At 63.3% G+C, this 55124-nt stretch carries 54 protein-coding genes, 4 tRNA genes and 1 other RNA gene (2 of these 59 cut by a window edge); 27 read left to right on the top strand and 32 right to left on the bottom strand.

Annotated elements, in window-relative coordinates:
• Together chrA and V6B15_RS07955 are read left to right on the top strand one after the other, a co-directional pair.
• Window positions 1-1151, top strand: partial view of a chromate efflux transporter gene (gene chrA / locus V6B15_RS07950; protein ID WP_119512568.1) — the 3' portion only. It extends 244 nt beyond the left edge of the window; 1151 of the gene's 1395 nt are visible here — the last part of the coding sequence; its start codon lies off the left edge, out of view; the stop codon is at window positions 1149-1151.
• Between the two features lie 23 nt (window positions 1152-1174).
• Window positions 1175-2092 carry a DUF1259 domain-containing protein gene (locus V6B15_RS07955; protein ID WP_225081837.1) on the top strand — a complete coding sequence of 306 codons (918 nt, stop codon included), beginning with the start codon at window positions 1175-1177 and terminating at the stop codon, window positions 2090-2092.
• Window positions 2093-2411: 319 nt separating this feature from the next.
• Here the strand turns inward: V6B15_RS07955 and V6B15_RS07960 are convergent, their stop codons facing one another.
• From V6B15_RS07960 to V6B15_RS07975, 4 genes are all read right to left on the bottom strand, one after another.
• Entirely contained in the window at window positions 2412-2681 is a 270-nt protein-coding gene (locus V6B15_RS07960; RefSeq protein WP_119512645.1) for a hypothetical protein, read from the bottom strand.
• A 203-nt stretch (window positions 2682-2884) separates the two neighbouring features.
• Window positions 2885-3769, bottom strand: a complete 885-nt coding sequence (locus V6B15_RS07965) for an ImmA/IrrE family metallo-endopeptidase (RefSeq protein WP_334200717.1) — start codon at window positions 3767-3769, stop codon at window positions 2885-2887.
• On the bottom strand, window positions 3766-4092 hold the full coding sequence (locus V6B15_RS07970; RefSeq protein WP_253517021.1) for a helix-turn-helix domain-containing protein: 327 nt from the start codon (window positions 4090-4092) through the stop codon (window positions 3766-3768). The genes V6B15_RS07965 and V6B15_RS07970 overlap by 4 nt, the downstream gene beginning before the upstream one ends.
• 13 nt (window positions 4093-4105) lie before the next feature.
• Window positions 4106-4375, bottom strand: a complete 270-nt coding sequence (locus V6B15_RS07975; protein WP_253517023.1) for a hypothetical protein — start codon at window positions 4373-4375, stop codon at window positions 4106-4108.
• Window positions 4376-4461: 86 nt separating this feature from the next.
• Here V6B15_RS07975 and V6B15_RS07980 point away from each other — a divergent pair, with 86 nt between their 5' ends.
• Together V6B15_RS07980 and V6B15_RS07985 are read left to right on the top strand one after the other, a co-directional pair.
• Window positions 4462-4725, top strand: coding sequence for a DUF3892 domain-containing protein (locus tag V6B15_RS07980; RefSeq protein ID WP_334200718.1), 264 nt, complete (start codon window positions 4462-4464; stop codon window positions 4723-4725).
• A gap of 381 nt (window positions 4726-5106) precedes the next feature.
• Entirely contained in the window at window positions 5107-9306 is a 4200-nt protein-coding gene (locus tag V6B15_RS07985) for an Eco57I restriction-modification methylase domain-containing protein (protein ID WP_334200719.1), read from the top strand.
• A 776-nt stretch (window positions 9307-10082) separates the two neighbouring features.
• Here the strand turns inward: V6B15_RS07985 and V6B15_RS07990 are convergent.
• The 3 genes from V6B15_RS07990 to V6B15_RS08000 all read right to left on the bottom strand — a co-directional run bounded on the left by V6B15_RS07990 (window position 10083) and on the right by V6B15_RS08000 (window position 12493).
• Entirely contained in the window at window positions 10083-10886 is an 804-nt protein-coding gene (locus V6B15_RS07990; RefSeq protein ID WP_334200720.1) for a restriction endonuclease, read from the bottom strand.
• A 127-nt stretch (window positions 10887-11013) separates the two neighbouring features.
• The gene (locus V6B15_RS07995) at window positions 11014-12201 is read right to left on the bottom strand and encodes a tyrosine-type recombinase/integrase (protein ID WP_119511570.1); all 1188 of its coding nucleotides are present in this window, start codon (window positions 12199-12201) and stop codon (window positions 11014-11016) included.
• Between the two features lie 206 nt (window positions 12202-12407).
• Window positions 12408-12493 (bottom strand) — tRNA-Tyr (locus V6B15_RS08000).
• Window positions 12494-12635: 142 nt separating this feature from the next.
• Between V6B15_RS08000 and rlmB the strand changes: the two genes are divergently transcribed.
• Window positions 12636-13424, top strand: a complete 789-nt coding sequence (gene rlmB, locus V6B15_RS08005) for a 23S rRNA (guanosine(2251)-2'-O)-methyltransferase RlmB (RefSeq protein WP_334200721.1) — start codon at window positions 12636-12638, stop codon at window positions 13422-13424.
• 40 nt (window positions 13425-13464) lie between these two features.
• The gene (locus V6B15_RS08010) at window positions 13465-14283 is read left to right on the top strand and encodes a hypothetical protein (protein ID WP_334200722.1); all 819 of its coding nucleotides are present in this window, start codon (window positions 13465-13467) and stop codon (window positions 14281-14283) included.
• A 102-nt stretch (window positions 14284-14385) separates the two neighbouring features.
• Here the strand turns inward: V6B15_RS08010 and V6B15_RS08015 are convergent, their stop codons facing one another.
• The 8 genes from V6B15_RS08015 to V6B15_RS08050 form a co-directional block, all read right to left on the bottom strand.
• Window positions 14386-14658, bottom strand: a complete 273-nt coding sequence (locus V6B15_RS08015; protein ID WP_253517060.1) for an HU family DNA-binding protein — start codon at window positions 14656-14658, stop codon at window positions 14386-14388.
• A 253-nt stretch (window positions 14659-14911) separates the two neighbouring features.
• Complete coding sequence (lon, locus tag V6B15_RS08020) at window positions 14912-17299, bottom strand: endopeptidase La (protein WP_334201341.1); 2388 nt, start codon at window positions 17297-17299, stop codon at window positions 14912-14914.
• A gap of 497 nt (window positions 17300-17796) precedes the next feature.
• The gene (locus V6B15_RS08025; protein WP_442969010.1) at window positions 17797-18132 is read right to left on the bottom strand and encodes a YbaB/EbfC family nucleoid-associated protein; all 336 of its coding nucleotides are present in this window, start codon (window positions 18130-18132) and stop codon (window positions 17797-17799) included.
• Window positions 18129-19952 (bottom strand): DNA polymerase III subunit gamma/tau, encoded by a 1824-nt coding sequence (locus tag V6B15_RS08030; protein WP_334200723.1) that lies wholly within the window; start codon window positions 19950-19952, stop codon window positions 18129-18131. The genes V6B15_RS08025 and V6B15_RS08030 overlap by 4 nt, the downstream gene beginning before the upstream one ends.
• 61 nt (window positions 19953-20013) lie before the next feature.
• An RNA gene (gene ffs / locus V6B15_RS08035) (signal recognition particle sRNA small type) lies at window positions 20014-20108 on the bottom strand.
• Between the two features lie 34 nt (window positions 20109-20142).
• Entirely contained in the window at window positions 20143-20421 is a 279-nt protein-coding gene (locus V6B15_RS08040) for an ETC complex I subunit (RefSeq protein ID WP_253517078.1), read from the bottom strand.
• Window positions 20422-20527: 106 nt separating this feature from the next.
• Window positions 20528-22951, bottom strand: a complete 2424-nt coding sequence (gene hrpB / locus V6B15_RS08045) for an ATP-dependent helicase HrpB (protein WP_334200724.1) — start codon at window positions 22949-22951, stop codon at window positions 20528-20530.
• A gap of 20 nt (window positions 22952-22971) precedes the next feature.
• Entirely contained in the window at window positions 22972-23988 is a 1017-nt protein-coding gene (locus tag V6B15_RS08050) for a polyprenyl synthetase family protein (RefSeq protein ID WP_334200725.1), read from the bottom strand.
• Window positions 23989-24053: 65 nt separating this feature from the next.
• Between V6B15_RS08050 and V6B15_RS08055 the strand changes: the two genes are divergently transcribed.
• Window positions 24054-24350 (top strand): chorismate mutase, encoded by a 297-nt coding sequence (locus V6B15_RS08055; RefSeq protein WP_253517085.1) that lies wholly within the window; start codon window positions 24054-24056, stop codon window positions 24348-24350.
• Window positions 24351-24357: 7 nt separating this feature from the next.
• Here the strand turns inward: V6B15_RS08055 and V6B15_RS08060 are convergent, their stop codons facing one another.
• From V6B15_RS08060 to V6B15_RS08075, 4 genes are all read right to left on the bottom strand, one after another.
• Window positions 24358-25674: a sensor histidine kinase gene (locus tag V6B15_RS08060; protein WP_334201343.1), complete on the bottom strand. Its 1317-nt coding sequence runs from the start codon at window positions 25672-25674 to the stop codon at window positions 24358-24360.
• A 112-nt stretch (window positions 25675-25786) separates the two neighbouring features.
• On the bottom strand, window positions 25787-26464 hold the full coding sequence (locus tag V6B15_RS08065) for a response regulator transcription factor (protein ID WP_253517088.1): 678 nt from the start codon (window positions 26462-26464) through the stop codon (window positions 25787-25789).
• An 84-nt stretch (window positions 26465-26548) separates the two neighbouring features.
• Window positions 26549-26854, bottom strand: coding sequence for a PepSY domain-containing protein (locus tag V6B15_RS08070; protein WP_334200726.1), 306 nt, complete (start codon window positions 26852-26854; stop codon window positions 26549-26551).
• Between the two features lie 67 nt (window positions 26855-26921).
• Window positions 26922-27641, bottom strand: a complete 720-nt coding sequence (locus V6B15_RS08075; protein WP_334200727.1) for an SIMPL domain-containing protein — start codon at window positions 27639-27641, stop codon at window positions 26922-26924.
• 126 nt (window positions 27642-27767) lie between these two features.
• Between V6B15_RS08075 and V6B15_RS08080 the strand changes: the two genes are divergently transcribed.
• Genes V6B15_RS08080 through V6B15_RS08090 form a run of 3 tightly spaced genes read left to right on the top strand, consistent with a single transcriptional unit; the run spans window position 27768 to window position 31741 of the window.
• Window positions 27768-29330, top strand: a complete 1563-nt coding sequence (locus tag V6B15_RS08080) for an amidohydrolase family protein (RefSeq protein WP_334200728.1) — start codon at window positions 27768-27770, stop codon at window positions 29328-29330.
• Between the two features lie 42 nt (window positions 29331-29372).
• Entirely contained in the window at window positions 29373-31178 is a 1806-nt protein-coding gene (locus V6B15_RS08085) for an ABC-F family ATP-binding cassette domain-containing protein (RefSeq protein WP_334200729.1), read from the top strand.
• The gene (locus V6B15_RS08090) at window positions 31175-31741 is read left to right on the top strand and encodes a uracil-DNA glycosylase family protein (protein WP_334200730.1); all 567 of its coding nucleotides are present in this window, start codon (window positions 31175-31177) and stop codon (window positions 31739-31741) included. The genes V6B15_RS08085 and V6B15_RS08090 overlap by 4 nt, the downstream gene beginning before the upstream one ends.
• Before the next feature lie 66 nt (window positions 31742-31807).
• Here the strand turns inward: V6B15_RS08090 and V6B15_RS08095 are convergent, their stop codons facing one another.
• Window positions 31808-32284, bottom strand: coding sequence for a DUF6456 domain-containing protein (locus V6B15_RS08095; protein ID WP_334200731.1), 477 nt, complete (start codon window positions 32282-32284; stop codon window positions 31808-31810).
• Between the two features lie 94 nt (window positions 32285-32378).
• On the opposite strand from V6B15_RS08095, the gene V6B15_RS08100 reads away from it, so the two are divergent.
• On the top strand, window positions 32379-32951 hold the full coding sequence (locus V6B15_RS08100) for a helix-turn-helix transcriptional regulator (RefSeq protein ID WP_334200732.1): 573 nt from the start codon (window positions 32379-32381) through the stop codon (window positions 32949-32951).
• Window positions 32948-34138 carry a glycosyltransferase gene (locus tag V6B15_RS08105; protein ID WP_334200733.1) on the top strand — a complete coding sequence of 397 codons (1191 nt, stop codon included), beginning with the start codon at window positions 32948-32950 and terminating at the stop codon, window positions 34136-34138. Before V6B15_RS08100 ends, V6B15_RS08105 begins: the two co-directional genes overlap by 4 nt.
• Here the strand turns inward: V6B15_RS08105 and secF are convergent.
• Genes secF through yajC form a run of 3 tightly spaced genes read right to left on the bottom strand, consistent with a single transcriptional unit; the run spans window position 34135 to window position 37066 of the window.
• Complete coding sequence (gene secF / locus V6B15_RS08110) at window positions 34135-35112, bottom strand: protein translocase subunit SecF (protein ID WP_334200734.1); 978 nt, start codon at window positions 35110-35112, stop codon at window positions 34135-34137. The genes V6B15_RS08105 and secF overlap by 4 nt on opposite strands.
• A 13-nt stretch (window positions 35113-35125) precedes the next feature.
• Entirely contained in the window at window positions 35126-36724 is a 1599-nt protein-coding gene (secD, locus tag V6B15_RS08115; protein WP_334200735.1) for a protein translocase subunit SecD, read from the bottom strand.
• 15 nt (window positions 36725-36739) lie between these two features.
• The gene (gene yajC, locus V6B15_RS08120; protein WP_253517118.1) at window positions 36740-37066 is read right to left on the bottom strand and encodes a preprotein translocase subunit YajC; all 327 of its coding nucleotides are present in this window, start codon (window positions 37064-37066) and stop codon (window positions 36740-36742) included.
• A 202-nt stretch (window positions 37067-37268) separates the two neighbouring features.
• Between yajC and V6B15_RS08125 the strand changes: the two genes are divergently transcribed.
• Together V6B15_RS08125 and V6B15_RS08130 are read left to right on the top strand one after the other, a co-directional pair.
• A tRNA-Pro gene (locus V6B15_RS08125) sits at window positions 37269-37345 on the top strand.
• A gap of 161 nt (window positions 37346-37506) precedes the next feature.
• Window positions 37507-37851 (top strand): hypothetical protein, encoded by a 345-nt coding sequence (locus V6B15_RS08130; RefSeq protein WP_334200736.1) that lies wholly within the window; start codon window positions 37507-37509, stop codon window positions 37849-37851.
• Between the two features lie 134 nt (window positions 37852-37985).
• Here the strand turns inward: V6B15_RS08130 and V6B15_RS08135 are convergent, their stop codons facing one another.
• Complete coding sequence (locus V6B15_RS08135; RefSeq protein ID WP_334200737.1) at window positions 37986-38678, bottom strand: anti-sigma factor family protein; 693 nt, start codon at window positions 38676-38678, stop codon at window positions 37986-37988.
• Complete coding sequence (locus V6B15_RS08140; protein WP_334200738.1) at window positions 38675-39169, bottom strand: RNA polymerase sigma factor; 495 nt, start codon at window positions 39167-39169, stop codon at window positions 38675-38677. The genes V6B15_RS08135 and V6B15_RS08140 overlap by 4 nt, the downstream gene beginning before the upstream one ends.
• A 78-nt stretch (window positions 39170-39247) precedes the next feature.
• Between V6B15_RS08140 and V6B15_RS08145 the strand changes: the two genes are divergently transcribed.
• The 3 genes from V6B15_RS08145 to V6B15_RS08155 all read left to right on the top strand — a co-directional run bounded on the left by V6B15_RS08145 (window position 39248) and on the right by V6B15_RS08155 (window position 42006).
• On the top strand, window positions 39248-40468 hold the full coding sequence (locus V6B15_RS08145) for a S8 family serine peptidase (protein ID WP_334200739.1): 1221 nt from the start codon (window positions 39248-39250) through the stop codon (window positions 40466-40468).
• A gap of 98 nt (window positions 40469-40566) precedes the next feature.
• Window positions 40567-41454, top strand: coding sequence for a hypothetical protein (locus tag V6B15_RS08150; protein ID WP_334200740.1), 888 nt, complete (start codon window positions 40567-40569; stop codon window positions 41452-41454).
• 138 nt (window positions 41455-41592) lie between these two features.
• Window positions 41593-42006 carry a holin family protein gene (locus V6B15_RS08155; RefSeq protein WP_334200741.1) on the top strand — a complete coding sequence of 138 codons (414 nt, stop codon included), beginning with the start codon at window positions 41593-41595 and terminating at the stop codon, window positions 42004-42006.
• Between the two features lie 45 nt (window positions 42007-42051).
• Here V6B15_RS08155 and V6B15_RS08160 read toward each other — a convergent pair whose 3' ends face one another.
• On the bottom strand, window positions 42052-42513 hold the full coding sequence (locus V6B15_RS08160; RefSeq protein ID WP_334200742.1) for a hypothetical protein: 462 nt from the start codon (window positions 42511-42513) through the stop codon (window positions 42052-42054).
• A gap of 131 nt (window positions 42514-42644) precedes the next feature.
• Between V6B15_RS08160 and V6B15_RS08165 the strand changes: the two genes are divergently transcribed.
• The 3 genes from V6B15_RS08165 to accC all read left to right on the top strand — a co-directional run bounded on the left by V6B15_RS08165 (window position 42645) and on the right by accC (window position 44999).
• Window positions 42645-43079 (top strand): type II 3-dehydroquinate dehydratase, encoded by a 435-nt coding sequence (locus V6B15_RS08165; protein ID WP_334200743.1) that lies wholly within the window; start codon window positions 42645-42647, stop codon window positions 43077-43079.
• A gap of 72 nt (window positions 43080-43151) precedes the next feature.
• A complete protein-coding gene (gene accB, locus V6B15_RS08170; RefSeq protein ID WP_334200744.1) occupies window positions 43152-43646 on the top strand; it encodes an acetyl-CoA carboxylase biotin carboxyl carrier protein in 495 nt (164 codons plus the stop codon).
• A 3-nt stretch (window positions 43647-43649) separates the two neighbouring features.
• Complete coding sequence (gene accC, locus V6B15_RS08175) at window positions 43650-44999, top strand: acetyl-CoA carboxylase biotin carboxylase subunit (RefSeq protein WP_334200745.1); 1350 nt, start codon at window positions 43650-43652, stop codon at window positions 44997-44999.
• A gap of 24 nt (window positions 45000-45023) precedes the next feature.
• On the opposite strand, the gene V6B15_RS08180 is transcribed toward accC, so the two are convergent.
• Window positions 45024-45926 (bottom strand): LysR family transcriptional regulator, encoded by a 903-nt coding sequence (locus V6B15_RS08180; RefSeq protein WP_334200746.1) that lies wholly within the window; start codon window positions 45924-45926, stop codon window positions 45024-45026.
• 93 nt (window positions 45927-46019) lie between these two features.
• Here V6B15_RS08180 and V6B15_RS08185 point away from each other — a divergent pair, with 93 nt between their 5' ends.
• Window positions 46020-46517, top strand: coding sequence for a lactoylglutathione lyase family protein (locus V6B15_RS08185; protein ID WP_334200747.1), 498 nt, complete (start codon window positions 46020-46022; stop codon window positions 46515-46517).
• 94 nt (window positions 46518-46611) lie between these two features.
• Here the strand turns inward: V6B15_RS08185 and V6B15_RS08190 are convergent, their stop codons facing one another.
• Window positions 46612-47046, bottom strand: a complete 435-nt coding sequence (locus V6B15_RS08190) for a GFA family protein (protein WP_334200748.1) — start codon at window positions 47044-47046, stop codon at window positions 46612-46614.
• Entirely contained in the window at window positions 47043-47504 is a 462-nt protein-coding gene (locus V6B15_RS08195; protein ID WP_253517135.1) for an Lrp/AsnC family transcriptional regulator, read from the bottom strand. Before V6B15_RS08195 ends, V6B15_RS08190 begins: the two co-directional genes overlap by 4 nt.
• Window positions 47505-47731: 227 nt before the next feature.
• On the opposite strand from V6B15_RS08195, the gene V6B15_RS08200 reads away from it, so the two are divergent.
• Window positions 47732-49537 carry a sensor histidine kinase gene (locus tag V6B15_RS08200; RefSeq protein ID WP_334200749.1) on the top strand — a complete coding sequence of 602 codons (1806 nt, stop codon included), beginning with the start codon at window positions 47732-47734 and terminating at the stop codon, window positions 49535-49537.
• Here V6B15_RS08200 and V6B15_RS08205 read toward each other — a convergent pair.
• Window positions 49534-49701 (bottom strand): hypothetical protein, encoded by a 168-nt coding sequence (locus V6B15_RS08205; RefSeq protein WP_334200750.1) that lies wholly within the window; start codon window positions 49699-49701, stop codon window positions 49534-49536. The genes V6B15_RS08200 and V6B15_RS08205 overlap by 4 nt on opposite strands.
• Window positions 49702-49761: 60 nt before the next feature.
• On the opposite strand from V6B15_RS08205, the gene V6B15_RS08210 reads away from it, so the two are divergent.
• The 4 genes from V6B15_RS08210 (at window position 49762) to V6B15_RS08225 (ending at window position 52190) form a co-directional block, all read left to right on the top strand.
• Window positions 49762-50550 carry a polysaccharide deacetylase family protein gene (locus V6B15_RS08210; RefSeq protein WP_334200751.1) on the top strand — a complete coding sequence of 263 codons (789 nt, stop codon included), beginning with the start codon at window positions 49762-49764 and terminating at the stop codon, window positions 50548-50550.
• 56 nt (window positions 50551-50606) lie between these two features.
• A tRNA-Ile gene (locus tag V6B15_RS08215) sits at window positions 50607-50683 on the top strand.
• Window positions 50684-50709: 26 nt separating this feature from the next.
• Window positions 50710-50786, top strand: a tRNA-Pro gene (locus tag V6B15_RS08220).
• Window positions 50787-50864: 78 nt separating this feature from the next.
• The gene (locus V6B15_RS08225) at window positions 50865-52190 is read left to right on the top strand and encodes an MATE family efflux transporter (RefSeq protein WP_334200752.1); all 1326 of its coding nucleotides are present in this window, start codon (window positions 50865-50867) and stop codon (window positions 52188-52190) included.
• On the opposite strand, the gene V6B15_RS08230 is transcribed toward V6B15_RS08225, so the two are convergent.
• Both V6B15_RS08230 and V6B15_RS08235 read right to left on the bottom strand, forming a co-directional pair.
• The gene (locus tag V6B15_RS08230) at window positions 52187-53362 is read right to left on the bottom strand and encodes a GGDEF domain-containing protein (RefSeq protein WP_334200753.1); all 1176 of its coding nucleotides are present in this window, start codon (window positions 53360-53362) and stop codon (window positions 52187-52189) included. The two genes, V6B15_RS08225 and V6B15_RS08230, sit on opposite strands and share 4 nt — an antisense overlap.
• 163 nt (window positions 53363-53525) lie before the next feature.
• The gene (locus V6B15_RS08235; protein WP_334200754.1) at window positions 53526-54737 is read right to left on the bottom strand and encodes a GGDEF domain-containing protein; all 1212 of its coding nucleotides are present in this window, start codon (window positions 54735-54737) and stop codon (window positions 53526-53528) included.
• A 276-nt stretch (window positions 54738-55013) separates the two neighbouring features.
• Here V6B15_RS08235 and ettA point away from each other — a divergent pair, with 276 nt between their 5' ends.
• Window positions 55014-55124 carry the 5' end (the start) of an energy-dependent translational throttle protein EttA gene (gene ettA, locus V6B15_RS08240; protein ID WP_253517153.1) on the top strand. It continues 1569 nt past the right edge of the window, so only the first 111 of its 1680 coding nucleotides appear in the window; the start codon lies at window positions 55014-55016; its stop codon lies beyond the right edge, outside the window.

Here is a 55124-nt window from a genome sequence, read left to right on the forward strand (position 1 = left end):
GGTTGCTCCACGGCGTTCGCGGTGGCCTCGTCGCAGGATGCCTGTTCGTCCTTCCCGGCTTCCTCAGCATTATGGCGCTTAGCGTGCTCTATGCCAGTTTTCAGGAGGCCAGCTTCGTCCAGGCGATTTTCTTCGGCATTAAGGCGGCGGTGCTCGCCATAGTCATCGAGGCCCTGCTGCGCATCGGGAAAAGGGCATTGAAAACTTGGCCCATGTATCTGATTGCCGCCGCAGCCTTCGTGGCGATATTCGCATTCGATGCACCTTTCCCGCTGATTATCGCGGCCGCCGCGCTGGTCGGTTTTCTTGGAGGGCATTTCGATCCTGCACGGTTTCTGGTCATTCGCGCCCGTGAAACGACCGAGGACGGGGAGAGCGAGCCGGAAGCCGTGCTTCATACAGGCGGTATGGCGAAAGCGCAGCCTACATGGCGCGGAGCAGTCCGCACGGCCTTGATCTGGGGCAGCATCTGGGCAGCTCCCATAATTGCGCTGATCCTTCTTGTTGGCCCAAATCACGTGTTCACGGAACTGGCGGTTTTCTTCTCCAAGCTCGCGGTCGTGACATTCGGGGGCGCGTATGCCGTGCTGGCCTATATGGCGCAGGAAGCCGTGCAGACGCATGGCTGGCTTGCCCCCGGTGAAATGCTCGATGGGTTGGGCATGGCGGAGACCACGCCGGGTCCACTGATCCAGGTCGTCCAATTCGTGGGGTTCATGGGGGGATATCGCGAAGCAGACATGTTAGGCCCGGTGGCTTCGGGCATCGCGGCTTCGGTCATCGTCACGTGGGTCACGTTCGTGCCGTGCTTCCTATGGATTTTCCTTGGTGCGCCATTTATCGAAAAACTGCGCGGCGTGAAGCTTCTGACAGCGGCGCTTTCGGCGGTGACGGCAGCAGTCGTCGGTGTGATCCTAAACCTTGCCATCTGGTTTGCGCTGCACGTTGCCTTCGCACGGCTTGACGAGGTTCGAGGTTACGGCGCACGCCTGCTCGTGCCGGACTTCGCCACGATCGACGTCGCCTCCGTCGTCATTGCCGCTGCGGCCCTGATCGCCATGCTGCGCTTCAAGATCGGGATGTTGCTCGTTCTCTTCGTGAGCGCACTCATTGGGTCGCTGTATTACCTCGCAATGATGGCTGGCACCTGAAATCACATCCAAGGAGAACTAAGATGAAGCAATTACGCAGAACATTGTTCGTCGGCGGCTTGGCTCTATCGCTATCAGCGATGTCGGCGGCTCTTCACGCGCAGGATAATCTCGGCAATCTCGAGGCACTGATTTTCGAGGCATCGCACTCGGAGGTCACCATGACCGACGATGGGGTCGCACGCATCGGTTGGACGCGCGCCGACGTGCCGGTGATGGTCGACGGCATGCGCCTCGATCCCCCGGCAGGTCTCGGCTCATGGGCTGCCTTCAAACCCGTCGATGGCGGAGTGATGGTCATGGGCGACACGGTCGTATTCGAGGATGAGATAACAGCCGCGATGGACGCTGCCCTCGCCAACGGGTTGACCGTCACCGCGCTGCACAATCATTTCATATTCGACGATCCGCCGGTCTATTTTATGCATATCGGCGGGCATGGGGAAACCGCCAAGATGGCAGCGGGTGTAAAAGCCGTCTGGGATGCCATCAAGGAAGTGCGCGCCGCCTCGCCGACGCCGCAGCGCAGTTTCGGTGGCATGACGCCGGATGCAAACGGCACGATCGAAGCCCTGGCGCTGAGCGAAATCTTGGGCACCGAGCCAAGCATCGCCGATGGTGTCGTGAAATACACCTTCGCTCGCCAAGGCCGCATGCACGGCGTTGAGATCGGTGGTTCGATGGGGCTTACGACCTGGGCGGCGTTCTCGGGCACCAACGACCTTGCCGCCGTGGATGGTGACTTCATCATGACCGAGGACGAAGTCCAGCCCGTGCTCCGCGCACTGCGCGAGCGGGATATCCATATCGTAGCATTGCATAACCACATGATCGGCGGTGAACCGATGTTTTACTTCCTCCACTACTGGGGAGTGGGTCCAGCAAAAGAGCTTGCAGCGGCGATTGCTGCTGCCCGTAACGCACAGGCCGAAACCGGATAGGCGCAACCATTCCGATAAAAATCAGTAAGGCAGCGATCGCTTGCACCTCATTGCGACAGGCATTGTCTTCGAAATGGCAGGGAACGTGAGTTATGTCGCTAGCTGGTGGGCTTGTCTTTGAATGCGATGTGGATGGGACACGGCGCCGCGATTTGAATCGCGACCGGATTGTCCGTTTTCTTAGGAAAGCTCCCGAAACCAGACTGTCTCGAAGCGGCCCAGAACTCGCCACGATATGGCAGCTAAACTACCGGCGCCCGAAACCAAGCCGGTCAGACGATTCATACGTCGGATTGGTTCACGGGAATTCTGGTCACTTTCACTGGCCGGGAAATGGGATGACATTGGCGCTATCAAGAAAGGTCGCCATACCTTCATCAGCGACTACCTGCTCGAACGCCCTGAATGCCGCGTCATCATCTGCGAACTGGTCATCCCAAACGATCGAGGTACCCTTCTCATTGACGACTTCGAGGGTCCATTGACCTTCGTCCTCCAGACGAAAAATGTTCACCTCGACAGAAACCCCATCTTTCGATTGGCTACCCGATAGGCCGGAAGTGACAAGGTTAGGGTCGCGTTTGCTCATATACTGCTGGATATTGCAGAAGGGCATCCGTGTAAATCGCATCGACGCCGCACAAATGACCGGCGAATTTTGCCGGCAATGTGGCGGGGCATGTCTGGTGTAAAATAAGAGAGGCTACTGGCCGAGGCAGAAACCCAACGGACCGTCAGCTTTGCCCTGTCCGGAGCTTCACAGCCGACATTCCGGAAACGGCCCAAATTCAGTCACCGCCCACGGGCAAATTTAGGCTGGTAGCTTTCGATTAAATCGGTCTCTTCGTCCTCGATTTCGTACGGGTCTTCAGGAAGCTCTTCGCTTGAAAACACGGTCAAAGTGAAGCCGTACGAACCTAGACCGATCACCTCTTCATCAAGAACGGTGTTTGACGAACCGTCGAACCAGTCCGAGACCGTAGTCTCGCCGCTAGCTCTGGCGCCAGAGATCACATTTGCAGGTGCGGCATTGAACTGTCTGGTCGCCGAAGCAGGCAGGAGATCGCCTTTCCGAGGGTATGCCCGGGGTCCTAGTTGCTTGAAGCCCTCGGACAGGAATCCGTAGCATATCCTGTCAGCTTGGCTGACCACGACGGCCATTGGATAAGGGCTGCATTCGGCAGACCTGATGGCAGAAGCGGTAAGCGAGCATTCCGAGAGTTCGGCAAGCATTTCTATCCCAGAAAGGCCTATCGGCGCATCGTCGAGGGTGCTGCGAACAAGCTTGCCCGGGAGAAGCAGACCAGACGAAAAGTGATCTGCTTCAATTTCGATAGGCCGATCGCCTGCGGAGAACCCAGCCTTCGATGCATGCAGTGGACCGACCTTCTGCAATTCCTCGGGGTGGCCTGGAAGGAAATAATGCCCCAGCTCGTGACCGATGGTGAAGCGATGAAATCCAGGACTCTTGATCGCGGTAGAGTAAAAGATGCCGACATTCGGGCCGTCGAAAATGATGCCGCCACTAACCCCGGGCTGAGCGGCTTTGTGCTCTTCGACAAAAATATCCTCGTCAGCAGCGATCGCGAAGGGATCGATCGGGAAGGAATCGAAGCCGAACTCTCGGGCCTTTCGCTCGCCAAGCTTGCGCGCCCATTCCGGCCGAAACCCCCTCACTGATCCGACTGCTCGCGTCTCTCGCGCATGAGATTTATCATGAGCTGGATATGCTCGCGGTCTGCGTCAGTAAGGTCCTCTTCGCCGCGGAATGCAGTCGTGGCGCCAGCCATGTTTTCGGTCCGCCCGAGCAGGTAGTCCGAGCTCACATTGAGTGCCTTTGCGAGCGCCCGCACATTTGCAAACGAAGGTTTGCGGCGACCACGTTCAAAGTGTCCAATAGCGGCAACTTGCAGACTGGCCTTCTTGGCAAGATCCGCTTGAGTAAGCTCGCGCTTTTCGCGGGCCTTCGTCAACCGCTCTCCGAATTGATCCTCGTTCATCACGCTCCTTGACCTACGGGACAAAACTAGTTAAGCCTACGCAATGGTAGATAGAAGCGCGCCCACTCCGGGGCGCTTGTTTTTTGCCATATTGCCCTACGGTTTCGTAGATGTTTTTACGACGAATCAGCAGAATGTCAATCGAAAGGAGGTGATTTGGAATGGCGGGAAGGAAGAGCAATTCGGAAGTGACGAGCAAGAAGGCGGCTTCTGCGGCGTCCAAGGTTTTGCGCGACCCTAAGTCAAGCAAGGCCGCGAAGTCGGCAGCAGCGTCGGCGCTCACGCAGCGTCCCAACCGGAAGTAATCGCTGAAGCGGAGCGATGCCTCGCTCCGCTTCAACAACCAGCAAATGTTAAGGAAGAACTATTATGGCAAAGCGTTATGTGCGCCAGACTGGCAAAGACAAGGATGGCGACATCACTCGCCTTTGCAATTCCGGTCAACCGTGGTCTCCGCGAGCGAAGGTCGATGCGATCCGTGATATTGAGAACGGTACTCACGAGTACTGGGTCAATTGGACGCGCTATCCGGAAACTCGGATCCGCGTCGTTCAAGGTCCCAACGGCAAATATCTGCGGACGGACCGGGACGAGACCAACAAAAACAATCTGGATGACCTGCCGGACTGCTGACTGGGGTGCGTCAGTGTTTGCAAAGGAGGCGATTACCGGATGAAGCAATCTACGCTGCTTCAGCCGGTTTTTCGTGCCGCAGCTTAACGCGGTTCAATGTCTCTTGGGTTGAGGACTTCGCCCAATGGCAGACAGTCCGTAATTGGCCCCAATCCGAAATCTCGCATAGTATCCCAGAGTGCTTGAGGCGGTGCTCCAATGTCGTCGAATGCCCTACCCTCTCCAATGCGATCGAAGTCCATAGCAATCTGTGGACTGGTAGCCCTTCGAGCATGCAATGGGGCTTGGCGAAGCGGTCTGCCCCGCAGTTCGCTGTGCACGAGCGTCACAGGTCGGGTGTAATTGAACGGTAGATCCGCTACTTCGCTGGCAGCAGGGAGGGTGGCTGTGTTTCAGGGCGCATTATTTACACGTGATTGGCTGAAGGAAGGGATTGCCGAAACCCCTGAATGGCAGAACCTCGCAAGTGATGCAGTGGAACTGCTATGGAACGAGGCGCGGACCCTTCTGCTGGATCACGCGGGACGGAAAAAGCCTACCGAGGCCGAAACCGAAGACCAACTCATCTATCCCTTGCTCGAAATGCTGGGTTGGCAACACAAATCTGTCCAGCAGAACATGACGACCAAGGGACGCAAGGATGTCCCCGATGCCCTGCTATTCGCGGATGAAGAAGCCGCAGAACGGGCAAAGACACTCGAGCCGTGGCAACGCTTCCGCCACGGCGCGGCCCTTGTGGAAGCGAAGCGCTGGGATCGACCGCTCGATCGCGAGGGACAGGGGGACCAGGGCGTCCCATCCACCCAGATAATGCATTACCTGCGCCGTGCTGCCGTCGTTGCCGATGGAAAGATGCCGTGGGGCATTCTGACCAATGGGCGGCAATGGCGGCTTTATTATCAGAATGCACTTTCAGTCGCCGAAGACTTCTTCGAGATAGACCTTGGCAAGGTATTCGGGTTGCCCGGATGCGATCCCGATCTTCTCGATGAGCAAATCGATCCCGATCAGGCATTCCGGCTCTTCTTGCTGATCTTCGGGCGGGATGCCTTTCGTCCAAGCGAGCAAGGTCGCAGCTTCCACCTGATCGCGATTGAAGATGCGCGGCGGTGGGAAGAAAAGGTTCGCAAGGATCTGGCGGATACCGTGTTCGACAGTGTATTCCCCGAACTAATAATGGCGATCCCGTTAGCAGACCCGTTTCGCCCTGAAGTGGTGGATGATGAGTACGCAGAGGATGTCCGCCAAGCGGCCATGTACCTGCTTTATCGCCTGTTGTTTGTCCTTTTCGCAGAAGACCGGAACCTGTTGCCTGACGAGCGCGGCCCTTATGCCGATTATTGCCTCACCCGGTTGCGGGAGGAGATCAAGGAGCGGCATGTCCAAGGACAGGCGCAACTTGCTCGCAGCACTGCATACTGGTCTCGCCTCGAAACGATATTCGGGGCCATTTCCGAAGGCGATGATGATCTGGGCATCCCTCCTTACAACGGGGGCTTGTTCGCGACGGAAGGTGACTCGTTGCTCAGCCGCATCAAGCTTTCAGACGATACGCTCGCCAAGGTGATCTTGCCGCTTTCACACAGAGAGGAGGATGGACGTCTCCGCTACATCAACTACCGCGATCTTTCGGTTCAGCAGCTCGGGTCGATCTATGAATCGATTCTCGAATACGGTGTCGAAACCGAAGAAGGCGGAACGGTGCGGCCGCGCTCGGACAATGAGGCGCGGCACCGGTCGGGCTCTTATTACACCCCTGAGCCGCTTGTCTCGCTGATCATCGAAAAGACCGTTGGGCCACTCGTCGACGAGAAGCGCGAAGCGTTCGCAGCCGCTCTCGAAAGCGGCGCGACGGGGGACACGCTTCGCGGCCACGATCCCGCGATGTCTCTGCTTTCGCTCCGCATCGTCGACCCGGCCATGGGGAGCGGGCATTTCCTTGTCAGTCTGGTAGACTGGTTTTCAGACAAGGTTCTCACTGCGGTTGGCGACGCTGAAAGCATGGCCGGGGGCGACTATACGTCTCCGCTGGTCAAGCATATCGCCGATCTGCGAGAGGGGATCATTGCCAACGCGCGCGCGCATAACTGGCCTATCGTCGAAGAACAGCTGGACGACCGCCACATCGTGCGCCGCATGGTACTCAAGCGCTGCGTGCACGGGGTCGACCTCAACCCGATGGCAGTTGAACTCGCCAAGGTCGCGCTCTGGCTGCACAGCTTCACGGTCGGGGCGCCGTTGTCCTTTCTCGACCACCATTTGCGCTGCGGCAACAGTGTGCTCGGCGCATGGGTGCAACCTACCTTTGACTGGATGCGGGAACGCGGTGCCCTGATCTCCAATCAGCACCTTTTATCCCTAGCAGCTGTCGTACGGGACATGGGAGAGATCGAAGGGCTGACCGACACCGACATTACGCAGGTTGACCAGTCAAAAACGCTTTTTGCAAAGATATCCGAAACCAGCGCACCGCTTGAAGCAATTTTGAGTCTCGCCAAGGCAGACGACCTCATGGGTGTGCTGGAAACAACCGTGCGACGTCCTCGCGAAACGGCGAATGCCATACAGGCAGACGGCGAGAAGCGGCTGGCGCAAATGGAGGAAGGGCCGAGCAAGGAGAAGGAGACGGCAAAGATTCAGCGTGCAGTTGCCAGAGCGATCGATGCCGAGCGCAAGTTCGACCGGGCCGAAGCAATGAAGCTGGTACACGAAGGATCTTTCGGTGACCCCAGCCGGATCGCGAGCGGAGAGATCGAGGTGCTTGCGGCCGATACGCGCACCGAACTTGGTCTCGGCGGACCAGAGCCGGTCCAGGGCAGCCTTATGCCGAGCCACCGGCCGGATGACCGCAGGCGCGCGCTGGCGGACAGTCTCGTGCGCGAAGCACGCGCAATCGCAGCAGAACAAAGGTTTTTCCATTGGGAGGTCGCCTTCCCTGGCGTGTGGAGCGACTTTTCCTCGCCGGAGCGATCGGGTGGATTCGACGCGGTTATCGGCAATCCGCCTTATGTCCGTCAGGAGGAGATCAGCGCGATAAAGCCTGCCCTGTCAAAAGCCTTCGATACTTATGCGGGGAGTGCCGATCTTTACGTCTACTTCTACGAACAGGGGATCAATCTGCTCAAGCCCGGCGGGCGTATGGGCTATGTCGTAACCAACAAGTGGCTGAGGGCCGGCTATGCCGAAAAACTCCGCAGGATGTTTGCGGAAGAGGTCTGGATCGAGTTTCTCGCCGATTTCGGCCACGCGCGACATCTGTTCCCGGACGCCGACGTGTTTCCATGCGTTATCTCGGTCCGGAAGCCCGATACTGACGCAGCGCCCGAGCAGTACGATCTTGCAGTCATCCCGCGTGATGATGTTCCCCGGGAAGGTTTGTCAGCTGCTGTGCAGGCGGCAACTTATCGCGCAAAACGCTCCGATCTGTCTGAAGAAGCGTGGGTGCTGGAGCCACCAGAAGTCGCCGCACTTCTTCGAAAGATTCGGGAACGCGGCGAACCGATGGAGAAATATGCCGGGGTCAGTCCGCTCTACGGCGTCAAGACTGGGTTCAACGAAGCGTTTCTGATCGACACCGCCACGCGCAATAAGCTTGTGAATGAGGATTCCAATGCTGCTGAAATAATAAAGCCTTATCTTCGCGGACAAGACATTGGTCGATGGCTGCCAGAATGGAATGGCCTTTGGATGATCTTCGCGAGGCGAGGCATCGATATTGAAAAGTATCCGAGTGTCTTACGGCACCTTGAATCATTGCGAACACAGCTCGAACCTAAACCTAACAATTGGACGCCCCCAAGAAAGGGTGCGAAATGGCCGGGTCGTAAAGCCGGAAGCTACCGTTGGTATGAAATTCAAGATGCCGTGGAATATTACGCAGATTTCGATGTACCAAAAATCCTCCTCAGGCGCATCGCTTTTTACGCGCAGGTTTGTACTGACAACGGCGAATACATGGTCAACGATTCAGCCCTCATATTGCCGAAGGCTGATGAGTGGATAGTCGCCTGCCTTAATTCCCCTGTCGGATGGTATTTCCAATTCAAAGAGTTCCCGCACAAGAAGGATGAGGCACTCGCGTTCGACATTCCTTACGTTCGGAATTTTCCAATCCCACAACTTGAACACGATCAACGTAACGCGTTCGAGGAATGTGTTTACGCCGTTAGGAAGAACACCGACATTGTTGAGCAAGCGGATCGAGCCATAACAGATTGGCTGAGCTTAGAGTTTTCTGGAGCGACCAGCGCTACTTTACGCGAAGCCAGCAAACTCGACAGCGATGGCTTTGTCGCTGCTGTTCGATCTGCATTGCCCAAACGGCAAGGACTGACTCCCACGCAGCTTCGTCAATTGCGCGAAGCCTTCAGCGAAACCGCTGAGCCTGCAAGGCAAGCGCGAATCGAATTGCTTGCACATGAGCGCAGACTCGCTGCCATGGTCGAACGCGCATACGGGCTGACGGACGAGGAAATCGCGCTGATGTGGCGCACTGCCCCGCCCCGCATGCCATTGGCGCCGCCACCAAGTTTAGACCTTAGGCCCCTTACCGCTGAGAAGGTCTCTGATCCTTTCCGTTGACCTTTATCGCCTGTTCGGTGTGTTGCCGATCATCAGATCCCGGTTGTGTTTTCAGGCTGCCCTGCGGGCGACCTGCTCTATCCACTTCGCGGACCGGGCCTGTAGTCCCGGCCCATCCGGGTGACGATCAGGAGCAGTTATCGAATGAGCGGGAGTTTCTGGAGGACGCGCTCTGTCCCGCGCTTCGCGCTCCTTAGGGCGCGGCGTTCTTGAGCTAACCCGCAGGCACTCTTGCCTCTCTCATTGCCTGACGCCCGCTGGCGCACTGATCGCGCGCGCAGGACGTCCGGCGGCTTCGCGCCGTCGCAAGGGTGCCGTTGTTTTTGCGGATCGCTCATGCGATCCTTGCGCGGGAACGCCAAGGGCTTCGCCCTCTCGTTCCCGAAACCGCAAACAGACGCCCCCGGGTGGCGGGCTTACGCCCGCTGGCCCGCGCCAGGACATCGGTTTGCGGTTTTCCCTCCCCCTCCCATCCTCGCCGGACGGCAGGCGGCATGGCGAAGCCATGCGCGCCGGTGGGTGGTGCAGGTGGTCTGTCTGTGGGGCACAGAGCGCTAGTCGTCTGCGTCGCGCGGTGGTTTCCATCTTGTTGTGCCGAGCGGTAGTCACCCGGCGCGTCCATAGGCTAATCGCGCGCCTGGCTTAATCCTTAGTCCCGAGATTGTTCGTGAGGCGTTAGGCAGCCTGCACTCCGTCAGGCGTCTTGTGGGCGAACGCTGCTTCGACTACCGCAATCGCAGAGGCCATGTTCGCCGCCCAGTCGGCGACGATGACAACTAGCTGAGTGCAAGATCACCGCGTGCGAATGCCGCCAATTGCGCCCTGTCCCATACGACCACCGACAACTCTTTAGCTGTTTTAAAGGCCGGTCCGGTGACCCCATTCACAACAATTAACATTGGAATGGCGCTTGAAGCCGCACAGACACCGGCAATTTCTCGCACCGCGCCAACCGATACTGGTTTTACGTGTCCTTTGCACTGACAGAAGAACGTCGTGTTGGCGTATTTGAGGACGAGATCGACCCCTCCGTCTCCTGTCGTAGCAGTTGTCGAAACTTTCCAGCCCCGCTCTCGAAAAACTCCGGCGGCTGCCCATTCCAGATCTCTGCCGCGTAAGGACCTCCAATAACCTTCGCCCGAGACCGTCTGGAAATGCTTCCAATTCTGGAATGCGACGCGGAAATCACAGGCGTCGTTGATATAGGCCTCATCGCCATAAATCGATTTCAGCACATAATCTGCGAAAGGCAGTACGAAGATCAGGACATAGCTATAGGCCATCGGCCCCAGATAGCTCGTCATGAAATTGGGTTCCTCACTGTCATCGTGCAATGCGAACACGAATGCAGCGGCTAAGATTGCGAATATGATCAACTTTACGGCAAGCGAAAGCCGCTCCCGTTTTTTCAAGAACGCGTCAAACTCTTCAAAATCAAAGTCTGACGGCAGTCCGAAATCTGCCCGTTTAGGTTCAGCTTTTTTTTCGCTCGAACTCCTGCTCACGGCATCGGCTAATGCAGAACGAGCTGCCACTTTCTTTCTGCGAGCTATCTCTGCTTTCGTGGGTTCCAGCATCATGACGCAATTCCGATATCAGCAGACTGTCAGGGAAACGTTAAAGCGCATGCTTCAACTGCTTGCCGACCATCGAATCCAGCTTGAAGTATTCAGACAGGAAAGCAGTCGCTCCAGCTAATTCGCCTCCTTATGACGCCACGTTGCTCGCGCAGTAGGCTCCCCAAGCTTCCATGAGCTTCACCCGTATACCAGGATTCTCTTTAGTGCCGAGGTAAGTGGTGCGGCGATACGCCGCCTGAACCGCGTCTGGCGTTTTATGCGCGAGCGCTGCCTCGACAACTGCATTGGGAAAACCCTCGTTTGCCGCCCAGTCCGTGAATGCCGAGCGGAAACCGTGGACGTGAAAGGGTTCCTGCATGTCGCGCAGCACCTTGAGCAGCGTCATGTCGGACATCGCTTTGCCCGTAGCTCCGGAAAAGACGACTTCGGCCCCTCCGACTTTGAAGGCGTCCGCCTTTGCAAGCACGCCCATTGCGGCCTCGGAGAGCGGGACAACATGTGCCTTGCTGCGCTTCATGTGTTCGGCGGGGATCGTCCACAGCCGCTCTTCCAGATCGAATTCTTCCCACGTCGCGAGTCGGACCTCTTGCGAGCGCGTGCCGGTCAGGATGAGGAGATCGAGCGCGAAGCGTCCGAAGGATGGCTTGCGCCTTAGTGCGGTCAGGAACGATGGGATAGCGACATAAGGCATCGCTTTTCGATTCTGGGTTTTCTTGATCTGCCGTGGCAGACCCCTCCCGGCTTTCAGGCTACTGTTCCCAGATGGCGCTTCGGTCGACCGCCAGCCCTTTGCGTGTGCGTAGTCCAGTACCGCGCAAATCCGGTTGCGTACCTGGCGCGCGGTTTCCGGGATTTCCTGCCAGATCGGCGTGAGTACATCGATGATGTCAGCTGCAGCGATACTGCCGGTCGGCATGTCGCCAAGCTTGGGGAAGGCGTAGTTCTCCAGACTGGCCAGCCACTGGCGCGCGTATACAGCGCTCTTCCAGCCCGCCTCGTTTTCGGAGTGATACTGTGTAGCGGCTTCGCGGAAGGTCACCTTGGCGGCAGCCTCGTCCTTGCGCTCCGTAAGAACATCGCGCTTTTCGACCTTCACGGCCTTGCGCAGTTCGTTCGCTTTCTCGCGTGCCTCCGCCAGCGTGACCAGCTTTGCGCTCCCAACCCCGATGTCCCGTCGCTTTCCATCTTGCTGGAGTCGGAGCAGCCATGAAGCCGAGCCGGTTTTCCCAACTTTGAGGAAAAGACCTTCCCCATCCTGATACGTGCCCGGATTCGCTAAAGCTGCCTTTACCGCTACCGCCGTGAGCTTGCCCATTTCCTTCCCCACATTTCCGCAGGCCGTTCCAGAAAATACAAGTGTGGGGAAGCGTCCGTCTTTCCCCACACCTTCCCCACACTAGGCCTCGGATGCGGGTGGATCACGATGGCTCTGTGGGGACGGAATGGACGTAATATACCGCAGAACTTCAACAGTTTCCATGGGTTTCTGGGGATGCAGATAGATGCTGAAGGAAAGGGCGGTGGTGGACAGGGCTGGATTCGAACCAGCGTACGCTTGCGCGGGCAGATTTACAGTCTGCTGCCTTTAACCACTCGGCCACCTGTCCACACGGGCCATTTCGCTGAGGAAATCGAGGGATCGACAAGCCGACCCCGTGCCGAGAGGCGCCCCTTTGGCGAAGCGACGCTTGCCTGTCAATGCCCTCGCTGGCACAGGCCGCAACCAATGATGCAGACAGGACGAATTTGATGGCCAAAGGCGAACGCAGGCGCGCGCTCCGTGGACGGGCAGGACGAATGAAGGGCGGTCGCGGCAGCGGGCGCGCGAGCACCGGGCAGGTCCGGCTGTGGGGCCGCCATGCGGTGGAAGCCGCGCTCAAGAACCCCGACCGGGTCCATCAAAAGCTGTGGGCGACGCGCGAAGCGATCGACACGCTCGACGGCGAACTGCCGGCCGACTTCCCGATCGAATATGCCGATGTTGCCGATCTCGCCAGGATGGTCGCCAAGGATGCCCCGCACCAAGGGCTGGTGCTCGAATGCGCCGCGCTGGAAGATATCCATCTCGACGAGGTTCTCGACAGCGAGCCCACCCGTCCCATCATTGTGCTCGACCAGGTTACCGATCCGCATAATGTCGGCGCAATCCTGCGCTCGGCCGCGGCTTTCGGGGCGGCGGCACTGGTCACGCAGGATCGCCATGCGCCGCCCGAAGGCGGGGTGATTGCCAAATCCGCATCGGGTGCGCTCGAAACCGTACCCTGGGTGCGCGTGATCAATCTCGCGCGCGCGCTCGAGCAAATTGCCGAGGCCGGATACTGGCGCATCGGCCTGACCGGCGCGGCGGACGCGACGCTTGCAGAAGCGCTGCCGGCGGGCCCCGTGGCGCTGGTGCTGGGCGCAGAGGGCGAAGGCATGCGCCAGAATATCGAATCGCATTGCGACGCGCTGGCCAAGCTGCCGATTGGCGACCAGATCGAGAGCCTCAACGTCTCGAACGCGGCCGCCATCGCGCTTTATGCGGTCGCCACTAGGTAAATTAATTCGAATGGGGGGAGTTCATATGTAACGCATCGTGATGGCTTTGCTGGCACCGCTACTGCTGGGCGGGTGCCTGTTTTCACCCGGCAAATTCACCAGCGAATTGCAGCTGTTCGCCAATGACCAATTCGCCTTCACCTATGACGGCGAGATCCAGATGCTGGCGCTGGGCAAGCTCGCCGAAATGGCCAACAACAGCGACGAGAACTTCGTCGCGGAATGTTATGACGCCGATTTCGATATGGCCGAATGTTCGGAGGCGGAGATCGCCGAGCAACGGGCAGAATGGGATGCGGGTGCCGCGGATCGCCACGCCGAGCAGGCCCGCGAAGCCGAAAAGATGCGCGCCGTTCTGGGCGGTATCGATCCGGCGAACCCCGAAGCCGCACAGGAAGTGGCCGCACGGCTCGAACGCCAGCGTGGTTGGGAGCGGGTTACCTACAAGGGCGATGGCGTGTTCGACGTGGCGTTCGCCATCTCCGGCACACTGACGCATGACTTCACCTTCCCCACCATCGAGGGGATGCTGGGAGCCAACGCCTTCGTCAGTGTCAACCTGCGCGATGGAGGACAGGTTCGCGTCAACGCACCGGGCTTCAGCCGTGAGCAAGACAGCAATCCGATGCTCGGTGGCGGCTCGCTCGCGGCGCTTGCGACCATGGCGGAGGGCGATGATGACGAGGGAATGCCCCAGATCGTCACGCCCGAGGGCACCTTCACGATCGTGACCAGCGGCCAGGTCCTGGCCAACAATACCGACGAAGGCCCTGCCCCCCACGCCGCCGGGCAGTCGCTGTCGTGGAAGATCGGGGCCACGACACGGCAGGCGCCGACCGCGCTGATCGCCTTCGACTGACCGATACGAAAACGCCGCGCATTCCGGATTGGAATGCGCGGCGAAGTTCGATCCCATTGTCGCACCGCGAGGCGTGGCGGCGCGCCGGTGAGAGGAACCGGCTTAGTTGACTGCGTCCTTTAGACCCTTGCCCGCCTTGAATTTGGGCTGGTTGGATGCCTTGATCGTCATCGGTTCGCCGGTGCGCGGGTTGCGGCCCGTCGAGGCCTTGCGCTTGGCAACCGAGAACGTGCCGAAGCCGACCAGGCGCACTTCGTCACCGCTCGACAGGGCCTTGGTGATGGCATCGAACACGCCTTCGACGGAGCTCGCTGCATCGCTCTTGGAAAGGCCGCTGGAATCGGCAACCGCGCTGATCAGGTCGTTCTTATTCATTAGGAAAACCCCCTTGTTCTTATCGGGAAATGGTATTGGCTGAATCGCCTCGGCGAAGACGCCCAAATTGAGAGTTTTTTGCCCGCACTGTCAAAGGCAAAATCGGCTAAAAACGGCGGCTTCCGGGGCTGAAGCGGTTAATATTAGGGTGAAGCACTTATTCACCATCCCGATACCCGGCCCGCAGCGGCGGGACGGGCCCCGGCATGCCGCCGGAGCCCGTCCGATTCGCTGCAGCGCAGCACATCTTTTGTTAATGTGCTGTCGGGGGCGGCGCGGGATGTGCGTGGTTCGGCTGACTCGCGAGATCGTCGGCCTCGGTCCATTCGATCGGCTCGGGCACACTGCACAGCGCCTGCGCGAGCACCTCGTCGACATGGCTGACGGGAATGATTTCCAACCCATCCTTCACATTGGCGGGTATCTCGGCGAGGTCCTTCACGTTTTCTTCGGGGATGAGGACCTTCTTGATCCCGCCCCGCAGCGCTGCGAGCAGCTTTTCCTTGAGCCCGCCGATCGCCAGCACACGGCCACGTAGCGTCACTTCGCCGGTCATCGCCACATCGGGCCGCACCGGGACACCCGACAGCGTCGAGACGATCGAAGTGACCATGCCCACGCCCGCGCTCGGCCCGTCCTTGGGCACTGCGCCTTCGGGAAGATGGATGTGGATGTTGCGGCGGTGGAACAGGCTTGGCTTGATTCCATAATGCGGCGCGCGCGCCTTCACGAAGCTGAAGGCCGCGGCGACGCTTTCGTTCATCACCTCGCCGAGCTTGCCGGTGGTCTTGATCTCGCCCTTACCGGTCGTGGTGACACTTTCGATGGTAAGCAATTCGCCGCCCACTTCGGTCCACGCCAGACCGGTGACCGCACCGACCTGTGCCTCGTCCTCGCCCATGCCGTGCTTGAACTTGCGCACCCCGGCGAAGTCGCTGAGATTGTCGGGAGTGATCGTGACGCTCTCGACTTCCTTTTCGAGGATCTTGCGCAGGCTCTTGCGTGCCAGCCGCGCCAGTTCACGCTCGAGCGTGCGGACGCCCGCCTCGCGCGTGTAATAGCGGATCAGATCGCGCAGCCCGTCCTCGGTCAGTTCGAATTCGCCGGCCTTCAATCCATGCTCGCCAATCTGCTTCGGCAGCAGGTGGCGTTTGGCGATCTCGACCTTTTCGTCCTCGGTATAGCCTTCGAGCCGGATGATCTCCATCCGGTCGAGCAGCGCCTGCGGCAGGTTAAGGCTGTTGGCGGTGGTGACGAACATGATGTCCGACAGGTCGAGGTCGAGTTCCAGGTAGTGGTCCTGGAACTTGCTGTTCTGTTCGGGGTCGAGCACTTCGAGCAGCGCCGATGCGGGATCGCCGCGGAAGTCCTGCCCCAGTTTGTCGATCTCGTCGAGCAGGAACAGCGGGTTGATCTTGCCCGCCTTCTTCAAATTGGTGACGATCTTGCCCGGGAGCGAGCCGATATAAGTGCGCCGGTGCCCGCGGATTTCCGCTTCGTCGCGCACGCCGCCGAGCGACTGGCGCACGAATTCGCGTCCCGTCGCCTTGGCGATGCTCTTGCCGAGCGAGGTCTTGCCGACGCCCGGCGGGCCGACGAGGCACAGGATCGGACCCTTCAGCTTGCGCGTGCGCGCCTGCACCGCGAGATATTCGATGATCCGGTCCTTGACCTTCTCGAGCCCGTAATGGTCCGCATCGAGCACCTGCTGCGCTTCGCCGATGTCTTTCTTGACCTTGCTCTTCTTGCCCCAGGGCAATCCGAGCAGGACATCGAGATAGTTGCGAATGACAGTCGCCTCGGCGCTCATCGGCTGCATCGCCTTGAGCTTCTTGAGCTCGGCCTCGGCCTTTTCGCGCGCTTCCTTGCTGAGCTTGGTCTTGCCGATCTTCTCGGTCAGTTCGGCAATCTCGTTGCTACCGTCCTCGTCGCCGCCAAGCTCGTTCTGGATCGCCTTCAATTGCTCGTTGAGGTAATACTCGCGCTGGGTCTTTTCCATCTGGCGCTTCACCCGGCCGCGAATACGGCGCTCGACCTGAAGCACCGACAGTTCGCCTTCCATGAAGGACATGACCATTTCGAGGCGCTTGAGCGGATCCTTCTCCACCAGTAGCGCCTGCTTGTCGGACACCTTGGCATTGATCGCCGCCGCAATCGTGTCGGCCAGTTCGCCGGCGTCGTCGATGTCGCCCAGCTGTTCGGCCGCTTCTTCACCCAGCTTCTTGTTGAGCTTGGCGTATTCGCCGAACTGTTCGACCACCTGGCGCATCATGGCCACGACTTCGCTGCCCGACGCGGTGACCGCGTCGTTCAGGGCAACCGCCGCTTCGACATATTCGCCGCGTTCGCTCAACTGCTCGAGCTGCGCGCGCGAACTGCCCTGGACCAGCACGCGCACAGTGCCGTCAGGAAGTTTGAGCAACTGGAGCACCTGCGCCACCACGCCGACATCGAACAGATCGTCGCGCTCCGGATCGTCGCATCCGGGATCGAGCTGCGCGAGGAGGAAGATGTCCTTGCTGCCTTCCATCGCCGCTTCAAGCGCAGCGACCGATTTATCGCGACCGACGAATAGCGGGACCACCATGCCGGGGAACACCACAATGTCGCGCAGAGGCAGGAGAGGATAGGTCTGGGTCATCAATCAAATTCCAAATCGAGGCCGTCTGTGGCCATTCGCAAGGAATATGGTGAGCCGTGTCCCGCAACGCAACGCCATGCATCAAAGTCATGTGGATGGCGCACTATTACAATGAATCGCTCGTTAAGGTAAGGTATATGCGCCGGGAGGCGGGGAGAGGAAATTTATTTCCTTTAGGAGTCAGGACAATGCTGGGTTCGGTAATCTGCAAAGTTAGCGGCCATCGGGTAAACCGGCGTCGTGTGTGGCACGATGGATTGGATTTTCGTACCAATTGCGAGCGGTGCGACCTTCCCTTGATCCGCGATATGGCGAAGGGGTGGCGGCCGTTCGACAGCGCGCGCGACCACCAAGCCCATCGCAAGGGGCATCCCCATCATGCGTGATGGAGCGCGGGCAATATAACTCGGCCTTTGCGGCTCGGCGCGCACCCCATGGTATTCCGCACGAAGGGTCGCCGGGTTACCGTATCGCTCTCGGAAGCCCGAACTGCGCGCTCACATGCCCGGCAGTTTGAAACCCGGCGGCAAGCCAACGTCCTGCTGGATTTTGTTCATTTCCTCTGCGGAAACACGATCGGCCCGGTCGCGCGCATCGTTGAACGCGGCGGCCACCAGATCCTCGACCATCTGCTTTTCTTCGGGCTTCATCAGGCTGTCGTCGATCGCAACACCAAGAATGCGTCCGCGTGCAGTCGCGCGCACCTTGACCAGTCCGCCGCCGGCCGAACCCTCGACTTCGATATCGTCGAGTTTGGCCTGCGCTTCGCCCATCTGCTTCTGGATGGTCTCGGCCGCCTGCTTGGCCTGCGCGAGCATTTCTTCCATGTTCATGCTTTTCTACTCCAGGGTATTTCGCGGCGCTCGGGGGGCGCGCCGCCTTCTTCGATCAATTCGGCATCGGGGAAGGCATCGAATGCCGCCTTCACCAGCGGGTGCGAGCGCATGGCAGCGGCAGCAGCCGTGCGTTCCGCTTCGAGCACTTCGACCAGCGACGGCGCACCGGCACCGCCGGCCACTTCCTCGACCGTCCAGCGCTTGCCGGTATGGCGATGCAGCGCTTCGCGCAGCACCGGGGCGATATCGTCGGTGAACTTGCCGTCGCGCCCGTAGCGCAAGATGCCGTCGGCAAGCTCGACGACGCGCACCTGCAGACGCATGATGCTCGCTTCCTGCAACAGGCCGGATGCATCGATGGCGTCGACCAGTCCCTGCCAGTCCGGTTGCGCGATAGTGGTCGACGCTGTCTCGCCCCCGCCGGCGGGCATGGATGCAGGAGGCGGCCCAGCTTCCGCGAGCGCCTCGAGCTTCTTCGCCAGCTTGCCCGGATCGGGCATTTGCCCGGCATGCAGCGTCCGCAGCAGTGCCATGCGCAGCGCCACCAGCGGATCTGGTGCCAGCCGGACTTCCTCATGCCCCTTGAGCAGCAATTGCCACAGTCGGTGCAGTTGACCTGCCGGCAGGCGCGATGCCCATTCGGCCAATTGCTCGCGTTCGTCGGCGCTGGCGCCTTCGGGTTCGCTGCCCGAGACCTGCGCGACGGTGATACGATGGGCGACGTCCATCTGCGCGCGCATCAGTGCAAGCGGTTCCACACCAAGCGCATATTGCTCGTCCACTGCTTCCAGCAGGGCCTTGCCCTCGCCTTCTAGGATATGGCCGAACAGTCTCCGCTGCGCGCCTTTGTCTGCGAGGCCGAGCATGTCGCGCACCCGCGCCGCGCTCACCCGTCCCTCGGTATCGAGATCGGCATGCGCGATCGCCTGGTCGAGGATCGAAAGCCCGTCGCGGACCGAACCTTCGGCGGCATTGGCAACGATATGCAGCGCCTCGGCATCGGCCTCGACGCCTTCCTTGCGGCAGATTTCGGCGAAATGCGCTTCGAGCAGTTCCACCGGGATCCGCCGCAAGTCGAAGCGCTGCGTGCGGCTGAGCACAGTGACCGGCAGTTTCTCGACTTCGGTCGTGGCGAAGAGGAATTTCACATGCGCCGGCGGCTCTTCGAGCGTCTTGAGCAGCGCATTGAAGGCATTGCGCGACAGCATGTGGACTTCGTCGATGATGTAGATCTTGTAGCGCGCCGAAACCGCCGCATAACGCACCGCCTCGATAATCTCGCGCACGTCGTCGACACCGGTATGGCTCGCCGCGTCCATTTCGATGACATCGATATGGCGCCCTTCGGCAATCGCGCGGCACGGCTCGCATTGGCCGCAGGGGCTGATCGTCGGGCCACCTTGCCCGTCCGGACCGATACAGTTGAGCGCCTTGGCGATCAGCCGCGCGGTCGAGGTCTTGCCGACCCCGCGCACGCCGGTCATCAGGAAGGCATGCGCCAACCGATCGCGCGCAATCGCATTGGCGAGCGTGCGCACCATCGCCTCCTGCCCGATAAGCTCGGCAAAGGTCTGCGGGCGGTATTTGCGTGCCAGTACGCGATAGGGCTGCGCCGGATCGGGTGTAACCGGTGGGGTCACGGGAGCGGTTGGGGGCGCGGGCTCAGGCTCGGCTTTCTGCTCGGGCTCGCCAGCAGGCGCACCGCCGAAAATCGCTTCCTGTCCGGCGTCCTCGAGTTCCGCCACGCTCGGCGTGTCGGCCTCTTCGGCCCCGCTTTCCCACGGAAGGCCGTCAGGATTGTCCGGTGAATCACCCATGCCCGACTAGGTAGGCACTGGCGCGGCAAAAGTCATGCCATGGCGCATACGAATTGTGGGTGAAAAAGGAGCCGGCCGACCCGCCGCAATCCACCTGGGCTGCTTCCTTCCGGACCTGACCCGGTGAGCGAACGCAAACGTCCGACCGACTCCCGGCGCGCCATATGGCGGCGGGAGCGAGAAAAATCAATTACCGAAAATTGTCGGCGTAGGCCTGCAGCTTGAGGCTCTTCGCAGGCGTCGCGTGAACGCGCGCGACAATGCCGTATTTCTCGGCATAGGCCTTCGCCTCATCCTTGCTCGGGAAAGTCAACTGGACTTGGGCCTGCGTATCGCCGCTGCCGGTCCACCCCATCAGCGGATCGGCCTTGCGCGCTTCGGACTGCTCGAATTCGAGCACCCATTCGTCGGTACGCGCCCTGCCGGACTGCATGGCGTTCTTCGGTCGCTGGTAGATACGTGCTGACATTTCTCTCGATCCTTCAGGCGCCGGGCGGCAAACACCCCTCGCCTGGCTACCTCGCATGAACCCTAAACAGGCTCCGCCCTTGCCTCGCCTTCGGCGTGGAAGTCAACTAGCGCGAGCGGTCGAAGGCGTTCCTGGTCTTCAAACTTGGCGCTTCGGTCCAGGGTTCCTCCGGCCAGCGATGTTTGGGATAGCGACCCTTCATTTCCTTACGCACTTCGGCCCAGCTTCCCCGCCAGAAGCCGGGCAGGTCGCGCGTCGACTGGATCGGCCGCCCCGCCGGGCTGGTCAGCTTGAGCAGCAGCGGCGTGTCGCCAACCATGGGATGGCGCTCCAGCCCGAACAGTGCCTGGACGCGAACCTCGACGCTCGGGGCATCGTCGCCAATGTAGTCGATCTCGTGACTAGTCCCTGCAGGCGAGGTAAAAGCGCGTGGCGCCAGCCGGTCGAGCCGCTGGCGCGTGTCCCAATCGATCTGGCCGAGCACGGCGTCGACCAGCTTGCCCTTCGGCAGCGCCAGATCACGCCTGCCCTGAAGTAGGGGTGCGAGCCACACCTGCGCATTGGCGGCGACGCCCGCGCTGGAAAGGCTTTCGATGCCGGCATGACCGGCCCGAGCAAGCAGCGCTTGCGGAAGCAGCTTCGCCGGGTTCTCCAGAGCCTTGTCCACAAGCATGTCCACAATCGCGCGGGGGTCGGGTGCGGGATCGGGACCGCGCGCCAGCGTGATCGCGCCGAGCCTGCGCTCGAGCAAGGCCTCGACCCGGTCCCCCGTCCAGCGCAGGACCTGTCGGCGCTCGATACGGTCGGGGAGCCAGCGTTCGAGCTCGATTTCTTCCAGAGCAATACCCGAGGTTATCCGCGCGCCCTTCGCTTGCCCCTGCGCATCGCCTACCACCATGAACGCCGCGCGGGCGAGCGGGGAGGTCGGATCGAGGACGAAACCCCTGCCGCCTGCGGCGAGCCACTGTTCACCGCTGGCATCGCGCCGCTTGGCAATGAATTCGGGCCGCCCAGCCGCCAGCAGGATCGCAGGCGGCGGCGCATTGCCGGTCGAAACCCGACTGGCAAGACCGGTCGCCCGCTTGGCCCATCGCCCGGCCAACTTGCGACTGGCATCGGCCCGGCGACCGCGATCGGCATTCCAGCGCGACAGACGCGCTTCCATATCCTCGCCCCGACCGCCCAGCCCGCGTTCCTGTAGCAACAGCGCCAGCCGCGCGGCTTGTTCGGCTGCGCCATGCTCGGCCCCGAACAGCACGGTCGCCGCACCTTGCGGGTCGAGCGGCAGTTGCGCGAGCTTGCTGCCACGCGGCGTAATCCGGCCGGTTTCATCCAGCGCGTCAAGCGCCGCCAGCATTTGCCGCGCCGCGCCAACCGAAGCTTCCGGGGGTGGATCGAGCCATGCGAGGTCCGCCGGATCGCCGCTTCCCCATTGCGCCAGTGCCAGCACCAGCGGGGCAAGGTCGGCCGTCACCATTTCGGGCGGATCGTAGGCCGGCCGTCCGGCATGCCCCGCTTCCTCCCACAAACGGAAAGCCACGCCCGGGCCCTGCCGCGCTGCGCGTCCGGCACGTTGCGCCGCCGCCGCCTGGCTTGCACGATGCGTCACCAGATGCGTCGTCCCCGCGGCGCGGTCGAACTCAGCCCTGCGCGACAGCCCCGCATCGACCACTACCGAAACGCCGTCGAGCGTGAGCGACGTCTCCGCGATCGCAGTTGCGAGCACCACCCTGCGCCGCCCCCCGGGATCGCGTTTGATCGCCGCGCGCTGGCCCGCCGGGTCGACCTGTCCATGCAAGGGCAGGATGAGCGCAGCGGGCAGCCGCGCTTCGAGCCGTTCGCGCGTCCGCTCGATCTCGCGGACACCGGGAAGGAAAGCGAGGATGTCGCCTTCCTCCTGACGCCATGCGGTACCGATGGCCTGCGCCATGGCGTCCTCGACGGCGGCCTGCGGCGACGAGCCGAGCCATTCGATCCGCAGCGGATAGGCCCGGCCCGCGCTTTCGATGACCGGTGCATCATCCCCCAGCAAGCGCGCGAAGCGGCTGCCGTCGATGGTCGCCGACATGACCAGCACGCGCAAATCCTCGCGCAGCACCGCGCGGCTTTCGAGCGCCAGCGCCAGCCCGAGATCGCTGTCGAGATGGCGTTCATGCGCCTCGTCGAAGAGCACCGCCGATATGCCGGACAGTTCGGCATCGGCGAGGATCGTGTTCACGAAAATGGCCTCGGTCACGACGAGCACGCGGGTTCGTGCCGAACGCTTGCTGTCGAGGCGGGTAAGATAGCCGATCGTTTCGCCGGGTTTCTCCCCCAGCGTTTCGGCCATCCGCTCGGCTGCGGCGCGCGCGGCAACCCGGCGCGGCGACGTCAGGATTATGGTCCCACTGCACCAGTCCTGGTCGAGCAGCGCGGGCGCGACCGCAGTGGTCTTTCCCGCGCCGGGCGGTGCGACCAGCACGGCACCGGTCTGCTCGCGCAGAGCATCGAGCAATTCGGGAAGGACGGAGTGGATCGGCAGTGCGGGCACGCCAGTGGCCCTAGGACGGATCAGTACCCGCGCGCTACCGCGAACAGCGCCGCTTGCGTCATCGCCTGGCGCGCGGTGCTGTCGGGGAAGATCGACAGTGCATCGATCGCCCGCTGGGCAAAGTGCCGCGCGCGCAGTTTGGTATCGTCGACCGCGCCATGGCGGTCGATCAGCGCAATTGCCTGTTCGAGGTCATCGTCGCTGGTCCGGAAGCCGCCGATCGCGGCTTTCCAAAAGGCCCGCTCGTCTTCGTTACCGCGGGCATAGGCGAGGATGACGGGCAGCGTCATCTTGCCCTCGCGGAAATCGTCGCCGCGATCCTTGCCCATGGTGGCGGCGTTCGAATCGTAATCGAGCGCATCGTCGACCAGCTGGAATGCAACGCCGAGATTGCGACCGTATTCGTCGAGCGCCTGCTCCTGCTCGTCGCTGCACTCGGCAATGACGGCGGCAATCCGGCTGGCCGCGGCAAACAGCGCTGCGGTCTTGGCGCGGATGATATTGAGGTAGCGTTCCTCGCTGGTGTCGATCTTGCGCTGCGCGGTGAGCTGGTCGACCTCACCCTCGGCAATGATCGCGCTCGCGCCCGAGAGGATCTTGAGCACCTTGAGGCTGCCGTCCTCGGTCATCAGTTCGAACGAGCGGCTGAAGAGGAAATCGCCGACCAGCACGGTCGCGGGATTGCCGTAAATGATATTGGCGGCCGCCTTGCCGCGACGCAGGTCGGACCCGTCGACGACATCGTCGTGCAGCAGCGTGGCGGTGTGGATGAACTCCACTGCGGCGGCGAGCTTGTGCTGGCGCGTGCCGCTGTAACCGACCAGTTCGGCCCCCGCGAGCGTCAGCATCGGACGCAGGCGCTTGCCCCCGCCCGCGATCAGATGCCCTGCTAGCGCGGGAATCAGCGGTACTTCGCTCTGCATCCGGTCGAGGATGACCTGGTTGACCCGGTTCATGCCCTGCGCAGTGAGAGCCAGCATGGGTTCGATCGAGCCCTCGGGCTCTGCGCGATTCAGGGGGATTACGTCGGCAGACATTTCGGCTTGGCCATGGTCTGCCCAAGCTTTCTTGGCAAGACGGGATTTGCTGTTAGCGTGATCGCATGTCCGACGCCCCACAGACCGATGCCGTCCTCGCCGGCTTTCGCAAAAGCATCGACAATATCGATGCCGCGCTCATCCATATGCTCGCCGAGCGGTTCCGGATCACGCAGGCGGTTGGCGAATACAAGGCCAGGGTCACGCTGCCCCCGGCCGATCCGGCGCGCGAGCAGGAACAGATCATGCGGCTGCGCCGGTTGGCCGAAGACAGTGAGCTCGATCCCGAGTTCAGCGAGAAGTTCCTGCGCTTCATCATCGACGAGGTGATCCGCCACCACGAACGCGCGGCGCGGCGCTAGATCCGGCTTACAGCGCGCTGCGCGGCAGGGTGAGCTTGACCAGCAGGCCGCCCAAATCCTCGCTCTCGCCCAGTTCGACCGAGCCGCCGTAGATCTCTACCACATCGCGCACGATGGCGAGGCCAAGTCCGGTTCCGGGCTTGCCCGTATCGAGCCGTGCACCGCGGTCGAAGATGCGCGGGCGTTCGCTTTCCGGGATACCGATGCCATCATCCTCGATCCAGATGATGCAGCTGCTGGCTGCCGGATCGGCGTCGATTGTGACGAACACGCTGCCGCCGCCATATTTGGCTGCATTCTCAATCAGATTCCCGAGGATCTCGTCGAGATCCTGCCGCTCCATCGAAACCGCAGCATCGCGATTGCCGTCGAGGTCGAAGCGGGTTTCCTCGTAGATACGGGTTACCGCACGCAGCACGCTTTCGGCGCTGGGCCAGACCTCGGCGCGCGCATGCCCGCTGGCGCGGCGGCCGACCGCGCGGGCACGCGCCAGGTGATGCTCGACATGGCGCTGCATGGTCTTGGTTTCGCGGCAGACAAGGTCGGACAGCCGCGGATCATGCGCGGTGGCGGCATTGGTCAGCACCGTCAGCGGGGTCTTGAGCGCATGCGCTAGGTTGCCCGCGTGCATCCGCGCTTCCTCGGCCTGCTGTTCGGTATGCGCGAGCAGCGCGTTAATCTCATCGACCAGCGGCTCGACTTCGAGCGGAAGCGGATCGGTAATCCGGTTCGTGCCGTGGGTGCGCATGGCCTGGATTGCGTTGCGCACACGCCGCAGCGGCGAAAGGCCGTACCAACTTTGCAGCATCGCCATCGCCAGCAGGCCAAGCGCCAGAGCGGCGAAACTCCAGACGAGGATCGAGCGGATCCGCGTAATCTGGTAGTCGAGTTCGCCGCGGGCCGAGGCAACCGCGAAGGTCCAGCGCGTGTCGCTATCGGGCAGGATGACGCTCCGTTCGACGATCCGCAGGGGTTCGTTCTCGAACTGGTCCGAATTGTAGAAATGCGGCTCGTTGTCGATGTGGTCGCCCTCGACCGTCAGGCTGCGATCCCACAGGCTGCGGCTGGGAAACGGCTGATGCCCCTCGCCGGTAATCTGCCAATAGACGCCGCTATTGGGTTCGAGAAAGCGCTGGTCGCCAAGCGAGCGGTAGAGCTGCACATCGCCGAAGCTGTCGATCTCGGCCGAGGTAATCAGCGCGGTCTGCACATATTCGAGCTGCTCGTCGAAATTGTCCTCGACCAGCCGCACCAGCGTGCGGTCGAGCGCAAAGCCGCCGCCCAGCAGCAGCACGCCGATCCACAGCGCGGCGATCGCCATCATGCGCCGCGCAAGACTGCGCTTCGCGGGCGGTGCAGCGAGGGTCACCGGGCTGTCGGCAGCCGGGTCTGGCGGCGGGGATCGCCCGACCTTCAGCACCGTGCCGGGCGCAGCATCAGGCGCGCGGCTGGTCGGCGGGGTCGTCGAGGCTGTATCCGAGTCCACGGATCGTCGTGATCACTTCGGCGCCCAGCTTCTTGCGGATGCGCGTGACGAAGACCTCGATCGTGTTCGAATCGCGGTCGAAATCCTGATCGTAGATATGCTCGATCAGTTCGGTGCGGCTGACCACCTTGCCCTTGTGGTGCATGAGGTAGCTCAGCAGCTTGTATTCCTGCGCGGTCAGCTTGACCGGTTCACCCTTGAGCGTGACGCGGCCTGAGCGCGTGTCCAGCCGGACATGGCCGGCAGTCAGTTCGCTCGACGTGTTGCCCGATGCGCGGCGGATCAACGCACGCAGACGGGCTATCAGTTCTTCGGTCTGGAAGGGCTTGGCGAGGTAATCGTCCGCGCCTGCATCGAGGCCCGCGACCTTGTCCGACCAGCTGTCGCGCGCGGTCAGGACCAGGACGGGGAACTTGCGGCCTTCCTTGCGCCACATGCCGAGCACGGTCAGCCCGTCGATTTCAGGCAGGCCGAGATCGAGGATCACGGCGTCGTAATCCTCGGTGCTGCCGAGAAAATGGCCGTCTTCGCCATCGGTGGACAGATCCACCGCATAGCCGTTCTGCTCGAGCGTCGACTTGAGTTGCTGGCCCAGGGTGGGCTCATCCTCGACGATCAGGATCCGCATAAATGTCCGTCCTCGGATTGTTTGAAGCGCGTTTCGTTCATGTAGATGAACGCGTCAACCTGAACGGAGTTGCACCGGCGCAAATCAGCGGCTGCGCCGAAGGACTTTCCCGGTGCGCGCATCGACATCGACATACATCACGCGGCCATCCCTGATAAACTTCAGGCGATAGGCCATTGCGGTCGAATCGTAGGCCGGACCAAGATATTCCGCCCCGCGCATAGTCGGCAGGATACGCGCCTCGATATCGCGCAGCTGCAGGATATTGCCCGCACTCATCTCGCGCCGCGCCTCGCCCTGTTCGGAACGGGACTGCGCGGCAGCGGGCGCGGCCATAATCGGGCCCGTAACGAGCCCCAAGGCGAGGAAAGAGGCGAAAATGCGTTTCATAATGCGAATCTGCCTAGCCTTGGGGCATTGAACAAGGACTGAATGTCCGTGCCTGAGCTCATCCGGCCTAGCGGGTCATCTCGAACTTGACGGTCAGCGAAACCATCGTGCCAACCAGACCCGGTTCGACCGGCGTCGGCGCAGCCGATACCTTGATCGCCTGGCGGGCATCCGATTCGGCAAAGGGCATCGGTCCGCTCGATGCGACGGATTCGCTCACTTCGAGCAGCCTGACGCCGCCAAAACCCGACCATTGGGCATATTCTTCGGCCTGAGCCCTCGCCTTGTCGAATGCCGCCTTGCGCGCCTGCGCGCGCGCCGGGCTGTCATCGTCGAGCGAGAAGCGCGGACCGCCGATATCGGTCGCCCCTGCAGCGACCAACGCATCGAGCACCTCACCGGCCCGCTTCACGTCGCGCAAGGTGACGCTCACGCGGTTCGAGGCCTGGTAGCCGCGGAACACCTGCTGGCGGGTCGACTGGTCGTAATCGTACTGCGCGCCGAGATTGATCCCGGTCGTCTGGATATCGTCTTCATCGATCCCGAGCGCCTTGATGCGGTCGATTACCGCGGTCATTTCCCGCGCGTTGATCTGCATCGCCTCGACCGCGGTGCGCGCCTGGCTGGTCACGCCGGCGCTGATGTCGACGATGTCGGGCTTGGCATCGACGGTTTCGCTCACCGACAGTTCGACCACCGGCCCCTGGCTGGCGATCTGGACTTCGGCGGCCTGTACCTGGGAAGCGGTGGCGGCAATGGCCAGCGCGGGAATAGCGAAACGGATCATGGATTTGCTCCTCATTTGTCGAGCGTAATGTCGGCTTTACAGCTTTACGGCTTGCTGAACGGAAGTGTTCCCGCTTTTCTCGGCCCTTGCTTGCCGCTAGCCATGGCGCTGATCGAGAGGGAATGAATGACAGCCTGGAAATATGCGCTGGCCGCCTTGGCCATGGTAGCGACGCAGCCGCTGGCCGCGCAGGTGGAGACCGTGCCCGCGCGCGCCGCCGACGAGGGCGAAGGCCCCTTCGGCAAGCTGCTGATCCGCGGCGCAACGGTGATCGAGGGCAGCGGTGCCCCGCCGGCGGGACCGATCGACATCATGGTCGAAGGCAATCGCATCGCTGCGCTTTATCCTGGCGGGGCCCCCGCCGCCGAGGCGCAAGACGTGCAGCGCGTGATCGATGCCAAGGGCATGTATGTCCTGCCCGGCTTCGTCGATGTGCATGGCCACAATGGCGATGCATCGAAAGCGCCGCAGCCATCCTATGGCTACAAGCTGTGGCTCGCGCATGGCGTGACCACGGTGCGCGGGGTGAGCTTCTACTTCGGCCCCGATACGCCCGACCTTTCCGATGCGCGCCGCAGCGCCGCCAACACCATCACCGCTCCGCGCCTGATCCCTTACGCCGTCTTTGGAGATAAATGGGCGGGCGGTGCGCCCGACACCCCAACCAAGGCGCGCGAATGGGTCCGCTGGGCCAAGGCGCAGGGCTATTGGGGAGTCAAATTCTTCAACGGCTATTCGCCCGCAGTCTTCGCGGCGGCTTTCGACGAGGCGGAGAAGCAGCAGATGGGCACCGTCGCGCATCTCGCGCAGACCGGCGTGGCCGAAGTCAACGCGCGCAAGGCGGTCGAACTCGGGCTCGACGATGTGACGCATTTCTACGGTCATTTCGAAAGCCTGCTGAACGACGCCGCGCTCCCCTATTATCCAGAGGACTACAATTATTTCGATGAGCAATCGCGCTTCGCCTGGGTTGCCCGGCTTGCCCCGCAGGCCGTCGAACCCGGGAGCGAGAGGTGGGACGATTACGTCGACCTGCTGATCGAGAACGGCGTGACGCTGAGCCCGACCTTCAACATCTACGCCGCCAGCCGCGACGTGATGCGTGCGCGCGGGTTCGACTGGCATGCACGGTACACTCTGCCATCGCTGATGGATTTCTACGCACCCAGCGCGACCAATCACGGGAGCTATTACAAGGACTGGACGAGCGAAGACGAGGTCGCGTGGCGGAACTTCTACGCCAAGTGGTTTGCGCTGACCAAGGACTTCCATGACCGCGGCGGGCGCGTCACCGCCGGTTCCGACCCCGGTTACATCTACCAGACCTGGGGCTTCGCCTATATCGGCGAACTCGAAATGCTGCGCGAGGCGGGCCTTTCGCCGCTCGCCGTCATTCGCGCGGCAACGCTCGACGGGGCGCGTGCGCTGTACGAACCGCTGGGCGAAGAACCGCCGATGGGCCGGATTGCCGTGGGCCAGCTGGCCGATCTGGTGATCGTGCCCGAGAACCCGCTGGCCAATCTCAAGGTGCTCTATGGCACGGGCCATACGCGGCTCAATCGCGAGACCGGCGCAATCGAGCAGGTCGGCGGGGTCCGCTGGACCATCAAGGACGGGATCGTTTACGATGCGCCGCAATTGCTCGCCGACGTGGCGCGGATGGTCGCGGAGCAGGAGGCGGCGCGCTAGCGTCTTGCGGAGCGGCGTCCGCGCGCCTACCTCGCGCGGCCTATGGCACAGCCCCCCATTCTCAGCCTCGAAGGCATCGCGCTGCAGCAGGGCGGCAAGTGGCTGTTCGGCGGGCCCGACCACGACCCGCTCGACCTGCATGTCGGCCCGCGCGACCGGATCGCGCTGATCGGACGCAATGGCGTGGGCAAGACCACGCTGTTCCGGATGATCGACGGGCAAGTCGAAACCGATGCCGGCATCCGCAAGACTAAGCCGGGCACGCGGATCGTCGTACTCGAACAGGACCCCGACCTTTCAGGCCATGCCACGTTGATGGAGTGGGCGCTTGCCGGCGAACATGCGCCGCAGGAGCACGAGATCGACGCCATTGCCGGCCAGCTCGGTATCGACATGGCGCGCGAAACCAAGGGCGCAAGCGGGGGCGAGAAGCGCCGTGCGGCGATCGCGCGCGCGCTGGCGCAGGACCCCGACCTGCTGCTGATGGACGAGCCGACCAACCATCTCGACCTTGGCGCGATCGACTGGCTCGAAAGCTGGCTCGAACGCTACAAGGGTGCCTTTCTCGTTATCAGCCACGACCGGACCTTCCTCAAGCGCCTGACCCGCACCACGCTGTGGCTCGACCGCGGAAGCCTGCGCCGCAAGGAAGTGGGCTTCGGTGGCTACGAGGCGTGGGAAGAACAGGTCTATGCCGAGGAAGCCCGCGCGGCGGAGAAGCTCGACGCCAAGCTCAAGCTCGAGGCGCACTGGCTCGAACGCGGGGTGACCGCGCGGCGCAAGCGCAACCAGGGCCGGCTCGAGAAGCTGGGCCAGATGCGCGCACAACGCGCTTCGATGATCGACGCCGCCGGGACCGCCAAGCTCAAGCTGGCGACCGAGGAAGACTTCAAGTCCAAATCGGTGATCGCGGCCGAGAACATCACCAAAGCCTATGGCGACCGAACGATCATCAAGCCGTTCTCGCTGCGCATCCAGCGCGGTGACCGGATCGGCATTGTCGGCGCCAATGGCGCGGGCAAGACCACGCTGCTCAAGATGCTTACCGGCGAACTCGCACCCGACAGCGGCAAGGTCGACATCGCCAAGACGCTGACCGGCGTGATGATCGACCAGCAACGCCAGCTGCTCACCGCCGACAAGACGGTGCGGCACGTGCTCGCCGAAGGCGGCGACTGGATCGATGTGCGCGGCAACCGTAAGCATGTGCAGGCCTATCTCAAGGACTTCCTGTTCGACCCCAAGATCGTCGACATGAAGGTCAGCGTGCTGTCGGGCGGCGAACGCAGCCGGCTGCTGCTGGCGCGCGAGTTCGCCAAGGCGTCCAACCTGCTCGTGCTCGACGAGCCGACCAACGACCTCGACCTCGAAACGCTCGACCTGCTGCAGGAGGTCATCGCCGATTACGAAGGCACGGTGCTGATCGTCAGCCACGACCGTGACTTCCTCGACCGCACGGTGACCCTTACGCTCGGCCTCGACGGGACCGGCAAGGTCGATGTGGTCGCGGGCGGCTACGAGGACTGGGAGCGCAAGCGCCGCCAGCCGATCGCGGGCAAACCCAAGGCAGGGAAGCAGGCCGAGAAACCCGCCGCCCTGCCGCCGCCCTCCGCAAAACCGAACAAGCTTTCCTACAAGGACCAGCGCGACTTCGAACTGCTGCCGACGCGCATCGAGGAGCTCGAAACCGCGATTGCCAAGGGCGAGGCGATCCTGTCCGATCCCGAACTCTACACCGCCGATCCGCAGCGCTTCGCCAATATCTCCAAGGGCCTGGAGAACGCCCGCGCCGAGAAGGATGCGGCGGAGGAGCGCTGGCTGATGCTGGCGGAGGCGGTCGAAGGGTGAGCCTCGAGGCCGAGATCGCGGCCTGCCGCATCTGCGCCGATCACTTGCCCCACGGCGTGCGCCCCGTGGCCAGCTTCTCGGCAACCGCGCGGTTGCTGATCATTGGCCAGGCGCCCGGCTCGAAGGTCCATGAAAGCGGCATTCCGTGGGATGATGCCAGCGGCGACCGGCTGCGCGAATGGACCGGGCTGAGCAAGGACCAGATGTACGACCCTGCGCGAGTCGCGCTGGTCCCGATGGGGTTCTGCTATCCCGGCAAGGCGAGCGGCGGCGACAAACCGCCGCGCCGCGAATGCGCCGCCCAGTGGCACGAGCGCGTGCTCGACGTGCTGCCCGAGGACCGGCTGACCCTGCTGGTGGGCACCTATGCGCAGGCGCGATATCTGCCCGCGGCGCGCACGCTGTCGATGACCGACCGGGTGCGCCAATTCCGCGACTACCTCCCGCATTTCATCCCCCTGCCCCACCCCGCGTGGCGCTCGACCATCTGGATGCGCCAGCACCCGTGGTTCGAAGCCGAAGTGCTGCCCATACTGCGCGAGGCGGTTGCGCAGCGCGTGTAGGACTGGACGGTTCGCTCCCAACGACATGGACCACATGGACCACTGTCCTGGACAAAATGTCGCGTCTCACCCGATCCGGTAGAAAACCGCCACCCGGTCGAGCGCGAGCTTGAGCACCAGCTTCCCGCTACGCGCGGGCCATTCAAGCGCGCGTTCGGCCCCGGGCAGCCCCTCGCCCGCACACGCGACACGCCATAGAATGTCGCTGAGCCCGGGTCCTGCCTCGCGCATCGCGCCATCGAAGCGCGCCTTCGCCGCAAGCTGGCGCTCGGACGAGGTAAGGTCGCGGTCCACGGCGCCGCCATCGACCCGCACCGGATCCCAGCGCATGGTGGTCGAAGGGGCGATCTGCGCGCGTTCGTAATCGGCGCGCAGCCGTTCGCCGGCATCGAACTGCCGTTCGGTCAGATGCCCGCGTGCATGCAGCCAGGTAAGCGGGCTTTCGGCGAGATTGACCGTTACGCTACGCCGTTTGCCATGCGCGGCGGCGCCCCCGCGTGGGCCTTCCTCGGTCAGTTCGCGTTCGACAAGTGTGCGGCGCATGGCGGTCTCCCTGGTTGTGAAAGTTTGGCCTTGCGCCGCGACGGTTCCTGTAGGAAACAGGAAAAACCAAATCGGTTATCTGTGGGGCAGCCAAGTGATCAACCGGATCCGCGACATCCGCAAGCAGAAGGGCCTGACGCTGGCCGACCTCGCCGAGGCCTGCACGCCGCCGACCACCCCGCAGACGGTCGGACGGCTCGAAACCGGGATGCGCAATCTCTCGCTCAAATGGATGGAGCGGATCGCCGCGGCGCTCGAGGTCAATCCCGAAATGCTGGTGCGGAGCGAAAAGGCCGGTCACCCGCAGGTCGTCGCCGCGCTGGCAAAGACCGGACCCGAAGCGCTTGCTACGCCGCAGGATGCCATCCTCGCCACCGATCTGGGCGGCGATGGGTCGCTGATGGTGCTCGATATCGCCTATCCGCATGGCGAGTACCGCCCCGGCGACCAATTGTGGCTACGCCAGCTCAATCCCGACGAGGCGGCGCGCGCGATCAACCGCGATGTGCTGGTCCCCAAAAAGGGCGGACGTTTCGCCTTCGGGCGGCTGATCGACCGGCAGGGCAAGATGGTCGGCCTGCTCCCTCCCGGGCATGGCGAGAAACAGCAGGTGGTCGACAATCCCGCCTGGATCGCGGTGGCGGAAATGCTGGTGCGTCGGCTGTGAGCGTCGCCAAGACCCGCCGCGTGCTGTCGCTGGCGACGCTGTTTCCCAATGCCGCCAATCCGCGCTTCGGCGTCTTCGTGGCCAAATCGCTCGAGGCGCTGCAGCGCGATACGCATTGGGATGTCACGGTGATCAATCCGGTCGGCCTGCCCCCGGTGGCGCTCGGGCGCTACCGCGCATTGGCCTGTGCCGCCGAGGATGGGCGCGAGTTCGGGATGGCGGTTTATCGCCCGACCTTTCGGCTGCTGCCGAAGATCGGTGGCAGGCTCAATCCCGGGCTGATCGCCAAGGCGGTGCTCCCCCTCGCCCGCCGCCTCCATGCGGACCATCCGTTCGACCTGGTCGACGCACAGTTCTTCTATCCCGACGGTCCCGCGGCGATGATCATCGCGCGCGAACTCGGCCTGCCCTTCTCGGTCAAGGCGCGCGGGGCCGACATCCATTACTGGGGCGCACGCGCCTATGGCCGCGACGCATTGCTCGAAACCGCGCGCGAGGCGGCGGGTGTGCTGGCGGTATGCGCGGCGCTGGCCGATGACATGGCCACGCTGGGCATGGCACGCGACACGATCACGGTGCATTACACCGGGCTCGACCGCGACCTGTTCCGTCCGATGGACCATGTCGGGCTGCGCGCGCGACTGGGCGAGACCTTTTCGATCCCCATCGCCAGCGGCGATCGGCTGCTGGTGAGTGTCGGCGCGCTGATCGAACGCAAGGGCCAGTCTTTGGTGATCAAGGCGCTAGCCGATCTGCCGCAGGCGCGATTGCTATTGGTCGGCAAGGGCGAAGATGAAGCGAGCCTGCGCGCGCTGGCGAAAGAAGTCGGCGTGGCCGAGCGGGTCCATTTCCTTGGCAGCCTCGCCCCGACGATGCTGCCGCCGATCCTGTCGGCGGCCGATGCCATGGTGCTGCCTTCGGCCAGCGAGGGCCTCGCCAATGCCTGGATCGAGGCGCTGGCCTGCGGAACGCCGCTGGTCATCACCGATGCGGGCGGCGCGCGCGAAGTGGTGACCGCTCCCGAAGCCGGGGTGATCGTCGCGCGCAATTGCCGCGCGGTTCGCGATGGGATCGACCTTGTGACCCGCCGCCCCCGCTCACCCGAGACGGTGGCGGCGACGGTCGAGAAATTCAGCTGGGAAGCGAACGCCGCGGCGCTCGCCGCCCATTACGACGCGATTGCCTAGACCAGGCCGCGCGCCTTCTTTTCCTGCTGGTCGGCCACGGTTTCGGTAGGCACGAAGCTGTCGCTGGTAACGCCCAGCCAGACGAGGATCGGCGCCGCCATATAGACCGAGCTGTAGGTACCCACGAACAGGCCCAGCGTGATCCCGGCGACCATGCCGAACAGGCTGGCCGGCCCGAACAGCAGCAGCGGCAGCAGAGCGATCAGCAGCGTCAGCGAGGTCATCACCGTCCGGGCCAGCGTTTCATTGACCGACAGGTCAAGGAGCGCGGGCAATTCCATCTTGCGGAACTTCTTCAAATTCTCGCGGATGCGGTCGTAAACGACGATGGTATCGTTGAGCGAATAGCCGATGATCGCGAGGATCGCCGCGATGATCTGCAGGCTGAATTCCATCTGGAACAGCGAAAACATGCCCAGCGTCAGGCTGACATCGTGGAACAGCGCGAACAGCGCCCCCACGCCGAACTGCCATTCGAACCGAATCCAGATGTAGAGCGCGATCGCCCCCATCGCGGCCAGCAGTGCGTAAAGCGCGGTCTGGCGGAATTCGCCCGAGACCTTGCCCGAGACATTGTCATTCCCGTCGAGCCGGAAGTCCTCGTAATCGGCCTGCAGAGTCTCGACGATATCGTTCGCGGCAGCCTGAGCGGCTTCCTTGTCGGCCGATACCTCGTCGGGCAGGCGTACGCGGATCGAGACCTGGTTGTCTTCGCCGAAGCGCTGGACCACCGGATCGCCATAGCCGAGCGTGGCCACCTTTTCGCGCAATTCGCCCACCGGGGCTTCCACGCTCTGGGTGAAGGTCGCGCGCACTTCGAGGCCGCCGGCGAAGTCGACGCCGTAATTGAGCCCCTTGGTAAAGACCAGCGCCCAGCTGGCCGCGATCAGCAGGATGCTGATGGCGAAGAAGGGCACACGCCAGCGGAGGAACTTGATGTTGGTGTCGTCGGGGACGAGCTTGAGCAGTTTCATATCGTCGCCCTCCTTACAGCACGATGTCTTTGGGCTTGGCCTTGCGCAGCCAGTCGGCGACCCACATGCGGGTCAGCGTGACCGCGGTGAAGACGCTGGTGAACAGGCCAATGATCAGCACCACCGCGAAACCGCGGATGGGGCCCGATCCGAACAGGAACAGCAGCACACCGGCGATGAAATTGGTGACGTTAGCGTCGTAGATCGCGCGGCTTGCTTCCTTGTAGCCGTTCTCGACCGCGGCAACCACGCGGCGCCCGCGCTTGCGTTCCTCGCGGATACGCTCGTTGATCAGCACGTTGGCGTCCACCGCCGCACCGATCGTCAGCACGAAACCGGCAATACCGGGCAAAGTCAGCGTGGTGTTGAGCGCGGCCATGATGCCCAGCAGCATGGCGACGTTGATGACCAGCGCGATCGTAGCGTAAACGCCGAAACGGCCATAGCTGGCGATCATCAGCGCTATGACCAGCAGCGATCCGACCAGCATGGCGAGCATGCCGCGCTTGATCGAATCGGCGCCGAGATCGGGACCCACGGTGCGTTCCTCGATCACGGCGAGGTCGACCGGAAGCGCGCCCGAGCGCAGCGAAATCGCCAGCTGGTTGGCAGTCTCGACCGAGAAGCCGCCCGAGATCTGCGCCGTACCGCCACGGATCGGCTCGTTGATATTGGGCGCGGACAGTACCGTATCGTCGAGGATGATCGCGAAGGGCTTGCCCACGTTTTCGGTGGTCAGCTTGGCGAAGCGGCGCCCGCCATCGCTGTCGAACTGGATATTGACCACCGGCTCATTGGTCTGCGGGTCGAAGCTCTGCTGCGCGCCGGTCAGATTGTCGCCGCGGATACCGCCGAGGCGGCGCACTGCGAGCGAGGATCCCGCAAAGGCGGACGTATCGGCATAGGCGAAGATTTCGGAGCCCGGCGGGGCGAGGCCCTGCTGCACGTCGCTGGGCAGGGCGTTCTGGTCGACCAGCTTGAATTCGAGCTTGGCGGTCTGGCCCAGCAGCGCCTTGAGCTGGTCGGGATCCTGCAGGCCGGGGACCTGCACCACGATGCGCGTATCGCCCTGGCGGATGATCGTCGGTTCGCGTGTGCCGAGTTCGTCGATACGCTTGCGCACGACTTCGGTCGCGCTTTCCATCGCGTCACCGACCGCCTGATCGATCCCCTCGGAGGTGGGGGTGAGGATCATGCGATTGCCGTCCTCGACCGCCAGATCCCATTCGCGCACCAATCCGGTGCCATTGATCGACGGCAGCAGCAGTTCGCGTGCGCGGTCGACCTGCCCCGGATCGTCGAGCATGAAGCTCAGCCGTCCGTCACGCGTCGATACGTCACCGATGCGGATCCGCGGTTCGGCGCGGCGCATGGTGTTGCGCACGTTCTCTTCCATGTTCTCGAGCCGCTGCGTCGCCACCTGCGCGGCGTCGGCCTCGAGCAGGATGTGGCTGCCGCCGGCAAGGTCGAGACCGAGGTTGACCATCGGGTCGGGCAGCGCATCGGGCCAGCGGACACTGGTGGCCGACAGCAGCGAGGGCAGCGCAGCGGCCACGCACAGGCCGGTAATCAGCCAGAGCCAGACCTTACGCCAGGTAGGGAAATCGAGCATGGAGGTGAGGCGTCCCTAGTCGTTCGCAGCGGGCGTGTTGCGCGACGACAGCACTTCGCCGATCGTGTTGCGCACCGCCTTGACGGTCATGCCCTTGGCAAGTTCGACGTGGACGAAATGCTCGTCCACCTTGGTGATCTTGCCGACGAGACCGCCGGCGGTGACCACTTCGTCACCCTTGCCAAGCCCGGCAACGCGTTCGCGGTGCTGTTTCTGCTGGCGCATCTGCGGGCGCAGGATGAGGAACCACAGGATCAGCAGCATGCCCAGCGGCAGCACCCAGCCGGTCCATGCGGGCGGCCCGGCGGCGGCGCTTCCGGCGGCGGCGAGAAAATCGATCATCGGAGGAATACCTGTCGGAAATTTGCGTGTCGGTCGGATCCGCAATTGGGCGATGCGCGCGACCGGTTCAAGCGGCCTGCACAGTCCTTCTTGCGAAAGTGCGGCGCGGTTAGCAGCATTGCGATGCCGGGGCAACGAAATGCCTGCGAACTCCGCTTGCCATGCACAAACACCCGCCCTATAGGGCCGCCTCCACTGGTTTCGGGATGTAGCGCAGCCTGGTAGCGCACCATACTGGGGGTGTGGGGGTCGCTGGTTCGAATCCAGTCATCCCGACCAGTGGTTTCCCTTCATAATTCGTCTGACAGACCCCCGCCCTGCGGGGCGTTTGGCATGCCCGGATGAAATTTTTGCCGCGGCGTGGATTAAGCGTGAGCGCGCATCCGTTTTCCCTTCGACCAGCCGGCGCGTGCCGGCTCCGGCATGAAGGAGAAGACCCGATGAAGACAAAGACCATCCTCCCGCTGCTCGCCCTCGGCCTCGCCGGTACCGCGCAGGCGGCGCTGCCCGCACTCTACGAAGAACAGCTCGCCCGCGCCGAGGAGAAGCTGATTCTCACCACTCCCATTGCGGGGATCGAGAACAGCCTGTGGTTCGATTATCGCATCGACGTTACCGAGGCGCAGAAGGAACTCACTAGCGATTTGCGCCGCGCCAGCGACGTGGAGGACCGCCGCGATGCATGGTCCGAATATGCGCAAGAGCTCGGGCACGAGCGCAAGGACTACATCCACGACATGGCAAAGCGCGGCTATCGCCAGGGCACCGTCTACCTGGTCGACTGACCGGCCGCAGCCAACGGCGACCGCACCCGTCCCAAGCCACCCGGACGGTCGCCCTCCTCCAAGGACCGGTGCCCAGCGCGCCGGTCCTTTTTTCATATCGAATCGATAGGGGCGAGGCGGCCGCGGGTCGGCGGCTATTGCCAGCCCGTAGCGCGCGCTTCGGCCTCGGCCTCGGCATCGAGCGCGGGCCCGTCGGCCATGCTCTGCGCCCGCGCCATGATCGCGCCCGCATCGGCGCCTGCCGTGCGATATTCGGTTCGCGCACCGGCAGCACCCTCGCCCAGCGCCTCCAGCTTCCAGCCCTGCGTATCGCGGCAGGCGATGCCGCTGCCCGAGGCGCCGCTGAACGCGCGGCAGAAGTCGCCCTCGCGATTCTGGAAACTGAGCAGGATGCGCGTGTCCGCCCCGGACGGTTGTTCGGCCACCAATTGCGTATCGAGCGCGCCCGCAAGCTGCGCATCGGCATAGCCATCGGGCACGCCGCCGCGCGGCAGGAATATGGCGAGCGCCAGCGACGCGGCCAGCGCGGGTCCCGCCACCCAGCCCCAATGCGGCAGGAGGCGCCGCGCCTGGCGCTTCTCGCGCGCGGTGGCGATATCGCTCACCGGCGCGGTTTCGCGGGCCAGCATGGCCGAAAGGCGATCGGGCACGGGTTGCTCGGCGATGGGGGCGAAATGCCCGGCCAGCCGATCCTTCAGCGCACGGTGCGCGGCCAGTTGCTGCACCAGTTCGGGATCGCGCTCGACCGCCTGTGCGACCTGCTGCGCGCGTTCGGGCGGCAGTTCGCCATCGGCATAGGCGGCGAGGTCTTCGCGCGTGACGGTCATGCTTTTTCTCCGAGCAGGGTGAGTAGTGCGTCGCGCCCGCGCACTAGCCGCGAATTGAGCGTGCCGACCGGACAGCCGACGATCTCCGCCGCCTCGCGATAGCCATAGCCCTCGACCATCACCAGCAGCACCGCCTCGCGCTGGTCGGCGGGCAATTGCTGCATCGCGCGATCGACCAGCGAGAGTTCGACCGCGGCTTCCTGCGCACCGTCACTGCCGACCGAAAGCCCGGCGTCCTCTGCCACGAAGGTTGCGCGGCGGCGCGTCGTCGCCCGGCCCTCGTCGATCCACAGATTGCGCATGATCCGATACATCCAACTGTCGAGCCGCGTGCCTTCGCGCCACTTGTCGCGATTGGCGAGCGCGCGCTCGAGACTCATCTGGCAGAGATCGTCACCGTCCGCCGGATCGCCGCAGAGCCCGACCGCGAAACGGCGCAGCCGGGGCAACAAGGCCAGCAAGTCCTGCTCGAACGATGGGTTAAGCGTCATCTGCCTTCCATGGATTAAACGGACGACATGGCCCGTTTCATCCATGCTTAATGCGATTTGCCACACAGAAGGTAGCCAATGGCCAGATTTCCCCTGATTTCCGTGCTCCTTGCAATGATTGCCGCGCCGCTCGCGGCGCAAGTCGCGGTGCCCGGCGTAGCGGTTCCGCGCGTCGGTCAGGTGCTTGGGCAGGTTGGCGAGCTGGCTGGAACCACGCTCGATCGCACTGCGCAGGACGCGCGCGAACTGGCGCGCACCCGGCTACAGCGCATCGACCGGCTGGTGCGCAGCAATCGCGCGACGATCGAGCGCGATGCGCGTGGCGCCCCCGCGCGGCGCGGCGAGTTGCTGCTGGTCGATGCGCAGGCGGCTGCGTTGCTCGCCGCGTCTCGGGCGGGCTTCGGCATCATCGAGACGATCGAACTGGACGAGTTGGGAATCCAGGTGACGCGGTTGCGCATCCCGGCCGGCCGCGACCTCGACGAAGCCGAGAAGGACCTGGCCGACCTGGTGCCCGAGGCAATCCTTGCGCCCGACAATCTGCATTTTCCCGCAGGCGATGCGGTCGCGCTTGGCCTGACGAGCGCTGCATCCACCGGCGCAAGCGGCGGCGTCGCGGTGGGCATGATCGACGGAGCGCCGGGAAAATCGGTCAGCGTCACGGCAACGCGCGGTTTTGCCGAAGGCGCGCCCTATCCGAGCAATCACGGCAGTGCGGTCGCCTCGCTTCTCGCATCCGAACACGCCGGTCCGATCCGCGTCGCCGATGTCTATGGCACCGACAAGGCAGGCGGGAATGCACTGGCCATTGCCCGCGGGCTCGGCTGGCTCGTCGGCGAAGGCAGCCGCGTGGTTACGATCAGTCTGGTCGGGCCGAAAAATCCCCTGCTCGAGCGCGCGATCGCCGCGGCGCGGCGCCGCGGCGTGATCGTGGTCGCGGCGGTCGGCAATGACGGACCCGCCGCGCCGCCCGCCTATCCGGCCAGCTATAACGGGGTGGTCGCGGTGACTGGAGTCGACGCCAGGCGCCGTGCGCTGATCGAGGCGGGCCGCGCGCTGCATCTCGACTATGCCGCGCCGGGCGCGGATATTCGCGCAATCGATGCCAAGGGCAAACGCATCCGCGTGCGCGGGACATCGTTCGCCACGCCGCTGGTTGCCGCGCGGCTGGCGCGCGCCCTGCATGGCGGTGGCAACTGGCGCCGCACGCTCGACCGCGAGGCGGAAGACCTCGGGCGCCGGGGCGCCGATCCGGTGTTCGGGCGCGGATTGCTCTGCGGATCATGCGCGGGCCGCTGAAAAATTCGCCCTCGCATGGATTAAGCCACGTAGCCGATCCGTTTTCCTTTCGAAGCAGGCACCGATCCCCCTCCGCCTGCAGATGAAAGGACCATATGATGAAAAAGCATCTTCTCGCAGCAGCCGCTCTTACTGCCCTGGCCGCAGCACCGCAGGCACAGGCGCAGCTGCTTTCGGGCTCGGGCCTGGGACAGGTCACCGGCAATACCGGTTCAATCACGCAAAGCGCGACCGGGACGCTCCGTTCGACCACTCGTGGAACGCTGCGCGGCGAAACCCGCACGCGCGGCAGCCAGAATGTCGACCGCCGTTCGGGCGAAGTGTCGCTCGACCGTTCGCTCGATACGGGCGTGACCGCCACTGCCGACCAGGTCCTCTCCACGCCGCAAGGCGAAGCCGCCGGTTCGGCTGCGGGCAGCGGACGCGCTTCGGGCTCGGGCAGCGCGCAGGCGCAGCTCGTGGGCACCGATACGGTTGGCGCGCTCGCCGGACAGGGCGTCGCACAGACGCGGTCGGGTGCGGCGCAGGTCCGCCAGTTGGCGACCCCCGCCGTACACAGGGCGCAGACGGCGGCCAGCGGTACCGCTTCGCAGGCGAATGGCCTCACTGCCTCCGGCAGCGGCAATGGCATGGCAGGCGGCGCGGGTGTCGCCTCCCTCCCGCAGGGGATGCTGGTCGCAGCGGGCAGCGGAGCCGCAGCAGGCGAAGGCGCGATCGCCATTGCTCCGGGTATGCCGGTAACCACCGCACTGGGTGCCCCGGCGGGCAAGGTTCGCCAGTTGGTGAGCGATTCGCGCGGCCGGGTCGAACAGGTCGTGGTCGAATCGAAGGGGCGCGCCTTTACGGTCCCTGCCAGCCGTTTCGCAGCGAGCGGCAATGCCCTGGTAATGGGCGAAGGCGCGGTGTCGGGCGGCAAGGCCCAGCCGGAAGGCGCCGCGCCCGAGGAAGCACCCGCCCGGCCGGCTGAAGGCGAAACGCATCGATAGGGGCCAATACCCCAAATATGCTCGGGGATGGCCGGTGAAACACCCGGCCACCCCCGGATATGTCATGTCGTAGAAGCCATTTTCCTACATGTACCGTATTGGTTAAAACATCTCCAACTCAAGAACCGGAGATGTTGAATGCCGCTACTCGAATCGCTCATCGGCCCGATCGCCTCGATCATCGACAAGGTGATCCCCGACAAGGAAGCGCGGGCGAAGGCCAAGCTCGAACTGCTCGCGCTCGAGGGCACGCAGGAACTGCAGCAAATCGAGGCGCGCCTGTCCGCGATCGTCGCCGAAGCGCAGAGCGCCGATCCCTGGACCAGCCGCGCACGGCCGAGCTTCCTCTATGTCATGTATGCGCTGATCCTGTTCAGCGTCCCGATGGGCGTGATCGCGGCCTTCGACCCCATCGCCGCACGCGCGATCGGCGAAGGCATGACGCGCTACCTCTCCGCCCTGCCCGAAGCGCTCTACGCGCTCTTCGGCACCGGCTACCTCGGCTACACCGCGGCGCGCCAATGGGGAAAGGTCAAGGGCGTGGACCAGTAGCTGGGCAGACCGCTATTGGGGTGGGAGGCGGCGTCTATTAGTCCGCTACTCAACGCCTTCCTCGAGCGGGAAAATCCCCGCCTCCATGAGCAATGCATCTGTTGCAAGATACGCGTCGTCGAACCGATGAAAGAACCGAGCCTCGAAATCATCCGCGACCGGGCATGACTCAACACTTTGGTCGAAAAATCCCTGAAAAACGTCCCGTACCTCTGCCAGTCGCTCCTCGGCAGTCGGACCAAACGCCATGATCGCCTGTGTGCCATGCATTTCGACCGGCTGCGCCGTATCACAAGCTGGTGCCAGAGTTTCCATGAGCAAGGGGGACGCATAGATCGACGGCTCCTTTGCGACATAAACCGCTACAAAAATCCCATCGAGATCTCTAACCATCGCGGCGTGGTAGTCAGGATGAAAACCGACGAACCACTCATCCGATTGGGCAATAGCAGCGTTAGGGACCGCCAAAAGCCCACAAGCGGCGATCATTGCGCTTAACAGCCTCATCGGCCAATCCCCTTTTCGTCATAAAGATGAAGCTCTTGCAGCATTGCTATGCGCAATACTCAATGTCCGCAACCGGGTCGCCAGCCGACCTTCCGCTTTGCCATATTGCGGGCAACCGCTAACCCCTTCCCATGACCGACACCGTCTTCGTCCTCAACGGCCCCAATCTCAACCTGCTCGGCACGCGCGAGCCGGAGATCTACGGCTCCGACACGCTCGCCGATATCGAGGTAATGCTAGGCGAGAAGGCGCGCGAACTGGGCCTCGAGATCGACTTTCGCCAGACCAATCACGAAGGCGTGCTGGTCGACTGGCTGCACGAGGCGCGCAGCACCGGAGCGAAGGCGGTGCTGCTCAACGCCGCCGCCTATACACACACCTCGATCGCGCTGCTCGATGCGATCAAGGCGATCGAATTGCCCCTAATCGAGGTCCATCTGTCCGACCCTGCGACGCGCGAAGCGTTCCGTCACATCTCCTATGTGGGCATGGGCGCGGTGGACGAGGTCAAAGGACTGGGCGCGCGGGGCTATGCCGTAGCGTTGGAGAAAGCGGCCGCGCTCTAATTCGCCCGCACACCCCTTGCCCTATCGCCGCGCGGGTAGCATAGGCGGCGCAAACAACACACAAGGGGTTCCATGGCCGATCGTAAAGCCAGCGCCGGCAAATCCGGCATGAATGTCGACACCGCTCTCGTACGCGAGCTGGCCGAGATGCTGGACGACACCGGACTTACCGAAATCGAAGTCGAGGATGGCGACCGCAAGATCCGCGTTGCGCGCGGCGGCGGCGTGGCAATGGCAGCTGCACCCGCTATGGCGCCAGCGGCGGCGGCTCCGGCAGCGCCTGCTGCTGCGGCTCCGACGCCCGATAGCGCGGGGGCCGCGCCAGCGGACACCGCCGGGGCGACCAAATCGCCGATGGTCGGCACGGTTTATCTGGCCCCCGAACCGGGTGCGGCCGATTTCATCAAGGTCGGCGACAGCGTCAAGGAAGGCCAGACGTTGGTGATTGTCGAAGCGATGAAGGTGATGAACCCGATCACGGCCGACAAGGCAGGAACGGTGAAGGCGATCCTCGTCGAAAACGCCCAGCCGGTCGAATTCGACCAGCCGCTCGTCGTCGTCGCGTAAGCCATGGGTATCTCGCGCATATTGATCGCCAATCGCGGCGAAATCGCGCTGCGTATCCACCGCGCGGCACATGAAATGGGTATCGAGACGGTCGCGGTGCATTCCACTGCCGACGCCGACGCCATGCATGTCCGGCTCGCCGATCACGCGGTGTGCATCGGTCCGCCGCCCGCGACCGACAGCTATCTCAATGTGGCCAATATCATTTCCGCCGCCGAGGTCAGCCAGGCCGACGCGATCCACCCGGGCTATGGCTTCCTGTCGGAAAACGCCAAGTTCGCCGAGATCGTCGAGGCGCATGACATCGCCTGGATCGGCCCCAAGCCCGAGCATATCCGCACCATGGGCGACAAGGTCGCGGCGAAGAAAACCGCCGGCGCGCTTGGCTTGCCGCTAGTCCCGGGTTCCGACGGCGCGGTCGAAACGGTCGAGCAGGGCCGCGCGATCGCGGACGAAATCGGCTATCCGGTGATCATCAAGGCCGCCAGCGGCGGCGGCGGCCGCGGCATGAAGGTCTGCGAAAGCGAAGACCAGCTCGAAACGCTGATGAAGCAGGCGGGCAACGAGGCCAAGGCCGCCTTCGGCGACGCCACCGTCTATATCGAGAAATATCTCGGCGATCCGCGGCATATCGAATTCCAGGTCTTCGGCGACGGCAATGGCGGGGCGATCCACCTGGGCGAGCGCGACTGTTCGCTCCAGCGCCGCCACCAGAAGGTGTTCGAGGAGGCCCCCTCCCCCGTGCTGGGCGAGGACGACCGGATGCGGATGGGCGAAATCTGCGCGCAGGCCATGCGCGACATGGCCTATCGCGGCGCGGGGACGATCGAATTCCTGTGGGAAAACGGCGAGTTCTATTTCATCGAAATGAACACCCGCCTGCAGGTCGAACACCCGGTTACCGAAGCAATCACCGGTGTCGATCTGGTGCGCGAACAGATCCGTATCGCCGAGGGCAGGCCGCTCTCGATCACGCAGGACGAAATCGAGTTCAAGGGCCACGCGATCGAATGCCGCATCAACGCCGAAGATCCCTGGACCTTTGCCCCCTCGCCCGGCGAAGTGACGCATTATCACGCGGCCGGCGGCATGCATGTGCGCGTCGATAGCGGGCTTTATGCCGGTTACCGGATCCCGCCCTATTACGACAGCATGATCGCCAAGCTGATCGTCTATGGCCGCACCCGCGAAGGCTGCATGATGCGCCTCAAGCGCGCGCTGGAGGAAATGGTGGTCGAAGGCGTCAAGACCAGCATCCCGCTGCATCAGGAACTGCTGCAGCAGGACGATGTGAAGAGCGGGAACTACTCGATCAAATGGCTCGAGGAATGGCTCAAGACGCGCGAGGGGTGACGAGGGCTATCGGCCGGATGGCAGCTATCGGCATTCAAGCTTTCCGGCCTCTTTTCGAACCAGGCGGACCAGTTTCTCGACCCGCGGTGACCGGGCCTTTCGCTTGAGTTCCACCAGATGCAGTTCGAGGAAACTGGGCTGGGGGAATTGCGCAATCGAAAGCTGCTCGCGCCCCGGATACGCGAGGACCCCGCTGCGCGGGAGGATCGAATAGCCCAGCCCCCGCGCCACGGGCTCGGGGATCTGCCCGATCTGGTTGACGGTGCTGCGGACGTGCAGTCTTTCCGCGCCCCGATATTCCTTCGCGAAGTTCGATCCGAGCACGGCATCCGCATAGGTCGTGCCGTCCGGATGCTGGACGAACCCCAGCGATTGCAGGTCCTCGAAACGCGGCTGGCGTCCGTCCCATTCGCGGGGCAGGATGAGGTCGAGCGGCTCCGCCCCCAGATATTCGGCGGTCAGCCGGGGATGGCGCGGGGCGTTCGCGATCACGCCGACATCGTAGCTCCCGGACAGGACCCCCGCGACGATGCTGTCCTCGGGCGCCGCCGTGAGGCTTGCGGAAATTCCGGACGCGTCCGCCATCCATTGCATCAGGGCAGGATAGAGCAGCATTGCGAAGCTGCCCGAACTCGCCACGCTGATCTTGCCGCGGTCTTCGTCTTCATCATCGAGGCTTTCGAGGAAGTCCCGTTCCTCGCGCCATCGCGCGCGCGCCATGGCGAGAGTTTTCTCTCCTGGATCGGTCAGGGCGAACCCCGGGGCATCGCGTTCAATAAGCGGCACGCCTAAATGCTGCTCCAGCTTCGCAATGTGCTGGGACATGCCGGGCTGGGTCATGTTGAGGCGCGCTGCGGCGCGGGTGAAATGGCGTTCCTCGCACAGGATGGTGAAGGACTTGAGCCATAGGGAATTGAGGTCACTCATAACCTTACCTTATCATGGTTATGAGATATGATAATTTCAAGTTGTCATGTGCGAGGTCGATATCGGCGGGGTCAATGAGTGAAAGGATCCCCCATGAACGTATCGCCCAAGACCTTCTCGCATATCGGCCTCTCGGTCCCCAACCTCGAGGCCGCGGTCAAATTCTACACCGAAGTCCTCGGCCTCTATACCATCATGGAGCCGACCGAGGTGTTCGAGGACGACAGCCCGATCGGCGTGATGTGCACCGATGTGTTCGGCCCGAACTGGAAGTCGCTGAAGATCGCGCACCTTGCCACCGCCGACCGCGTGGGCATCGAAATCTTCGAGTTTCCGGGCAATTATGCCCCCGAGGACAATCTCGCCCACAAACGCCACGGGACGTTCCATTTCTGCGTACAGGATCCCGACGTCGAAGGCCTGGTCGAAAAGATCGTCGCTGCCGGTGGCAAGCAGCGCATGCCGATCCGCGAATATTACCCCGGCGAGAAGCCCTATCGCATGTGCTATGTCGAAGACCCGTTCGGGATCGTCTTCGAAATCTACAGCCACAGTTACGAGCTTACCTATTCGGAAGGCGCGTACTCGTAACCCCGGTGCCGGGCGGGGCGGGTTCTCTCGTCTCGCCCGGCTTGCCCGATACCCTGCAGGTGGGCGCCAGTCCCTGCCCGCCCCCGCTCTGTCGCTAGTCGAAGGTGAAACCCGCAGCCTTTGCTTCCGCGATCACCTCCGCGCCGGTCTGGCGCGGATGGTCGCCTTCGATGCGGCCCCAGTCGGCGCGTTCGTCGACGAAGATCTCTTTCTCGATCGCATAGTGGGCCGCCGCATCGAACAGGCCCGCGGAAAAGCTGCGGTTGCCGGTCGGGAGGAAGCAGAACCACAGATTGCTGCCGCATTGCGAGCAGAAGGCGCGTTCGGCCCATTCGCTCGAGCGATATACGGTGGCCCTGTCCTCGCCCGTGATGTCAGCGCGCTCGCTCGTCTGCGCAGTGTAGAACGAGCCGCCCCAGCGCCGACACATGGCGCACTGGCAGATCTCGATCTCATGCGCCGGATTGTCGAGCGCGATGGTGACCGCGCCGCACAGGCAATGGCCCTCGATCCGCTCGACCGCGCTCATAGCGGGACGCCCGGCTCGTGCTTGCTGGTACGGATGGTGAGAGAGGTTTTCACGCTCTCCACATTGGGCGCCGGCGTGAGCTTGCTGGTCAGGAATTCCTGGAAGCTCTGCAAGTCCCTGCTGACGATCTTAATGATGAAATCGATCTCGCCATTGAGCATATGCACTTCGCGCACTTCGGGCAGGTCGCGCATCGCGACCTCGAATTCGCGCAAGGCGTCTTCCGCCTGGCTCTTCAGACTGACCATCGCGAAGACGGTGATCGAGAAGCCCAGCTTCGACGGATCGAGCTCGGCATGATAGCCGCGGATAACGCCCTCTTCCTCGAGCGCGCGCACGCGCCGCAGGCACGGCGGTGCGGTCAACCCGACCCGATGGGCCAGTTCGACATTGGTGATTCGTCCTTCGGACTGGAGTTCCGCCAGCAAACGACGGTCGATATCATCAAGATTGGCCATATACGCTGCCCCTGCTAACCCTGCGCCACGGGCGAGTCATCGCGAAACTTCCACGAAATGTTGGAAACGCGATGCAGCCCTCTTGGCTAACATTATTAGCTCTGCCAGCAATTGTCCCGCTTTGCAACGCGAAGGCAACTTTCCGTTCAGCCTAAGTTTTACACCTGTAGAAACGTTGTCCTGCGATGGGTTACGTGTAGCGGACCCCCACGCCACCCGGAGAATCAATGCATTTCGACGATCGCCTTGCCACTGTGCTGCGCCACCGCGCTGCGGGCGAGCGCGCGGCGAAGACGCAGTTCCGGCAATTGCTCGATCTGCTTGGCGAGCGGCCGCAAGGCGGTGATCCTGCGCTCAAGGCGGCGGCGTATCTGCGGCTGATCGCGCTCGCCGAAGTGATCCCGACCGATGAACGCGCGGGCATCGTGGGCGAGAACGGCTGGCGCTTCCGCAACCCCGAACTCGTGCGCTGGTTCGGCGAAGCGCACCCCGCCATCGCCGGGGCCGCGCTGTATCGCGCGCAATTGACCGACGAGGAATGGGCTGCGCTGATTCCGCGCCTGCCGATCCGCGCGCGCGGCTTCCTGCGCCATCGCCGCGATTTGCCCACCGGTGCGGTGCGCGTGCTCGACCGGCTCGGCGTATCCGATCGCGCGCTGCCGGCGCCAACCCCGGCGGCCCAGCGCAAACCGGCCGCGCAGGACACACGCGACCCGATCGATCTCGACGAGCTCGAACCGCTGGTGCTGCGCCCTGCGAACGAGAATGCCGCGCCCGCGGATGAGCCCGGCGGCATCGTTGAAGCGGATCCGCAGCCCGCGCCGGTACCAGTCGCTGACGACACCCCTCCCGCACCCGAGGCAGAAACGCCTGCCAAATCCGATGGCATCCGTGCGCTGGTCGAGCGGATCGAGACGTTCCGCAAGGCCCGTGCGCCCGGCGCGCAGGGGGCCAGTGCGCCGACACTGCCGATGGCGGGGCTCGAGGAGACGGCGCAGCGCAAACCGCTTGACGGGTTCAGCTTCGGCACCGGGTCCGAAGGCCGGATCGACTGGGCCGAACCCGAAATCGCCCCATTGGTGATTGGGATCGACCTTTCGCAGCGGCGCGCAGGAAGCCAGGTGGGCGAGGATTTCGCCACCGCTTTCATCAATCGCCAGCCGGTCCGCGACGTGCCGATCAGCCTGCGCGGGGCCGACGCGATCGAAGGCGAATGGATCGTCGATGCCGCCCCGCGTTTCACTCGCGGCGATGGGCGCTTCTATGGCTATGTCGGGCGGTTCCGCCGCGCGCTCGCACCGGTCGACAACCGCGCCCAGCGCAGCGCCGATCGCCTGCGCCAGCTACTTCATGAGCTGCGCACGCCGGTCAATGCGATGCAGGGCTATGCCGAGGTGATCCAGCAGCAGGTCTTCGGGCCCACCCCGCATGAATACCGCGCATTGGCCGCGACGATCGCGGGCGATTCCGCGCGCATCCTTGCCGGGTTCGACGAGCTCGACCGGCTCGCGCGGCTCGAGACCGGCGAATTGGATCTGGAAGCGGGCGAGAGCGATTTTGCCGCCATCGTTCGCGCGCAGGTCGGTCAGTTGCAGACTGTGCTGGGCCCACGGGTTGCGCGGTTCGATGCGGAGATCGCCAAAGCGCCTGCCCCAATGGCGCTTGCGCAGAACGAAGCCGAGATGCTTGGCTGGCGCATCCTGGCGACGCTTGCGGGAGCGACCGGAGCGGGCGAGAACGTCGCGCTGGCCCTCGCGCTGGATGGCGACCAGGCTGCGCTGCGTGCGCAGCTACCCGCCAAGCTGGCTGAAACCGAGGACGTCTTTGTCTCCGATGTCCGCTCGGGTGGCAGCACCTTGAGCTCGGGCATTTTCGGCGCCGGCTTCTCGCTCCGCCTCGCGCGCGCAGAGGCCCGCGCGGCAGGCGGCGAACTGGTGCGCGAGGAGGGTGCGCTCATCCTCGTGCTCCCGCTCTTGACCGGCGTGGATGCGCTGCCTAGCCCTGCTGACGCACCTGATCGCGCCGCCGGCTAGGACCCACCGCCATCGCCCATGCCAACCTCCTCGACCCGCCCCACCCATCGCAGGTCGCGCGCTATGCGGACGGGTTCGGCCAGCGTTCGCTGCTGACGGTCGATACCGAGGAAGAATTCGACTGGAACGCCCCGTTTCGCGCCGATGGCTATGGGCTCGACCATGTCCGCGCGATCACCGGTTTCCAGGAGTTCTGCGAAGGGCTCGGCGTCTCGCCCGTTTACATGGTCGACTGGCCGATCGCGACCGACCCGCTGGCGCGCGAGATCATCGGCGATGCGGTGCGCGCGAACAAGGCCGAAGTGGGCGTGCAATTGCATCCTTGGGTCAATCCGCCGCACGAGGAAGAAGTTACCACGTACAATAGCTTTGCCGGTAATCTCCCGCACGAGCTGGAGCGGGACAAGTTTTGCCGCCTGCGCGATGCGATCGAAGAAGGCTTCGGCAGCGTTCCGCGGATTTATCGCGCGGGCCGCTATGGCCTCGGCCCGGAAACCGCCAAAGTGTTGAGCGAGACCGGCGTGGCGATCGACAGCTCGGTGCGCGCGCGTTACGATTATTCCGACGCGCACGGTCCCGACTACAGCCGCCACCCGGTTGTCCCCTACTGGACCGATGCCGAGCGCACATTGCTCGAGCTACCACTTACCAGCGTGTTTTGGGGCATGTTGCGCAAGCAGGGCCAGCAGATCTTCCCGCTCGCCCGCAAACTTCCGCTGCTGGGCGGCGCGCTGGCGAAGCTCGGGCTGCTCGAACGCATTGGCCTCACCCCAGAAGGCGTGACCAAGGAAGAGGCGCTGCGCGCGGTCGATATCGCGATCGACGACGGCCTGCCGGTACTGGTGCTGAGCTTCCACAGCCCCTCGCTGGCGCCCGGTCACACACCCTACGTCCGCACCGAAGAGGACCTCGATGCGCTCTATGACTGGCTGCGCGGGGTCTATGGCTATCTCGACATGCGCGGCGTCCGGCCGACCACGGTCGCGGAAATCATGACGGCAGTGGACGCCTAGCGCTTGCATGCCTCACGCCCCGGGGCTAGGCGCGCTGTTCCGCAGGGCGTGCCTTGGGGCCTGTAGCTCAGTTGGTTAGAGCTGGCCGCTCATAACGGCTAGGTCGCGGGTTCGAGTCCTGCCGGGCCCACCAAGCTCGGCGTCTTGCGGGAAATCGGTCGGGGAGTGGCGCAGCCTGGTAGCGCACTTGTTTTGGGTACAAGGGGTCGCTGGTTCGAATCCAGTCTCCCCGACCAATACTTCGTAATGCGAAGCCGCCGCATGGGCGGCTTCGTCCGGCAGGCTTCCAGCCGCCGTTGCGGGAGTTCCGCCGTTTGAACACCGCTGCTTCTCCCGCCATCGATACCCGGCTGATCTGGGCCATCGCGCTGCCCGCCATGGTGACCAATGTCGCCACCGCACTGATCGGCGTGGGCGATATGTGGATCGTCGGGCGGCTGGGCGATGCCTCGACGCAGGGCGCGGTCGATGTCGGCGCCAAGCTGTTCGCGGCGCTGTTCACCGTGATGAACTTCCTCAAGACCGGCACCACCGGCATGGTCGCACAGGCGGGCACGCGGTCGGGCGCGCAGGCACAGGCCGAGGTGCTGATCAAGGGGCTGGTGGTCGGCCTGTCGATCGCCGCGCTGCTGCTGCTCGCCAAGCCGGTGCTGCTCCCGCTGTTGCTCGACGCGCTGGGGGCCGAGGCGAAAGTGCGCAGCGCGGCGCTGGTCTATGCCGATATCCGGTACTGGAGCGCCCCCGCCGTAATGGCGAATTTCGCGCTGGTGGGCTATCTCGTCGGGCGCCGCCGCATGCGCGAGGTGCTGGCGATCGAGGTATTCTACAATCTGCTCAATGTCGCGCTGGGCCTGTGGCTCGCGCTCGCACTCGACTGGGGCATCGCGGGGATCGGCTGGTCGAGCTTTATCGCCGAGTTTGCCAAGCTTGCCGCCGCGGGCGTAGTGATCTGGCGGATTGCGGGCAGCGATATCCGCGCGGCGCTGCACACCGGGACGAGCATGTCGCTGGCCGCGCTCAGGCCCTTTCTCTCGGTCAATCGCGACCTGTTCCTGCGCACGGTGGTGCTGATCATCGCCATTGCCGCGCTAACCCGGCTGGGGGCCGAACGCGGACCGGTGGCGCTCGCGGCGAACGGGATCGTGTACCAGCTCTTCGTGCTATCCGCGCTGCTGCTCGACGGGTTCGAGAATGCCGCACAGGTGCTCAATGGCGAACGCGCCGGGGACAAGGACCGCGCTGGCTTCACGCTCTATATCCGCGCGATCCTGTGGCGCTGCCTGGGCGTGGCGACCGCGCTGGCGCTGTTGTTTGCCTTTTTCGGCGGGCCAATCACCGACAGTTTTGCCGCAACCGCCGCAGTCGCCGCCGAAGCGCGAACGCTGTGGCCGTGGCTGGTGGCGATCCCGCTGGCTGGCTTTGCCGGTTTCGTGCTCGACGGCGTGTTCGTCGGCGCCAGCTGGACTCGCGCACTCCTGCTCGCAATGGCGGGCGCGGCGGCAGGCTATGGCGTGATGCTGTGGCTAACCTGGCCGCTTGGCAATCACGGGTTGTGGGCCAGCTTCGTCGGGTTCCTGCTGCTGCGTGCGGCGATGCAAGCAGCGCTCATGCCGCGATTGCTGCGACGGGAACTGGGCTAGGCGCGCACTTCGCGCGGATCGGGACCTTGCTTGATAGGGGAGACCACGGCGCGTGGTTCGTCGTCACCATCGGCGGAAGTGCGATTGCGGCCACCTTCCTTTGCCCGGTAGAGCGCCGCGTCGCCACGCGCGAACAGCCGGCCATAGCCTTCGTCCGTCACCCATTGGGCGACGCCGAAGCTCGCCGTCAGCCGGACGTCATCCGAAATACCCGCGATCGGCAATTGCTCGAACCGCGCGCGGATACGTTCGGCTAGGTTAAGCGTGGGCTCCTCCGGGCAGTTCCACACGAGGATGCAGAACTCCTCCCCACCGATGCGCCCGGCAATGTCGGTATCCCGGATGGTCGAGCGCAGCAGGTCCCCGAAGCTGGCGATCGCCGTATCACCTACCTGGTGCCCCCAGATATCGTTGACCCGCTTGAAGTGATCGATATCGGCCACGATCACGCTTACCGGGACGTCCTTGTCGCGAGCGCGGTTCAGCATGGCGATTGCCTGGGCCTCGAAGGGGCCCCGCATCTTCAAACCGGTCAGCGCATCGCGCTCCGCATCTTCGCGCACCGCCTTGGTCTGGTCGGTCAAGGCCGCCCCCAGCAAGATCAGCGCCAGCGATACCGCCGCGAGCGCCAGCGACACGACCATCAGGGCGTAGAACGGCGTTTCGCGATATTCGCCAGCGGTCATCGACCCTTCGACCATGATCGCGACTAGCGGGCGGACGAAGAACTGGAAGGTGCCGATGGCAAGAAGGAGAATTATTGCCTTGTCGAGCAACTCCGTGCCCGCCTTGCGCGCGGCGGTCTGGGTGCCGAGAGCAAGGATCAGGCCGTAACAGGCGTTGGCGGTATACAGACGGGCATTGTAATCCACCCCGAAGCTCGCGCCGATCATCAGGATCATGCCGGTAACGGCAATTGCGATATAGAGCCGGTGATTGATCGGCTGCCCGTACCGCGCGCATATTCCCCACACCAGGCTGATCGTGCCGAGCGAATAGCACAGGTGCATCAACACGATCGCGGTGATCCCGTTGGGATCGTCGGTGAAATGGAAAATGAAAAACCCAAGCGCGCTGGAGAAATAACCCACGGCTATGATCGCGATCCAAGTGGCGCTGGGGTCGCGTCGCCACAAGATGAAGAACGCAAGCGCGAATACCGTGCTAAGCATCGGATTCGCCAAAGCTAAAATGTTCTCTGACATGCGCTACCCCGACCCTCTCACCCGATTCCTAGGTGATAACAGTTAAGGCCCGATTGAAAACATCGGTTTTGTTTTCGCAGGACAAGTGGCTTGGCACAGGGACATAGCGCAGCTTGTCTCAGGTTCTTGGCTAGACGCTCGCTTCGCGCCGCTCCTCGACGCTCTGCGTGATCGAGGTGACCACGTTGCGTTTTTTACCCGCACTGTCGCGCACCGTGCGATTGCGCCCATTTTCCTTCGCGCGGTAGAGCGCCGCATCAGTCCGCGCGAACAGCCGCCCGTAGCCCTCGCCCTCGATCCGCCCGGCAGCGCCGAAGCTGGCGGTAAGCCGGTGATCCTCGGGCATGCCCTTGACTTGGGCCTGCGCAAACTTGCAGCGGATACGCTCGGCCATGGTGACCGCTGCGGTTTCGTCGCAATTCCACGCGAGAATGCAGAATTCTTCGCCGCCAATGCGCCCGGCAAGGTCGCTATCGCGAATCGTGCCGGTGATGATCTGGCCGAATTGCGCGATCGCGTGGTCACCGACCTGGTGACCCCAGACATCGTTGACCGCCTTGAAGTGATCGATATCGGCCACCACCAGCGACACCGGCAGGCATTCCTGCTTCGCCCGTTCGAGCAATTCGACGACATCCTGTTCGAAGGCGCGCCGCGTGCGCAGCCCGGTCAACCCGTCGAGCTCGGCCTGTTCGCGCACCGCCTTGATCTGGTCGTAGACGCAGGCGCCGACCAGGACCATCGCGCTCATCAGCGAGATCAGCGCCAGCGACAGGTTGAGGACCGAGTAATAAACCGACTGGCGATAGCCTTCCGCCGCGATACCCTGCTCGACCAGCAGCGTCAGAACCGGTCGGATCATGAATTGCGCGGCGAGGATCGAATGCGCGACGATGATCAGCTTGTCGATCGCCTCGCGCCGCTGCCCGCCGAGCAGCGACATCAGACAGACGAGATACATCGCGCCATAACCGACGTTGACGATGATCAGGCGTGAGGAAATTTCGGGTGTGGTCACCACGGCCACCCCCAGTGTAACCGCCGACAGCGCATAGATCACCAGCAGGACGCCGAGATAGGGCGGCTGGCCCGCGCGCTTGGTCAGCGCCCAGATCGCCGTCGCAGTGCTAATCGAATAGAAGAACTGGGTGATGTGAAAGACATAGGGCGAGCCTGTGTCGAACAGGTGGGTCGTCCCGAAGCCGATTGCGAAAAGCAGGTAGGTCGCGGCGAAGCCGAGCACATAACTGCCCATCTTCCCGCGCCACCACATCACGAGGAAGACCGCGAAAAACACGATCGCCATCGTCGGTGTGATCAGGCCCATAATCTGTTCGCGCATGGACTGCCCCTGCCCTTCCTGCCATTGCAATAAGGAGGTTCGGTTAACAGTTGGTGTAGGTAAAACCCCCGAGTGCCGGCCCAATTCGGTTTTCTGACCGGATTTGTCCAGATATCATTGCACCTTATCACGCATTTGCATTTCGAGCACGTGCGGGGCCGGTCCCGCAGCCTCGTGATACTTGCCCCGCGGGGCTCGGACGACTATCTGCGCCCCCAAACATCAGGGCCACTGTGCCCGCCCAGCCAATTCCATTTCTCGAAGGATTTTCGCCCGATGGCCGCCCAGTACGCTTTCGTCATGAAGGACATGACCAAGACCTTCCCCGGTGCGCCCAAGCCGGTGCTCAGCAACATCAACCTGCAGTTCTACCAGGGCGCCAAGATC

The organism is Qipengyuania sp. Mu-71, assembly GCF_036867055.1.
Taxonomy (GTDB): domain Bacteria; phylum Pseudomonadota; class Alphaproteobacteria; order Sphingomonadales; family Sphingomonadaceae; genus Qipengyuania; species Qipengyuania profunda.

What these genes read in the sequence shown, in the direction of transcription:
- V6B15_RS07955 (WP_225081837.1), top strand. Translation starts at nt 1,175, where the DNA reads ATGAAGCAATTACGCAGAACATTGTTCGTCGGCGGCTTGGCTCTATCG.
- V6B15_RS07960 (WP_119512645.1), bottom strand. Translation starts at nt 2,681, where the DNA reads ATGAGCAAACGCGACCCTAACCTTGTCACTTCCGGCCTATCGGGTAGC.
- V6B15_RS07970 (WP_253517021.1), bottom strand. Translation starts at nt 4,092, where the DNA reads ATGAACGAGGATCAATTCGGAGAGCGGTTGACGAAGGCCCGCGAAAAG.
- V6B15_RS07980 (WP_334200718.1), top strand. Translation starts at nt 4,462, where the DNA reads ATGGCAAAGCGTTATGTGCGCCAGACTGGCAAAGACAAGGATGGCGAC.
- V6B15_RS07990 (WP_334200720.1), bottom strand. Translation starts at nt 10,886, where the DNA reads ATGATGCTGGAACCCACGAAAGCAGAGATAGCTCGCAGAAAGAAAGTG.
- V6B15_RS07995 (WP_119511570.1), bottom strand. Translation starts at nt 12,201, where the DNA reads ATGGGCAAGCTCACGGCGGTAGCGGTAAAGGCAGCTTTAGCGAATCCG.
- rlmB (WP_334200721.1), top strand. Translation starts at nt 12,636, where the DNA reads ATGGCCAAAGGCGAACGCAGGCGCGCGCTCCGTGGACGGGCAGGACGA.
- V6B15_RS08010 (WP_334200722.1), top strand. Translation starts at nt 13,465, where the DNA reads ATGGCTTTGCTGGCACCGCTACTGCTGGGCGGGTGCCTGTTTTCACCC.
- V6B15_RS08015 (WP_253517060.1), bottom strand. Translation starts at nt 14,658, where the DNA reads ATGAATAAGAACGACCTGATCAGCGCGGTTGCCGATTCCAGCGGCCTT.
- lon (WP_334201341.1), bottom strand. Translation starts at nt 17,299, where the DNA reads ATGACCCAGACCTATCCTCTCCTGCCTCTGCGCGACATTGTGGTGTTC.
- V6B15_RS08025 (WP_442969010.1), bottom strand. Translation starts at nt 18,132, where the DNA reads ATGAACATGGAAGAAATGCTCGCGCAGGCCAAGCAGGCGGCCGAGACC.
- V6B15_RS08030 (WP_334200723.1), bottom strand. Translation starts at nt 19,952, where the DNA reads ATGGGTGATTCACCGGACAATCCTGACGGCCTTCCGTGGGAAAGCGGG.
- V6B15_RS08040 (WP_253517078.1), bottom strand. Translation starts at nt 20,421, where the DNA reads ATGTCAGCACGTATCTACCAGCGACCGAAGAACGCCATGCAGTCCGGC.
- V6B15_RS08050 (WP_334200725.1), bottom strand. Translation starts at nt 23,988, where the DNA reads ATGTCTGCCGACGTAATCCCCCTGAATCGCGCAGAGCCCGAGGGCTCG.
- V6B15_RS08055 (WP_253517085.1), top strand. Translation starts at nt 24,054, where the DNA reads ATGTCCGACGCCCCACAGACCGATGCCGTCCTCGCCGGCTTTCGCAAA.
- V6B15_RS08060 (WP_334201343.1), bottom strand. Translation starts at nt 25,674, where the DNA reads ATGATGGCGATCGCCGCGCTGTGGATCGGCGTGCTGCTGCTGGGCGGC.
- V6B15_RS08065 (WP_253517088.1), bottom strand. Translation starts at nt 26,464, where the DNA reads ATGCGGATCCTGATCGTCGAGGATGAGCCCACCCTGGGCCAGCAACTC.
- V6B15_RS08070 (WP_334200726.1), bottom strand. Translation starts at nt 26,854, where the DNA reads ATGAAACGCATTTTCGCCTCTTTCCTCGCCTTGGGGCTCGTTACGGGC.
- V6B15_RS08075 (WP_334200727.1), bottom strand. Translation starts at nt 27,641, where the DNA reads ATGATCCGTTTCGCTATTCCCGCGCTGGCCATTGCCGCCACCGCTTCC.
- V6B15_RS08080 (WP_334200728.1), top strand. Translation starts at nt 27,768, where the DNA reads ATGACAGCCTGGAAATATGCGCTGGCCGCCTTGGCCATGGTAGCGACG.
- V6B15_RS08085 (WP_334200729.1), top strand. Translation starts at nt 29,373, where the DNA reads ATGGCACAGCCCCCCATTCTCAGCCTCGAAGGCATCGCGCTGCAGCAG.
- V6B15_RS08095 (WP_334200731.1), bottom strand. Translation starts at nt 32,284, where the DNA reads ATGCGCCGCACACTTGTCGAACGCGAACTGACCGAGGAAGGCCCACGC.
- secF (WP_334200734.1), bottom strand. Translation starts at nt 35,112, where the DNA reads ATGAAACTGCTCAAGCTCGTCCCCGACGACACCAACATCAAGTTCCTC.
- secD (WP_334200735.1), bottom strand. Translation starts at nt 36,724, where the DNA reads ATGCTCGATTTCCCTACCTGGCGTAAGGTCTGGCTCTGGCTGATTACC.
- yajC (WP_253517118.1), bottom strand. Translation starts at nt 37,066, where the DNA reads ATGATCGATTTTCTCGCCGCCGCCGGAAGCGCCGCCGCCGGGCCGCCC.
- V6B15_RS08130 (WP_334200736.1), top strand. Translation starts at nt 37,507, where the DNA reads ATGAAGACAAAGACCATCCTCCCGCTGCTCGCCCTCGGCCTCGCCGGT.
- V6B15_RS08135 (WP_334200737.1), bottom strand. Translation starts at nt 38,678, where the DNA reads ATGACCGTCACGCGCGAAGACCTCGCCGCCTATGCCGATGGCGAACTG.
- V6B15_RS08140 (WP_334200738.1), bottom strand. Translation starts at nt 39,169, where the DNA reads ATGACGCTTAACCCATCGTTCGAGCAGGACTTGCTGGCCTTGTTGCCC.
- V6B15_RS08145 (WP_334200739.1), top strand. Translation starts at nt 39,248, where the DNA reads ATGGCCAGATTTCCCCTGATTTCCGTGCTCCTTGCAATGATTGCCGCG.
- V6B15_RS08150 (WP_334200740.1), top strand. Translation starts at nt 40,567, where the DNA reads ATGAAAAAGCATCTTCTCGCAGCAGCCGCTCTTACTGCCCTGGCCGCA.
- V6B15_RS08155 (WP_334200741.1), top strand. Translation starts at nt 41,593, where the DNA reads ATGCCGCTACTCGAATCGCTCATCGGCCCGATCGCCTCGATCATCGAC.
- V6B15_RS08160 (WP_334200742.1), bottom strand. Translation starts at nt 42,513, where the DNA reads ATGAGGCTGTTAAGCGCAATGATCGCCGCTTGTGGGCTTTTGGCGGTC.
- V6B15_RS08165 (WP_334200743.1), top strand. Translation starts at nt 42,645, where the DNA reads ATGACCGACACCGTCTTCGTCCTCAACGGCCCCAATCTCAACCTGCTC.
- accB (WP_334200744.1), top strand. Translation starts at nt 43,152, where the DNA reads ATGGCCGATCGTAAAGCCAGCGCCGGCAAATCCGGCATGAATGTCGAC.
- accC (WP_334200745.1), top strand. Translation starts at nt 43,650, where the DNA reads ATGGGTATCTCGCGCATATTGATCGCCAATCGCGGCGAAATCGCGCTG.
- V6B15_RS08180 (WP_334200746.1), bottom strand. Translation starts at nt 45,926, where the DNA reads ATGAGTGACCTCAATTCCCTATGGCTCAAGTCCTTCACCATCCTGTGC.
- V6B15_RS08185 (WP_334200747.1), top strand. Translation starts at nt 46,020, where the DNA reads ATGAACGTATCGCCCAAGACCTTCTCGCATATCGGCCTCTCGGTCCCC.
- V6B15_RS08190 (WP_334200748.1), bottom strand. Translation starts at nt 47,046, where the DNA reads ATGAGCGCGGTCGAGCGGATCGAGGGCCATTGCCTGTGCGGCGCGGTC.
- V6B15_RS08195 (WP_253517135.1), bottom strand. Translation starts at nt 47,504, where the DNA reads ATGGCCAATCTTGATGATATCGACCGTCGTTTGCTGGCGGAACTCCAG.
- V6B15_RS08200 (WP_334200749.1), top strand. Translation starts at nt 47,732, where the DNA reads ATGCATTTCGACGATCGCCTTGCCACTGTGCTGCGCCACCGCGCTGCG.
- V6B15_RS08205 (WP_334200750.1), bottom strand. Translation starts at nt 49,701, where the DNA reads ATGGTCGAGCCCATAGCCATCGGCGCGAAACGGGGCGTTCCAGTCGAA.
- V6B15_RS08210 (WP_334200751.1), top strand. Translation starts at nt 49,762, where the DNA reads ATGGTCGACTGGCCGATCGCGACCGACCCGCTGGCGCGCGAGATCATC.
- V6B15_RS08230 (WP_334200753.1), bottom strand. Translation starts at nt 53,362, where the DNA reads ATGCTTAGCACGGTATTCGCGCTTGCGTTCTTCATCTTGTGGCGACGC.
- V6B15_RS08235 (WP_334200754.1), bottom strand. Translation starts at nt 54,737, where the DNA reads ATGCGCGAACAGATTATGGGCCTGATCACACCGACGATGGCGATCGTG.